Here is a 57,671-nt window from a genome sequence, read left to right on the forward strand (position 1 = left end):
CCTCAACTTTGTTCCTGACCCCCATGTGCTGCAGCATAACAGCAGGTTATAAAAATGGTGAATATTTTAATTGTTATTTTGACAATTAAATAAGTTCTGTTAATTTGGACTTGTTATGAAAAAACAAAAATACTCCACACTGTTACAGGGGATAGTTATGTCATTACTCCTGTCGATATTGTTTCCTGTACGGTTAGCGGCGCAACGCCCATTGAATTTTATCGTGAAAGCCAACGAAGTTAAAACGGCTGTATCTCCCAATATGTGGGGTATCTTCTTTGAAGATATCAACCTTAGCGCAGACGGTGGTATTTATGCGGAACTGGTGAAGAACCGCTCCTTTGAATTCAGTGCACCGCTCATGGGCTGGAGTATTCCGAAGGAACTAGCCGCCAACGGGCAGGTGCTGGTTATCAACCGGCAGACCACCAATGCGGCCAATCCCCGCTTTGCCAGGGTAACGGTGCCCGACACACGTAATTTCGCATTGGTGAACGAAGGATTCCGTGGTATGGGCATTAAAGCAGGAGAGCAATATAATTTCTCTTTGTATGCCAGACAGCAGTCTGCTACGCCAATGGAACTCACGGTTACCTTACTGGATGAATCAGGCAAAGCTATCGGCAGCACTACCATAGCACCTGTCGGCAATAGCTGGCAACAATATAAAGGGAGCTTCACGGCTTCCGCTACGGTATCTAAAGGAAAATTGCAGGTGGCATTCAAAGGGCCGGGCATAGTTGATATAGACATGATTTCATTGTTCCCGCAGCATACCTGGAAAGAGCGCCCCAATGGCTTACGTGCCGATCTCGTACAATTACTGGCAGACCTGCATCCGGGATTTCTCCGCTTCCCCGGAGGCTGCATTGTAGAAGGGCGGGAGCTGACCAACCGCTATCAGTGGAAGAAAACAGTAGGAGATGTGAATGAGCGCGAAGTGATCATGAACCGATGGAATACAGAGTTTGCACACCGTTCAACACCGGATTATTTTCAATCTTTCGGATTGGGCTTCTTCGAATACTTTCAGCTGTCGGAAGATATTGGTGCTTCACCACTACCGATTCTCAACTGTGGCATGGCCTGTCAGTTTAATAGCAGTGAAGTCGTTGCTGTAAATGAGCTGGACCCTTACATACAGGACGCACTGGACCTGATAGCATTTGCCAATGGAGATGTAAATACTACATGGGGGGCCCTGCGTGCCAAAATGGGACATCCTGCACCATTTAACCTGAAAATGATGGGTGTGGGCAATGAACAGTGGGGGCCGCAGTATGTAGAGCGTTACACGATTTTTGCAAAAGCGATTAAAGAAAAGTATCCGGACATAAAATTGATCAATAGCCTGGGACCCGGTCCGGACGGTGATAAATTTACTTTCCTGAATGATACGTTGCGTAAACTGCATGCAGATATCCTGGATGAACATTATTACAGTTCCCCCGAATGGTTCCTGAAAAATGCTTCGCGTTACGATACGTACGACCGCAAGGGACCGAAGATCTTTGCCGGCGAGTATGCTGCTCACAGCAAAGGTGTTGGCAATGGTGATAATAAAAATACCTGGCAGTGCGCCCTCGCTGAGGCTGCATTTATGACCGGCCTGGAACGCAATACAGATGTAGTGGTAATGGCTTCCTACGCGCCATTGCTGGCACATGTGGATGGCTGGCAATGGACACCGGATCTGATCTGGTTTGATAACCTACGCTCGTATGGTACGCCGAACTACTATGTACAAAAACTCTATGCTAACAACAAAGGGAGTGTGGTGGTACCGATTCTGAAAAATAATGACGTGATCAGCGGACAGGACAGCGTATATGCTTCAGCGGTAGTGGACCATGTTACTGGCGAACTGGTGGTAAAACTGGTGAATACATCCGCTAATTCTATTCCTGCGGAGTTGATTGTGCAGGGCAGGAAGCTGGCCACCAGTGGAAGCGTAACTAAATTGCAAAGCAATAGCCTGCAGGGACTGAATTCCCTCGATCAGCCAACGAATATTTCCCCGGTTGTACAAAGTATTGATATTAAAGGCAAGACAATACGAACTAATATAGCACCCTGGTCTTTTTACGTGATCAGGATTAAGATGAATGAGTAGATCATATAACTGTCCCACTATATAAGCCGTTGGCGGGAAATGCTCCTGTCAGCGGTTTTTTTCATAATGATTATGTATGTCAATGGTACGTTGGGAAAACGATTCTTTTGAGGTAGCTGATTAGTTGGGTTGTTTCCGGGCGATCGACCGGAAACAACCCAACGGTCATTTACTCTTTCACCATTCTGCAGCCGTACAACGGTCCGGCGCTGTTATTGTTTTTAGGTACAAAACGTATGTTCACGCGTTCTTTTCCTTTTGTCAGGCTTTCAGGTATTGCATAGGAGATCTGATAAAACCGGCTCTCCTTGAATTTATTGATATCTTCTGTTGCGATCGTGGTGCCGTCTACTATAATGTCGAATGTTCTGCCACGGTTATCCATACCCCAGTACGTGCATTGCAGGGAGTGTTTGCTGTTGGGGGCTACTTTCATCTGGAAGGAGAAATAACCTTCCGGCCATGCGATACGCCATTTGCGGCCATGCTCTTCTTCAGTGGTTGTTTTTTCACCGGTGAATTCATGATCACGTTCTGGTTGCATTTCTCCGGGGCGAAGGATATCTGTGGTGCGGGCATCGAGTTCCTGCTGTTGCTTTTTTTCAGCGGCATAGCGTACCTGTTGCAGCTTCCAGCTCTCCGGTGAAAATACATCCCAGTATACGGTGTAATATTCGTTTTTAGTTTGATAGAAAGGTGACAGCGTAACATCCTGTGGTTGTGCGGTGCCAACAGAGCGGAAGGTGAGCGTATTGTTATCGGTGCGTTTGATCCAGGTATCGGGGGAATGATTGGCAGTGACCAATACCGGCACACCACTAACCGGGTCTGGTTCTTTTTCACCCAGTATACCGGATAGCAACACAGGGCCGTAGAACAATGCCTGTCGATTTGGGTTATCGGGGATGGCTTCTGTATACACATCTGCGGGTAAGGTAAGCGTTACTTTATCATTGTTTTTCCAATTGCGGCGGATCACAAAGTAGCCGCCTGGATCTGTCGTGAGCGGCTGGGCGGTGCCATTTACCCGCAGGGTAATGCCTGCTCTAGCCCAGGCTGGTTTACGGATGCGTAACGCAAAGGAAGCAGTCTGCTTCGTACTAACGGTGAAGGTAGTACGATTATCGGCAGGCAGATTGTTTTCCTGTTTCAGGGTAATTTCTTTTTCCTGCCATTGCAGTACAGATGGGATAAAGAGGTTGACATACAGACTTCCGTCTTCGCCTTTGTAATAAATGCTCTCGCCATATTTCACATGATTTTCCATACCTGATCCAACACAGCAGGTAAAGGTTTCGAACTCATCGCTGTACTCTTTTTTGCCACCCATACGGAGTGGTACGAAGTAGCACATCATACCGGTTTCATGATTTTGAGAGGCGAGAATATGATTATACAATGCCTTTTCGTAATAGTCCATTAGTCTGGCTTGTGGCGACAAAGCAAACAGGTGCCTGGTCAGCTTCAGCATGTTATAGGTATTGCAGGTTTCGGTGGTGTTGTCCGTTAGTGCTTCGTTGAGTTGTCTGGCGGCGCCGAAATATTCATAATTGCTATTACCTCCGTTGGCATAGGAGTGATCTTTTGTCACTACCTCCCAGAAGTAGGTGGCAATGGCAGCATCGTTGCTGTCTTTATTCAGTTCATATCTCCGGATGCTGGCAATAGCTTTGGGGATCTGGGTGTTGGAATGCTTACCGGGAAGTACATCTTTCCCGATAGCCAGTGAATCAAGAATACGTTTATCATAGAAGCGATAGGAGAGATCAAGGTACTTTTTATCGCCACTCAGGGCGTAGGTATTGACAAGTGTTTCCGCCATGCCACCGTATTCGCAGATCAGCATTTGCTGCATCTGTGCTTCCGTGAGATTTTTGATGACATTGCCGGTCCAGTCGGCGATACCTTTGTTGACCTGCAATGCTTGTGCATTATTGCAATAGAGCCATGCGTCCAGTAAGCCGGCCATTATTTTATGTACCGTATACCAGGGTGACCAGGCACCGTTGAGGTCAAAGCCGCGGGAGCGGATATCGCCGGCGGCTACCTCGGTCCAGAGTTTATCATCATTAGGGAAGGCGCCAATATATCCGCTGTGGCGGCTTTGCTGACATAAGGCCAGTTCACTTACCAGGTAGTTCACCCGGTTCAGGTAAGCGGTATCTTTCGTGGCGGCATATTGCATGGCGCAGGCGGATAAGTAATGGCCCATGGTATGTCCGGCGAGGCCACCAGTTTCCCAACCGCCGTATTGTTTCCCTTTAGGTGCCAGACCAGCATTGGAGCGGAAGGCCGACAATAATCTGTCGGGGTCTATTTTTAGCAGGTAATGTGCATCCGCCAGCATGGCTGTTTTGAACGGGCCGTCCAGTAACGTTACGGCCGCTAACGGAAACGGATATGCTTTAATGGCTACTGCCGGCAGCACTTTCATCTTAGGCTCTTTCCAGCCCGGAACATAGGACTGGGCAGTTGTGCTATAATACCCTGCCAGTGCCAGACAGGTAATGATCAGTCTTTTCATATTCATCAATATTTATCCCGCTAAAGCTAGCTACCACGCCGTATACTTACTTTCCGATTATTGACAGATAGTATACGTATTTTAATCATTCGCTTTTTTAATTGTTTAATTGACACTAAAAATAAAATAAAATTATTTGACTTTAGCCGGATTATCACGATATTTAGTGACTCTTTTTCACTTAATACCAAAATACGTTATGGACATGAATTTAAAGGCGATGACTGCCCTATTGATTTCCGGTGGCACCCTACTGGCTTCCTGTAACAACAATGCTCCTAAGACAGAAGAAAGTAAGGATTCCACAGCAGTTGCTACCACTCCGGTTAATGGACCGCGCAGCTTTGGTCAGGCAGACGGTCAGGAAGTATTGCAATATACCCTGAAGAATGCCAACGGGATGGAAGTTAAGATCCTGAACTACGGCGGTACTATTACCGATATTATCACCGCCGACAAGCAAGGCCAGAAAGGAAACGTCGTATTATCCTACGATTCATTATCAGGTTACCAGCAAAAAGGACAGCCTTACTTTGGCGCGCTGATTGGCCGCTACGCCAACAGGATTGCCAATGCAAAATTCAAATTGGATGGCAAGGAATATTCCCTTGCTGCCAATAACGATGTGAATAGTCTTCATGGCGGTCTGAAGGGATTTGACAAAGTAGTTTGGGCAGCCACCCCCGCTGGCGACAGCAGTCTGCAGTTGGTATATACCAGCAAAGACGGAGAAGAAGGTTATCCGGGTACTTTACAGGCAACCGTAGTGTATACCCTCACGCCTGACAACGCCCTGCAGATTACTTACAAAGCTACTTCCGATAAAGCCACCCCGGTGAACCTCACCAACCACGCTTATTTTAATCTTTCTGCTGGTAAAGACAGCACCATCCTGGGCCATGAATTGTCCCTGAAGGCCAGTCGTTATACCCCGGTTACGGATAAACTGATTCCTACCGGTAAACTGGATCCGGTAAAAGGAGGTCCCATGGATTTTACGTCACCTAAGAAAATCGGCGCCGATATCGGTAAAGTAAAAGGTGGGTATGACCATAACTGGGTACTGGACAAAAAAGAAGGCGATCTGGAAACTATTGCTACCCTGTACGATCCTAACAGCGGTCGTTTCATGGAAGTAGCTACTACGCAGCCAGGTATACAGTTTTATACCGGCAACTTCCTGGATGGTACCCTTACCAATACCCGTGATGGTAAAAAATATGTGAAGAACGCAGCACTTTGCCTGGAAACGCAGCATTTCCCTGATTCTCCGAATCAGCCGTCTTTCCCTAACGTGATCCTGAAGCCAGGTGAAACGTTTTCACAAACCACTGTGTATAAATTCTCTACAAAATAAGTAATAGTAAGGCGGTTGTTTCCATCTGGGGCAACCGCTTAATTTATGCAGCTGCGCGTTGATCCGGCATTTCTTTCTTCATCATGCCGATCATTCCCCATACCCCCAGGATAGCGGCTATCAAACACATAAAAAGTACCGGCGACACATATAAGATCCCCACATAACCCAGCAGGGCCAGGTTAAAGCAAACCAATACCCCTATAATGACCTTTCCGAGCCATTTGCCGGCTTTAAATTCAAGCGGACGATTGATAGGCTGCGTACTGTACTTGTGCACCAGCAGCGCCGTTAATTCAGCGGAAAACTGCTCCGTTGTTTGCGCCGTGCCGTTTTCTTTTAAAAATAGACGGAGTTGGTCGTCATTGATTTTATTCATAATAAATTTCTTTTTTCCTGGTCCAGTAATAACTGTAACGCCGCTTCCAGTTGTTTACGTCCTCTCAGCAGCCGCATTTTTATGGCGGATTTATTCATTCCCAGTATATCGCAAATCTCCCCGATACTTTTTTCCGCGATATAATGAAGCGTAATGATGGTCCTGTCTTCCGCTGCCAGTTCATTCAGCAGCAGGGTCACGTATTTTTTCCTTTCTGTGGCGATTAACGCATCCCAGCTCTGATTTTCAGAAAATCCCGGTAAACCGGCTGCGTACTGTGTTTCGAAAGGGACCGGCTGCGGTTTCCTGTACTGGATTTTTGTAATCGAAGTATTATAAACAATTTTATAAAGCCAGGAGGAAAATTTAGCATTGTTATTAAATTTTCCGAGAGCAGCAAAGGCTTTTACAAAGGAATCCTGTACAACTTCTTCCGCATCCTCCCTGTTTGAAACAATCCCCATGGCGATGGTGAAGGCAAAGTCCTTATAGGTATTCACCAGATAAGCTATGCCGGCAGGGTCACCAAGCGCTGCTTTTTTTAATAGTTCATCTTCGGGTTGAATTTGCCTAAATAGTTTCATCAGATAGTTAGACCAGCAAAGAAGGAAAGTGGTCACAAAAAAAATATTGTGACCATTTGGGCAAATGGCTGGTCTAATATGAAAGTAGCCAAAAACTTTTAAATAATACATCATGCAACTAACGTCCGCCGCCTTATTTATTGCTATTGCACTGGTCATATTCGGAATCAGCTATTATTATTTCACGACCAGGCATAAAGAACGAATGGCCATCCTTGAGAAAGGACTGCCGCCAGATTATTTCAAGGGAAATATAACAGTACTGCCTTTCTTATTAATACTGGGTATTATAAGTATTGGTATTGCGATGGGATTGCTGACAGGCGCCTTGCTGGATGCACTACCCATTCCGGGAGTTAGCAATGACCTTAAATTTATCTTTTCTATATTCCTTTGTTTAGGTATTAGTTTATTAGTGGGATATGCGCTGCTTAAATCCCATTCCCGGAAGCCTTAARCATACCTAAGAAAATATACCATCCCATCACAGGAAACCCACACCCGCATGTATTAGCTTTTAATCATGCCGCCGTCCTGTGCCCATTATCCTCACCAGTTAAATACAAATTATCATGAAAAATAAGTTAGCGGGATCGCTATTGCTATTATTCCTCCACCTTCACTTTATAGCGCCGGCACAATCAGCCGAAGCACGAATAGATACCCTGTTGTCGAAGACATTTTCTGGTACTGGTCCCGGAGGCGTAGTACTTGTGGCCAAAGATGATAAGATCATTTACCAGCAGGCGTTCGGTAAAGCAGACCTGGAAGCAGATCTTCCCATGCAACCGGAACAGGTATTCCGCATCGGCTCCATCACCAAACAGTTTACTGCCTGCGCCATTATGAAGCTGATAGAAGAAGGCAGGTTATCACTGCAGGATGATATCCGCCGGTTTATCCCCGACTATCCCACGCATGGACAAACCATTACCATCGAACATTTACTCACGCATACCTCAGGCATTTCCGCCAGCGCCGGGAAATGGACGCCAGAAGCACGAAAAAAAGATATGACACCGCTGGAACTGATAAAGCAATTTAAGGAAGAACCCATGGAATTTGAGCCAGGCGCGAATTTCCGCTATAACAACAATGGGTATGTACTCCTCGGCTATATCATTTCACTGGTTACCCAAACTTCCTATGAGGAATATATCACTACACATATCTTTGAGGTCCTCGGCATGAAACATACCTTTTTCGATAACGGAGATCATTTCATCCCCAGCAGGGCACATGGGTATGAAAAGTATGATGACCATTACAGAAACGCCGCCTTCCTGAGCATGTCTCAACCTTATGCAGCAGGCGCTATACTCTCTACTGCGATGGATTTATATACCTGGAACAAAGCAGTCATGGAGTATAAGGTTATCCGGAAACAAAGCCTGGACAAGGCATTAACGCCCTATCAACTGAAAAGTGGTGCCTCTACCGGATACGGCTATGGCTGGTGGAGTGGCAATATTCAGGGAAGCCCCGACAGGCACCATGATGGACTGATTAACGGATTCTCCACCTTCGCTGTTTATCTTCCAAAAGAAAAAGTATTTGTAACCCTCCTGRCGAATTGCGAAAATAATAACCCGGAACTAACAGCCACAAAAATAGCCGCCATCACAATCGGAAAGGCTTATCCGCAACAGGAAATACCATTATCTGCTGAACAGCAAAAGGAGTTGGAAGGTGTATACGGATCAACGGCAACGGGTGAGAATTACATCGTGTATGAAGATAACCGACTGTTGTTGTATAAAAAAGGCGGCACTAAAAGCCGGTTGGTGCCTTTTGATAAAGACCAGTGCTGGCAGGATAACAGTTTGAATACCTTCACTTTTACCAGGAATAGCAGTGGGCATATTAATGCAGTAGTGATACACGGTAACGGCGATTCCACCATCCTGAAACGCAGTGATAAGATCGTTACCGCCATGAAGGCAATACCCGTGGAACCCGCCAGCCTGGAAAAGTACGCAGGTAAATACCGGTTCAGCTCCGGATTTATTTTAACGATCAGCCAGGAAGATAACCGGATGTATGGTAAGGGAACAGGTGGGAGACAGGTAAAGCAGGAAATATTATTGTATGCACCACATCAGTTTTTTGCGAAGAATATGGATGCGCAATTATCTTTTCATGTAGATGAGCATGGAAAAGTACGGGGGCTGACGAAAATCCAGAATGGGCAGGAGGAGGCGGAGAAAGTAGAATAATAAAAAAACCGCTCCCGATAAGAGAGCGGCTTTTCGTATATCCTAGAAATTCGGATTCTGTATCAATATCCCCTGACTTCTATCTATTTCCTGTTGCGGCATCGGGAAATAGTAATTCTTCGGACGAACAAATGTTCTGGCTGCACCACCGCGGGTGATCGTAGTGCCATCATACGCCTTCTTGGGCAGTTTGTACAACGCTACAATATCTACCAGTTTCGCTTTATCCCAACGCAACAAATCCTGATGCCGCTCATTCTCGCCACATAATTCTACCCGGCGCTCGTGCATCAGTTCTTTCATACCGGCATTTGTTACCACAGGCAAAGTAGTGGAAGCACGTTGACGAACGGCTTTAATTTCTGCATCACCGGCACCGGCGCCATTCACACGGATTTTAGCTTCAGCCACCAGCAGGTAAATATCTGCGGAACGCATCAACGGTGTTTTAAGCGAGTAGTCTAAACCACCGGAAGGTTTCCAGCTACAGAATTTTTTATAGTGATATCCACTCCAGGAAGCATCTGCATTGTAGGTAGCAATACCGGTACCTATATTCACCTGGTCGCCGGGTTGCATAATGCAGATATTCTTACGTGGATCGCCTGCTTCAAATTCATCCACCAGTCCTTTGGTAGGGTAGAAGAAGCTCCAGCCATTCCAGTTACGCGGGGCGTGATAAGTGATGAAGTCGGAGTAGCCGTTACCATCTACTGTTTGAACGGCCAGTAACATTTCTGAATTGTTACCGGTAGCTACGCTGAAATTATCGGCATATTTTGGAGCTAATGCATAGTGTGCATTGGTGGTTACCTTGCTGCCAAATTCAATCGCCTTGTCCAGTTTTTCCCAGTTCATATACAGTTTGCAGAGCAGGCCCCATGCGGTTCCTTTGCTCACCCGGCCTTTATCGCCATCACCATAGGTTTCCGGTAACTGATCGGCGGCTGCCAGCAGGTCCGTTTCAATCTGTGCACGCAGCTGATCTGCACTCACTTTAGGTTTTTTGTAATTGGATTTGAGTACGTCATCTTCTGTAACGATTGGTGCTTCTCCGTAGATCAGCAGCAGACGCCAGTAGGCGAAGGCGCGGAAGAAATGTGCTTCACCCAGACAACGGTTTTTAATCGCTGCATCTATATCTGTTATTTTAGGAACATAAATGAGTACGTTGTTGGAGCGGCTGATTGTTTCATATTTCCATCTCCAGCCTACTCTGACACTGTAGGTAGAAGGATCATAGGAAAAGTCTTCAATAGCAGCGTCGTAATCGTGGTCACCACCACGTACCTGGTCATCTGAGCAGTTATCAAATACAAACTCGTTAAAGCCGGTATAATCTTCTTCCAGTAAGGTATTATAAATGCCGGTAACACCATCTAATGCATCGCTTTGGTTACGCCAGTAGTTGCCGGTGGTATAATTTCCTTTTGGCTTTACATCCAGCACACTCTTACAACCTGCCAGCAGCACGGCGGTAATTAAAAATATATGTTTGATCCGTTGCATAGTAATTAATTTAAAGTTCCCGTGAATTAAAAGTTAAGGGTAGCGCCAAATGTAAAGGTCCGGGCCTGTGGATAGGCAGCTACGTCTACACCGCGTTGTCTGTTACCATCGAGGGTACCGTTGTATCCCAGCTGTGGAGTTAAACCAGAGTAGGAGGTAAGGATGAACAGGTTTTGTGCGGCTACATATACATGGATATCAGAGATGCCGCTGTGACCCCATATTTTAGATGGAATGGTATATCCCAGTGAGGCATTCTTCAGGGAAAAATAATCACCTTTTTCTACAAAACGATCGGAAACACGATTGTTCTGATTGTCACTGCGGAGTGACATACGTGGTACGCTGTTGCTGGTACCTGCACCATGCCAGCGGTTCAACGCGTCGGCATACATGTTATACGGATAGGCAGGATCCATCCCCTGCATTTTATCGGCATTGTACAGTTTTACACCACTTACACCGGCAAAAGAAAGACTCAGGTCAAAGCCTTTATAGCTGCCGCTGGCCTGTATCCCGTATACCATTTTAGGGTTAGGGCTACCCAGGTTTACGCGGTCTTTATCGTTAACGATACCATCTCCATTGATGTCTACAAAGCGTACATCGCCGGGCATGATTTTAGCCTTGTTAGGATCGTTTTTGATGTTGGCGTCATTATTTACTTCGTCAGCTGTCTGATAAATACCATTGGTTTTCCAGCCATAGTAAGAGGCTAATGGCTGACCTACATAGGTGCGGGAAATTTCCACTCCCTGGCGGCCGTAAACAGTTGAACCAATGTAAGAGGAAGGATCGTATAATTTGGTGACTTCATTTTTAATGAAAGAAGCGTTGGCGCTTACATTAAAATGAAAACGATCATTACCGCCCTGGTAGCCTACTTCCACTTCCCAGCCTTTGTTATTCAGCTCACCGATATTACGATCGGGGATAGCGGCAGTACCATGCAGGTCCATTTCCGGAGCTGGTACCAGCATATCGCGGGTATTTTTATTAAACCAGGTAATGGTGGTATTCAGTTTGTTTTCGAAGAAGCCAGCTTCCAGGCTGATGTTCGTCATCTCCGCTTTTTCCCAGGTGATGTTGGGGTTGGCCAGTCTGGAATTCCATACGCCGGTAAAAGAGTTTTCACCAAAGTTATAGCGTCTGTCTTTGTCTATCGGTGCCAGGTACTGGAAATCATTTATGTTCTGATTACCCAGTTGTCCCCAGCCTCCGGTGATTTTCAGGTTGCTGACTGTTTTCACATGATCTTTAAAGAAGGTTTCGTCTGAAATGCGCCATCCTGCGGAGAAGGCAGGGAAGTATCCCCAGCGTTGATCTGGTGCAAACCTGGAAGAACCATCCGCACGGAAGGTAACTGTCAGCAGGTATTTGTCTTTATATCCATAGAAACCTCTCACAAATCCTGATGCGATAGCGTTGGCCGGATAGTAGTTACCCTGGGCATCGTGGATGTCGTTACCATTGCTGAGTACACGCTGATCTGGTGCTTCATCATTAAAGCCCCAGCGGTCGGCGCGGAAGAAGGAGCCGTTATAAGTTTGCTGAGAGTAACCACCGGTAACGGTGATGTGGTGTATTTGTCCGAATATCTTATTATAGGTCATGAATATTTCACTGAGCTGGGTGTTTTCGGTGGCATTGCGGTTGAACAGTTCTGCGTGATCACGTGCCCTGGTCTGGTCCAGTACTTTTGGAGCGAAGCTATACTGGTTGTTGATATTACCGTCAAATCCGTAGTTGGCGCGCAGGGTCAGACCGTCCATAATTTCCAGTTCTCCGTATACGCTGGCCAGCATGCGGTAAGTTTTGGTCCATGCATCGGTAGTTTCAGCGGTATATACCGGGTTGTTGATATCGCCCAGTTCATTGCTGGCTTTGGAGCTGCCGTAGCTGCCATCGGGATTGCGTACCGGGATGGCCGGGTTGAAACGCAGCGCGCTGAAAATAAGACCTGTCTGTGAAGAGTAGGTATCAGGACCGGCGCTCTGTTTATAGGTCAGCTGCATGTTTTCACCTACTTTGAAACGTTTACCCAGCTTGTGTTCTGAGTTGAAACGTACGGAGTAACGTTTAAAATAAGAGTTGACAATCAGCCCGTTTTCATTATAGTAACCTGCACTGAGCATGTAATTGGAACTGGCATTACCACCGCGTAAGCTCACATCAGCATTGGTTACATCGCCGGAACGCAGGAGGGCGCGTTGCCAGTCGGTGCGTTGGGTGGAATAGTAAGGATCTTTCCAGAGTGGATCTACAGCGGCGCCATCGTTGGTATAGCGTTCCTGTTTGAGCATGGCCAGGTCCGGTGCCGTTAGTAAAGGAATATACCGGATGGTGTTGGAAACACCGCGGTAAAGGTTCACAGATGCTTTCAGTTTCTCGCCGTAGCTTCCTTTTTTGGTGGTGATGATCACCACGCCGTTAGCCGCACGGGTACCATAGATCGCGGAAGAAGAGGCGTCTTTCAGTATTTCCATAGACGCAATGTCGTTTGGATTTACATCGCTGAGGCCACTGGCCGGGATCCCGTCAATGATCACCAAAGGGTCTGCGTTGTTAATGGTACCTGTACCACGTATACGTATGGCGGGTGTGCTGCCGGGAGCACCGTCTGAGCGGACAATGTCCACCCCTGTAACACGACCCTGTATAGCCGAGGCGGCATCGGGTACGGGTAAGTTTTTAATATCAGAGCCTTTTACGGAAGCAATGGTACCGGTTACATCGCGGCGTGTTTGTACACCATAACCTACGACCACTACTTCACCCAAACCTTTGGTAGTAGCACTGAGAGATACATTGATGACAGTTTTGTCACCAACCGTTATTGTTTGTGGTTCATAGCCGATAAATGAGAACAAAACCGATTTAGCACCTGCGGGTAAAGAAAGGGTGTAGTTGCCTTTTGTATCAGTACTGGCTCCGCTGCTGGTGCCGGGCACAATTACATTTACACCTGGCAGACCCGTTCCGTCTGCCGCCCCGGTGACTTTTCCGGTAATGATCTTTTGTGCCATCACAGCGCTGGTAGCTGCGCATAGAAAGACCATCAGAAAGCATAATTTTCTAGTGAATGAGTACCTCATAATTTGATGAATAAGACGTGAACTTGAATAAACGTGATTGGAACAGATATATACGGCCTGTCTGTTTTAGTGTTGCTGAATTACTGGTTTTGGTTGTTAAATAATAATTGTTGCTAAATCGTTATTGCACTATTGCCTGTTGTAGGTAAATTTTTTAAATATTCACTGGGTTCCAAAAAACGTAGATGAAAAAACTGGTTGGCATTTCACGATGACTACATTACACCTTGGCTCAGCCAGAAAGATAGTGAATTTTACAAATGTAGCAGTATAGTTTTTTACCCGGGTCTGATAGTAGATTAATTATGTATTAACACTTGTAAACGCGTATGGAGAACACTTATAAGGGGAGATATTAAAAAGGGGACTGATACATCAGCCCCCGGAAATGATTGGTTTGGTCAGTAGATTAGTTGGTGGTAGTAATTTTTTTTCTTTGGGAGACAGGTGGTTTATCGCTCCGTCTTTTCCTGTTAACCAGGTAATACACAGGAATACCTGACAGCGTAATGATCAGTCCCGGCCAGGTAAACCGTGGTTTATAGACAAACAGCAACCCACAGAATGCCAGCCCCATTAAAATATATAATACCGGCAACACCGGGTATCCGAAAGCCTTGTACGGCCTGTCAGCATCCGGCCGCTTTTTACGCAGGATGAAAATACCGGCTATCGTCAGCATATAAAATGCCACCACTACAAACGAAATCATATCCAGCAATTCACCATACCGGCCACTTAAGCACCATAAGCAGGCAAGCACACATTGGATCCATAAGGCAAATGCCGGTACAGAAGCACTGTTTAAAGTTCCCGCACGTTTAAAAAATACGCCGTCATTCGCCATCGTATGATACACCCTGGCTCCCGCCAGAATAAGGCCATTATTACATCCGAAAGTAGAGATCATGATCATCAGCGCGATAACAACTGTGCCTGCATTACCCAAAACAACCTGAGATACGGACACGGCTACACGGTCTTTGGGTGCCTGTGCAATTTCTGATAAAGGTAATACGGCGAGATAGGTAATGTTGGTCAACACGTAAATAATAGTCACGATAGCAGTACCCAGGAAAAGACTCAACCCAATATTACGTCGCGGATTTTTTATTTCCCCTGCCACAAAAGCAACATTATGCCAGGAGTCACTGCTGAATACGGAACCTACCATCGCCGCCGCAATAGCTCCCAGGGCTGCTATGGTAGTATAGGAGGGGGCAGTATTACCGGTGGTTAAAGGGTGGAGGTCCCATGCATGCTGCCAGTTGGCCGTCCATACACCCGGTTTTAATGCCAGCAGGCCGCAAATGATCAGGGCAGCAAGACTCACCAGTTTAGTCAGCGTGAAAGTAGTTTGTATTTTTTTACCGCCCTCAATACCACGTGTATTCATATAGGTTAGTAACACAATTACCATAATAGATAGCAGTTGAGCCGCACTCACTTTCACCAACCCCAAGTCGAGTAGCACATGTTCTTCACTGAATACAGGCAGGAGGTAAGCGGTGAACTTGGCAAAAGCAACGCCCACCGCTGCAATGGTGGCTGTTTGTATGACCGTAAAAAAGCTCCAGCCATATAGGAAAGCCGTCATAGGATTATAGGCCTCTTTCAGGTATACATATTGTCCGCCGGCACGGGGAAACATGCCACTCAGTTCCCCGTAACTTAAAGCGGCAGTAAGCGTCATAAACCCGGTAATCAGCCATACCAGCAATAACCAACCGGCGCTTCCTGTATGCCGGGTAATATCGGCACTGACAATAAAAATTCCGGAGCCTATCATGCTGCCGGCCACTATCATAGTGGCATCCAACAGCTTTATAGACGGCTTGAATGATGGAGCGTCTGACATAGTAGCTATAGTAATTGGTTGATTACCCTAAAACTACAGCTACTTCGGGGTGAATTCTATGCGCTTATTGACCAATACTATGCAGATTTTGTAGCTGCTGTATCTGAGGTGTTATCCAGTTGTTCATATTCCCGCAGATAGCTGCGCGGCGATTTCCCGGTAATACTTTTAAATACCCGGTTGAAATTGGCAATACTATTGAATCCGCAATTGTACGCTACGGTAGCGATGCTGTCGAATGAGCCACCAGCCAGTTTTTTGCAAGCCTCATTGATGCGTACCTCATTCAGAAATGACACAAACGTTAACCGCGTATGTTTTTTGAAATACCGGCAAAAAGCCTGTGGTGTCATATGCGCCTCCCGGGCAATATCTTCCAGCTTAATTTCTGTATCATAGTGTTGCATAATATAATTGTAGATATACCCGATACGGATACCTTCCTGCTCATTCACCGCCGATAACCTCGACCCCGTAATTAACGGCTCCAGGCTCTTAATTGTCAGAAAGAAATTCATCAACTCCACAAATGCCAGAAACTGTACAATCCCCTGCGACTGATGGATCTTCAGCATACGGCTCGAAATATCCAGCACATGCACTTCAGGGATCTTAAATCCGTTGTGGGACTGCTCTACAAACGACTTGATCTTTTTAAATTCCGGTAGCTCAAACAAGGGCGCCAGCTTACCTTCCGGATTGAAAAATACGGTCAGTGCCTGCACATTCTTTTTGTTCTTGCTGCCAAAAGGCAACTCCTCGCTCTTTAATACATGAGGTTGATTACTGCCCAACCAGTAGATTTCATTCGACCAGAAAGCGTGCATATTGTTTTCCACGATCAACGTACCATGTCCGTGCTGAATCCAGGTGAGCTGAATTTCTTCATGACGGTGCAGGTGCGGATAGAAAGCTGGCAGCGAATCTTTTTGCGTGATAATGGTTTTGTCGTGCGCTACAGGTATTGTAAACTGTAATACTTTCATGTAGTTACATTATTCTTTTTTTAACACCTTTGAAGGCTTTATGACCAAATTTAGGTGAAGATATGAGAACAAGTTATTAAAAATCGTTCAAAAACTACGCATTGTGGATAGTACTTTTAAAAAATATTCAAGCAGTGTATTTTTAATAACTTTCAGGCATACATTTATTTACAGCCGATCAGAATTATTTATGAAGTACCAGAAGTTTCTTTTTTTGCTATTGTTACTGGGCATCTCCGCGGGGCTGCTGCTGGCACAACAAAGCAAGCCAATGCCCTATTTACCCACACATGCGGATATATTGCAGCGATATCGCCAGGTGCGGTTGCTGGATAGCATCACCCGGAAAACAGTGTTTAAACATAATGTAGATGCCAACTGGTTGCCGGGAGGAACCTCTTTCTGGTATGTGAATGATAGCAAAGACAGCACTAAGACTTATTACCTTGTGAACGCCGCTACCGGCAAAAAGGAAGTCATTACCGATACTGCAAAATTTGCAAAATTGTCGGGGCCTAAGACCACATCCCGTCCTTTCCAGCATCGGGAGCCCAGTCGCTGGGAGAGTTTTGCCACTGACAGTCTCTCCCCGGATAAGAAATGGGTGGCCACCACCATCAATGGCAATGTTTATGTACGCTCACTGCTGGATGGGTCGGTGATCCCCTTTACAAAGGATGGCGACACAACAAAGGAAAGCTACGGCGCCCTGGCCTGGTCGCCGGACAGTAAATACCTGGTGGGCTATCGCATTCACCCTGTAGAAGATTCTTCTGTATATTATATCCTGACGGGCGTACCGGGAACTACCCGCGGACAGCTGCGTTCGCAGCCCTATAAGCAACCCGGCGACCCCTTTACCACTTATGAAATGTACGTGTTCAACCTGGCTGGCAAAACTACCACCAAAGTAAACACCGACATCATCGATTTCTTTGATGCGCCGGTATTGCACTGGCGCCAACCCGATGCCCGATACTTCCTGTACGAAAAAGTAGACCGCGGACATCAGCGCTTCCGCATCATAGAAGTAGATGCGGCTAACGGTAACACCCGTACGATACTGGAGGAAAAAACTAACACCTTCATCTACGAATCCCGGATATACACGCACTACCTCCCTGAAACGAATGAACTGTTGTGGACCTCTGAAAAAGATGGCTGGCAGCACCTTTATCTCGTGAATACCCTCACCGGAGAAATAAAGAACGAGATCACCAAAGGAGATTGGATTGTAAGAGAGGTGGACAGCGTAGATGTTCCAAAAAGAGAAATCTGGTTCCGCGGTAGTGGCCGGAATGCCGTGGAAGATCCTTACTTTATTCATTATTATCGTATAGACTTCAACGGGAGTAAACTGCTGGACCTGACTCCTGCTATCGGTAATCACCTCGTTTTCTTTTCTCCCGATAAGAAATTTTATATAGATAAATACTCACAGGTAAATGTGCCACCGGTAAATGAACTGCGCCGTACGGCTGATGGAAAACTCATTACCGTATTGGAAAAAGCAGATGTAAGCGCCTGGCAGGCCACCGGTGTTCCCTTCCCGGTACCGTTTGTTGCCAAAGGCCGCGATGGGAAGACAGATATCTGGGGTGTGATGTGCCGGCCGTCCAACTACGACTCCACTAAAACCTATCCGGTAGTGGAAAATATTTATGYCGGTCCGCAGGACGCTTTTGTACCCAAAAGCTTTATGAGTTATTACATAGACATGCAAAGCCTGGCAGATCTGGGTTTTATTGTGGTACAGATAGATGGTATGGGAACGGCTAACCGCTCAAAAGCATTCCATGATGTATGCTGGAAAAACCTCGCAGACGCAGGTTTCCCGGATCGTATTTTATGGATCAAAGCGCTCGCCCGGAAATATTCTTTTGTGGATACATCAAGGGTAGGTCTATATGGTACTTCTGCCGGTGGACAAAATGCGTTGGGTGGACTCCTTTTTCATCCTGAATTTTACAAAACAGCCGTGGCTTCCTGCGGTTGTCACGATAACCGGGTAGATAAGCAGTGGTGGAACGAACAATGGATGGGATACCCTGTGGGCAAGCATTACGAAGAACAATCCAATGTCACGAATGCCGGCAGATTGCAGGGCAGTCTTTTATTGATAGTAGGAGAGGCGGATACCAATGTACCTCCTGAATCCACTTACCGCGTGATAGATGCCCTGATTAAAAAAGGGAAGACGTTTGAATTCCTGCCGGTTCCCGGCATGGGACATAGTGATGGCGGCCCTTACGGCCGTATTAAACGCCGCGATTTTTTTGTGCAACACCTGTTACAAGCCACACCACCAGATAGAAATATTAACGAGTAAAACCTGACCACCTTGAAAAAAATATTTCCGCTGATCGCTGCGCTGCTCTTACAGCAGGCGATCGTATCCGCGCAATCCGCTGACAATGACCTTTACGCACAAACCAGTGAGGTCAATAATATCATGGTACAGTATGAGGCAGATGCCGCTATCCTGAACCGCTTTTATTTTGTGGAGAATTCGCCGGAACGTTTTGCCCGCTTCGCTTTGCTCATTAAGAACTATCTGCAACGCCTGCAGCAGCTGAACTACGCCGCATTGAATGTAGGCACGCAGGTAGATTATACGCTGTTTAAACGCAAATTGGCCGCTGCTGCGGAAGATTTGTCCGAGGCGCAACAGGAATATGCCCAGGTGAAAAAGTGGTTTCCGTTTGCAGATAAAATTTACCAGGTAGAACAAAACCGCCGTCGCGGCGCCAAACCGGATGCACCGGTATTGGCGGCGCAGTTCAACGAAATAGCAAAGGATGTTAACAAAAGCAGACAACAACTGGAACACGATAGCAGCATCTCTATTGTACAGATACGCCGGAGTAGGGCTACTGTAAAAGACTTACGAAATGCGCTTGGCAGCGTGTTTTCTTTTTACAACGGATATGATCCGCTTTTCTCCTGGTGGGTACCTGCTCCCTATAAACAATTGGATAGTCTCCTGAGTGGCTATGGGGCTGCTTTTGCCGCTAAAGAGAAAAGTAGTGGGCATCTCCCGGATGATGGCAGCGGTATTATTGGTCACCCTATTGGCAGAACACAGCTGATCAGGGGATTACAGCAGGAAATGATCCCTTACACGCCGGAAGAACTGCTGGCCATTGCCAATAAAGAATTTGCCTGGTGTGATGCAGAAATGGAAAAGGCTACCCGTGAAATGGGACTGGGTACCGATTGGAAGGCCGCGATGGAAAAAGTGAAGAACAGCTACGTACCGCCGGCCGACCAGCCTGCCGCCATGATGCAACTTTACAATGAATCCATAGACTTTCTCAAACAGCATGACCTCATCACATTGCCGCCACTGGCAGAGGAAACCTGGCGTATGAACATGATGTCGCCGGAAAGGCAACTGGTGAATCCATTTTTTTTAGGCGGCGAAGAATTTATTGTATCCTATCCGGTTAGTAGCATGAGTCATGAAGATAAAATGATGAGCATGCGGGGTAATAACCCACACTTCTCCCGTGCCACTGTACACCATGAATTGCTGGCCGGACATGCACTGCAGGAGTTTATGCTGAACCGTTACAAAGCATACCGTCATTTTGAAACGCCTTTCTGGATCGAAGGATGGGCTTTGTACTGGGAGAGACTGCTCTGGGATCAGGGCTTTGCTAAAACACCGGAAGACCGCATCGGCATGTTGTTCTGGCGTAAGCACCGTTGTGCCAGGATCATCTTTTCTATCAACTACCACACTGGTAAATGGACACCGCAGCAATGTATCGACTTCCTCGTTGACCGTGTAGGGCATGAGCGGGCCAATGCAGAAGGAGAAGTACGGCGTTCTTTTGTGGGCGGTTATAGTCCGCTGTACCAGATCGCTTATATGATCGGAGGACTGCAGTTCGAAGCACTGAAAAAAGAATTGGTAGACAGTGGAAAGATGTCTTACAAACAATACCATGATGCCGTGCTGAAGGAGAATATGATGCCCATTGAAATGTTGAGGGCGATTCTTTTGAATAAACCAGTACCCAAAGATTTTGTCAGTACCTGGCATTTTTACAAGCTATAACGGAAATACGCCGGGTGCTTTCCAGCCCCGGCTTTTTTATGTTGCTACAGTCTCAACTTATCAGGTGCGCCTGCCAACTGCATAGCGTAGTGTTGCTGCGTTGCCCGGGAGGGATAAAATACAGGGAATACTCGTTAATATTTATGCAGTGTTCCTCTTTTTTTCAGAATACTTTTAAATGTCATACAGACAATTAAAAACTTAATTTAAACAGACCTTTTATTGATGGCCTGTTTTCAGAGATGAGATGAGTAAGAACAAATCATTGGAGCAAAACGCATGTTTCGATAAATAATTGTTTAATTGACAATTATAAATTATTATATTAGTTGTTTATAAAGATAAAAAAGGTATGAGATCATTTTTGGGAAAGATGGCGATGGCTGGTGCAGGGATGTTGCTGAGCAACACTGCATTAAAAGCGCAGCTGCAAAAAGACTATCCGATAAGGCCGGTGGCCTTTACCCAGGTAAGGGTAAACGACCAGTTCTGGGCGCCAAAAATAAGGACCAACGCCGGTGTAACGATACCGTATACATTAGAGCAATGTAAAAAAACAGGCAGAATAGATAACTTTTTGCGTGCCGCCGGTAAACTTTCCGGAGATAAACTAACGGAGTATACTTTTGATGATACAGATCTTTATAAGGTGATTGAAGGCGCATCCTACGGACTGCAGGTACAGCCGGATCCAGGTCTGGAGAAATACCTGGATACACTCATCAGTATCATCGGTGCTGCCCAGGAAAAAGATGGTTATCTCTATACCTTTCGTACGGTGAAAGCAGCAAAACCACATGAATGGATTGGCAGCAAACGTTGGGAGAAGGAAGAAGACCTTAGTCATGAACTCTACAATGCAGGTCACCTGTTCGAAGCAGCTGTAGCGCATTACCAGGCCACCGGAAAGAAGACACTGCTCAATATCGCGATTAAGAACGCGGACCTGCTGGTGCGTGTTTTTGGTTGGGGTAAGGAAGAAAAGTTTCCGGGCCATCAGATCGTGGAAACAGGTCTCACCAGGTTATATCGCGTAACCGGTAATAAATCTTATCTGGACCTCGCTAAATTTTTCCTGGATGTACGAGGCCCAGGAACGAAGTATAGCCAGGAGTACAGCCAGTCGCATAAAAAAGTAACGGAGCAGCACGAGGCTGTAGGACATGCGGTACGTGCTACGTATATGTATACCGGTATGGCAGATGTGGCGGCATTAACGGGTGACCGGCAATATCTTAAAGCCATTGATGATATCTGGGAAGATGTGGTAGAGCGGAAACTATATATCACCGGTGGTATTGGTGCAACTGGTGCGGGAGAGGCTTTCGGTGCCGCGTATGAGTTGCCCAATATGTCGGCTTACGCGGAAACCTGCGCGGCTATTGCCAATGTATACTGGAACAGCCGGATGTTTCTGCTCCATGGCGATGCCAAATACATTGATGTGCTGGAACGCACGCTGTACAATGGATTGCTGTCCGGTGTATCATTGAGCGGTGACCGCTTCTTTTATCCTAATCCATTAGCCTCAATGGGACAACACCAACGGAGTGCCTGGTTTGGCTGCGCCTGTTGTATTTCCAATATGACCCGCTTCCTGCCCTCTATGCCGGGATATGTATATGCGCAGAAAGATAACGACCTGTATGTAAACCTGTTTGTAGGTGACTCCGCCAGCATACAACTGAAAGCAGGGAAAGTAAATATTGCGCAACAAACAGATTACCCCTGGAATGGTAAAGATGAAATTACGATCAACACGACCCAACCCACTGCCTTTAACCTGAAAGTACGTATTCCAGGATGGGTGGAAAACCGGCCTGTACCCGGTAATCTCTATTTTGAGGATGACAGTGCTGCCGTGAATATCCCTGTTTTACTGAATGGTAAACCAGTGGTGTACGCGATGGATAAAGGCTATGCTGTGATCAGCCGCACCTGGAAGAAAGGAGATAAAGTAGTGGTGGACTTCCCCATGCAGGTAAAGAAAGTGCTGGCAACAGCACCGGTAAAAGATGATAAAGACCGCTTTGCCCTGGAACGTGGCCCTATAATGTTTTGCCTGGAAGGCCCGGATAATAAAGATGCCACCGTGCAGAATATTGTAGTCAATAAACAGGCCGATGTGAATACGGTCTTCCAGCCAACCCTGCTCAATGGCGTGATGACCCTGCAAATGGCAGGTAGTTCGGCCAGCAGACAACTGCACACCGATTCGCTGATCAGCAGCACGCAAACGGTAACGGCTATACCGTATTACGCATGGGCCAATCGTGGTCCTGCAGAAATGACGGTATGGATTCCTTTTGAATCTTCGGCGGCCCGTCCCAAGCCAGCGCCCACCATTGCGTCCAAAAGCAAAATCGGCGCTTCGGTGAAAAATCAGCGCATGTTTATGGCGTTGAATGATCAGTACGAACCCAAAGATTCCAAAGATAACAGCGCCCTCTATTTACATTGGTGGCCGGCTAAAGGTAGCACGGAATGGGTACGCTACGATTTTGACAGCACCTATACCGTTAGCAGCTCCAAAGTATACTGGTATGACGATGGGCCTTTTGGAGGCTGCCGCATTCCCGCCGCCTGGAAGCTCTATTACAAACAGGGAGCTGACTGGATACCGGTGAAGAATAAGACACCCTATGTAGTGGAGAAAGATAAATATAACCTCATCACCTTTGAACCCGTTACAACAACTGCGTTAAAACTCGAAGTACAATTACCTGCAGAAAATGCAAGTGGTATACACGAGTGGATCGTGGAATAACAAATTATACGCATGAAATACAGCCATTTTGCTGCCATCGCTCTGTTGATGGGGTGTAGTACTGCTATCGCTCAATCAAGGGCCAGCATCCATGTAAATACCGCTGTAAAGGGTGCTGTAGTACCAGCTACCCTGCACGGTATTTTCTTTGAAGAAATCAGTCATGCCGGCGAAGGAGGACTTTATGCGGAAATGGTACAGAACCGGGGCTTCGAAGATCATTGCATTCCTGCAGGTACACAATTGAAAAACGGCTGGCTGCAACCTTTTCCGCTGAAGCCGCATTTTATGCTCAACGGACAGCCATCCGACTGGAAAATGGAATGGCCCCTGCAAAGTCAATGGCCAGCCTGGCATGCGGAAGAAAAAGGAAACGCCACGATGCAATTATCTATTGTCAGCGATAATCCCTTACACAAATCTACTCCGCATGCTATGCAGGTGGAGGTAACGGCGACGGGCCTACGTAATGAATCTGCATTGGTAAATGAAGGTTTCTGGGGTATGAATATCAGCAAAGGATCTCCATATCGTTTATCTTTTTTTGCCAACGGTAGCAAAGGTTACGCCGGTAATGTGCGCGTTTCTCTGCAAACAGCCGGGGGGAAGGTACTCGCGGATACTTCTTTTACAATTGCCGCAAAGGCCAGCTGGGAAAAGTATACTGCGGTACTCACCGCAAAGGATACTGACCCGAACGCGCGACTGGCACTTTCTTTTCAGGGCTCCGGTGCCTTGCTGCTCGACATGGTGTCGCTCTTTCCGGTGCATACTTTCCGCGACCGACCCAATGGTATGCGGGCAGACCTGGCTACCCTTATCGAAAAAATGAAGCCTGCTTTTGTGCGTTGGCCCGGCGGCTGCTATGTAGAAGGTATTACGGTAGAAAGTGCACCGGACTGGAAAACCACGCTGGGACCACTTGAGCAGCGCATACCAACGTATAGCCCCTGGGGTTACTGGAGCAGCAACGGATTCGGATATCATGAATACCTGCAGTTTTGTGAAGATATTCATGCCGCTGCGCTGTACGTATTCAATGTGGGCATATCCTGTGAATACCGCAGTGGCACCTTCATTCCGGACGATAGCATTGCACCGGTGATACAGAACGCACTCGATGCTATTGAATATGCTATTGGCCCGGTCACCTCGCGCTGGGGTAAACAACGTGCTGCCAACGGCCACCCTGCGCCTTTTCCACTGAAGTATGTAGAAGTAGGTAATGAACAGCACGGTCCTGACTACGCCAAGCGATACAACCGTTTTTATGACGCCATACACGCCAGGTATCCTCAGATAGGTATTATTGCCAGCATGGGCATTGGTGATGTAAACCGGCATACACTGGATAGTATGCAGTATACAGACATTGTAGATGAACATGCATATAAGGATGCCGGCTGGAGCCTGCGCAACTTTGATCATTTCGATCAGTATAAACGAGGCCACTGGCAAATGTATGTGGGAGAATATGCCACCAATGCCGGTGTAGGCAACGGCAACCTGCGGGCTGCCCTGAGCGATGCGGTATACGTGATGAGCATGGAGAAAAATGGCGACCTGGTAAACATGAGTAGCTATGCACCATTGCTGGTGAATGAACATGATGTGGACTGGCCCGTGAACCTTATTCATTTTAACGCCGCCGCCAGCTTTGGCCGCATTTCTTACTATGCACTTAATATGCTCAATGATCATAAAGCCACCATCAACTTCCCGGTGACGACCAGGATACAGACCGAAACAACGGAACAACCGAAGTTTGCCGGCGGTATCGGTCTCGCTACCTGGGATACGGAAGCGGAGTATAAGGATATCGTAGTCGTACAAAATAAGGATACGGTATATCGCAGCAACGCATCCACCGGTTTAAAAGAATGGCTGCCGGTGCGGGGTAGCTGGCAACAAGCCGGTGATATCATGGCGCAAACTACGGAAGGTGCTCAGCAATTGGCTGTATTGAAAGATCATCACTTTAATGCCTATACGCTTACTTTGAAAGCGCGTAAAACGGGCGGGGTAAATGCTTTCATTATCCCGTTTGCCGTGAAAGATACCAATACCTGTTTGCGCGCACATATAGGATCATGGCTGAATTCTCATGCGGTGTTTGAAAGTCTTACGAATGGATACGAGGTAGCAGGTATCAGTAACCCGGTAAGACTGAAATCCCCGTTGGCATCGGACCATTGGTATAATATCCGGCTGGAAGTAGGCAACAGTGAAGTAAAATGTTATTTAGAGGATACCTTATTGATGACTTACGAGGAACCACAAAAGTTGTTCACCATTGCAGGGAAAGATGAAAAAAATGGAGATATTATCCTGAAAATAGTCAATGCCGGTGAACAGCCGATGAATGCTGATATTCAACTGGATGGCGCTACAGCTGTTCACCCCATAGCACAGGTCATCACGTTGACAGCCGATACTCCGGAAGCGGAAAATTCTTTTGACCGGCCGGCCGCTTATGTGCCGCATACCACTACCATCGATAATGCCGGCGCGCAATTCAGCTGGACTGTGCCACCACTTTCAGTGAATATTATCCGACTGACCCCGGATAAAACTGTAATACACACATTGCAGGCTTCTGGCAAATTGAAGCGGTAGAAGCCGCGAATCACCACTTCCCATCATCTGGAGACCTGCAAGATAATTATTCACTTTTTCCGTTCTTTGAAAGAAATGGGAAGATGATCGTTGATAATCAGCGATCATCTCCCCATTTCTTTCAAAAACGGAAAAATATATTTATACTTTGTATTACAAAGTGCTTTTTATTTTATAGCTTTACACCGTATTCAAAACCTATATATGGAAGTTGGAATTTCCAAACGCCAGCCGATAATAATTAAGATCGGCCTGGTATCACTATGCTGTTCAGTACTCGTATTTATATTGTCCTCTTGCCGGATAGGGAATCCCAAATGGGAAGCCTATTTTTTGATAAATCACTTTATCGTATTAATCTGGTTCTTTGCCAATTGGTTCGGTGGTGAGCTCAGACGAAACCCTCATAGACGAAAAGTGGTAGCCATATTTGTTGTCCTGTTATTGTTGGATGCTTATACCATTAATAATGAGGTATCCGTATTTAAATCAACGGCCACCTGGTTTGCCATTATACTGGTAATGATATGTGTTAACATCATGGCGTTTTGTTTCTTTGAACAATGGCCGGAATGGGTAAAGTGTCTGCAAAGCGCGGTATTGGGTTTCACCTTATTGGCACCGGTTTACCTGGCCTGCTATCTGCTGAATATGTATATAATCAGTCTGATTGGTCTGATTGCTATTGGCATTTCCATTGTTACGTTTTCCCCGCTATTCCTTTTATGGTTTAACCTGCGAATGGTACAAAAACTGATATGGCCGGTGTTTCGTTATCGCGTCATTTATTTAATTGCGCTGGCACTGTCCCTGACCATTATTACCACTTACGCATTATTATATGCAGTAAACGTAAAAGCGATGGAGGATGTTTTCAGTGTAGATGACAGACCAGCAGAATTGCCAGCCTGGGTGAGTGTAGCACAAAAGTTACCGCATAATTTCATGACGGAAAAGATCCTGAAAACGGGGATTATTTATATGGCCCCTGGAAGTTGGGATAGCTTTAGCCTCTGGTCTATGCCACAAAAGGAATACGATGGCGAAATTAAACATGATCCGCTGTTCATTACATCTGCTTTTATATTTGGGACCACCAACATACCAGAAGAAGACAGGCTGAATATCCTCAGTGTAATATATGACAAGCGACATTTTGCAGAAGATCGTCTTTGGACCGGAAAAGATTTGGCCACTACGAAAGTTAGCACCAGTGCTGATCTCTGGCCACGTTATCACCTGGCATATACGGAGAATACGATCACCGTAGCAAACAAGAGCGAAATGGGCTGGCTACAAAACGGAGAAGCTATTTATACTTTCCATTTACCGGAAGGGGGCGTAGTCACTTCTTTATCGCTATGGATCAACGGAAAGGAAGAAAAAGGAATACTCACTACCAGGCAAAAAGCGCAGGCTGCTTATAAAGATATTGTCGGTGTTCAATACCGTGATCCTTCTGTAGTTCATTGGCAGGAAGGAAATCGGGTAGTCGTACGCGTATTCCCGGTACCCGTGCGTGATACCCGGAAATTTAAAATAGGTATCACGTCTCCATTGCTGGTGAAGGAAGGTAAACTGGTATACCAACCCGCCTGGTTTGAGGGACCGGTGCATGATGACGCAGATTATGAAGTCAATCTGAATATGGATAACTGGCCTAAAGAAATGGCATTCCCATCCGGATTCCATCCGGGTAAAGGCAAAACCATCGTGCGTAAAGGCAGCTATGACGCAGAGTGGGAATTGAAAATTCCGGAAGAACAAATAGATAATGCGGCTTTTAGCTTTAACAACCAGCGATATACGCTGCTGCCTTATGCACCGGCCTACGAATTTTTTGTACCGGAAAATTATTACCTGGACGTCAACAGTAGCTGGCAATACAACGATTACCAGCAAATAACAGCACAGCTGAAAGACAAGGCAGTATGGGTATTTCATCCACAAAAAGGGATGACGGCTGTAACAGAAAATAATAAGAAGGAACTATTCGATGAGCTACAGCAGCTTCGCTTTTCCCTGTTCCCGTTTCATCATATCAGTAATGCAGCCAGTGCTATAGTAATTACTGCTTCCGAAAATATTTCTCCACAACTGGGCGACCTGGAAGATGCGAAGTTCCGGGATAGGTTACGTACTTTCTTTACCAGGCAACCCGTACGACTATACGATATCGGTAGCACCCTTTCACCTTACCTGGCTACCCTGAAAGAATCACGGTCATTGATCTACGAAAAAGGAACAACAGCGCAGTTGTTATCTCAACTAAATAAAAATAGTTTCTTAAAACAGGAGGAAGACAGCTCACAGTTGATGATGGCCCAGGCAGGTATGCGCATAGTGCGAAGTACAGATAGTACCCTTGCACCCGGCCCGGATCACCTGGCACGACTCTTTGCGTATAATCATGTGATGCAACAGCTGGGACAGCGCGTTACGGCAAAAGACCTCAACAATGATACTACCCTCATCGAGGTGGCAAAGCAAGCGTATATCGTATCGCCACTATCCAGTTTGATTGTACTGGAAACGCAGGCAGATTATGATAAATTTGATATCAAAGATGATGGAAATACATTGAAAAATGCTTCCTTACACGGACATGGGGCTGTTCCTGAACCACATGAATGGGCACTGTTTATTATAGCCATGTTGCTATTGACCTATGTAAGATTTGAGAAGTTGCTGTTCCCGAAAAAGAAGAATATATGCTAACGTTATTGTATACACGGTGTACAAGTAGAGGGGCAAAACTGCCGGCAACATGGTTGCTGGCAGTTTACATAGTAACAGGCATCATGGAGCTGCAAGCCTATTTTGCCTGGCGCAGCACCTTGTTCATATTGTCAGTAGTAGCCATGGTCATGGTATTCCGGATAGACCGTACCCGTGCAGGCAGTATGCGTTGTGGCTGGGTGGCGATGTGTTTTTTATTGCTGTCGTGGCAGCTGCCGGTCTTCACTTTACGTTATGCTGCACTGGCCTCCGCCATCTTTTTTGTAGTAGAGTATTTTTATGGGCGCATTCATCTGCTCACCTTTATTACCGCTATACTGGTTACACCAGTAATAGATTATGCTGCTAACGTATTTAGTTTTCCGCTAAGACTGTGGCTTACCGGGATGGCTGGAAAAATACTGGCAGGCGTTAATCCTACTATTACCACCAACGGTAATGTAATTCAACTGGGGCACAATGAATTTACGGTGGATGTTGCCTGTATGGGATTGCAGATGATGCTTACCTCCCTGCTTTGCGGGGTGATGCTGATCGCCTTTTATCAGCGCAGGTATCAGAAAACACTCCCGGGAATTCTTATCGGCCTGGTACTAATGGGCATTACAGGTTTAAATATTATAGCCAACTTGTTTCGCATCATTTTGCTGATACAATTTGCATTACCACCCGGCACGGCTGCACATGATGCTGTAGGCATTTTATCGTTGCTCATCTATGTCATACTTCCCCTGATACCCGGAATTAAATGGTTATTGCAGCGGTATGGAAAAACAGTGATGGAGCACACCATTGCGGCTCCCCGCAGGTATGGGCTGGTACTGCAGCTGTTGCTCCTGGGGGGTATTGTAGCCGGACATTATTTAAAAAGGAATAATGCTGGAAGTGATATGGAGCGCAGCACCCGTATAAAAATACTGCCAGGTTATACGCAAACCATTGAAACCGGCCACGTGATTAAACAAACAGCTGCTGATGCCTTGCTATATATCAAACCTATTCCCGGCTTCTATTTTACCGATCATCAACCTATGATTTGCTGGAAGGGGAGTGGCTTTGAATTTTTTAATGTACAGGAACAGACTATGCAGGGTGTGAAAATGTATACCGCGGAATTAAGAAAGGGAAGCAGTACATTGTACACCGCCTGGTGGTATGAAAATAGTACCCGCCGCAGTAGCAGCCAGCTGGAGTGGAGATGGGATGCACTCTGCAGCGGGGATAATTATTACCTCATTAATATGACGGTAGAAAAGAAAGCATTACTCGAACAAAAAACAGGAGCGTTGCTCCGTGCACACCTTATTCAGTAATCACTTCTGTTTCTTCTTTATGCCTTGGCTGATAATACAGATAGAAATAAGCCAGTATTAAAATGCCCGTCACAAAAGGAATCAGTGCCAGGTGCTTATAGGTAATATCGCCCATAATCACCTGCGTATCAAAATGGAAGAACTCACTGATCATCCAGTAGGAGTTCGCTGAAATCCAAACGGTGATGGCTACGTTGTGGCATAACTCAGACATAAACTGACGGGTGCGCCACGCAATAACGATGGAAATAATCAGCGTCGGAAAGATCATGGCAACGCCCAGGGGCTTCCAGATCATACACCAGCTGATATCTTTCAATAGCCAGAAAACAATATGGAGATTTTCCATCTTACGGTAACTTAAAGGAATAGAGTATACCGGTGATGTGGTTGCTTGCTTACTCATGTGTGTAGTTCAGTTAATTTTATCTGGTTGAAATAGGGGATAAAGATATTCTTTATCTTCGTTTTGCACCAGCTAAACTCCGGCTATGAATGAATTTTACTGGAATTACCAGCACACAAAGTTTCATGGTATCAACTGGATCCCCGAAAATCTTGACCGGGTAATGATTATTGTACACGGGATCGGAGAGCATATTGGTCGTTATGATCATGTGGCCGCATTCTTTATGAAAGAGGGTTTTGCAGTGATCGGTATTGATCATTATGGGCATGGTAAAAGTGACGGTCCCAAAGGAGGCTCCAAAGGTTTTGAATTTATGTTTGATTACCTGCAGGCATTTCTGGGCTATGTAAAAGATACTTATGGTAAGCCAGTAGTGATGTATGGACATAGTATGGGCGGTGGTGTATTAACGGGTTTCTTACTCAAAAGGCAGCCGGATATCCAGGCAGCAGTGATTTCGGCTCCGGCGCTGATCATTGGTATGCGTCCTGGTGGTTTCCTGAAAGGCACCTTGAAGGTATTGAGTGCTATAGCGCCCAATATCCGCATCAAACAGGGACTCGATATTAATAAAATTTCACATGATAAGAGGGCGGTAGAAAAGTTTAAGGCAGATCCTTTGCGTCACGATAAACTCAGTTTGCGTTTGGCCAATGATATGATTCAAAATGGCGCCTGGTGCCTGTTACACGCGGTAGAATTAAAAGTTCGTTCCTTACTGATCCATGGCAATGCCGATGAATTTACTGCTGTGGAAGGCTCCCGGTTGTTTGCGCAGCGGGCTCCCGCTGCCCYGCTTACTTACAGGGAATGGGAGGGGATGTATCATGAAATGCATAATGAACCGGATGCCCGGGATGTTTTATTGTTTGTGGCCGGTTGGTTGAGTAATGTGAGATAATTAGTAAATTGGGTTTACAATTCTATTAATTATGAAAATCCAAGGCTCTTTTAAATGGCTTTTGCCGGCTATTGTCATGTTTTTTGGCACCACCGCATACGCACAACAAATTGATCTCGGCGTTAGAGGAGGCATTAGTATTCCAAATCTTACGGCGGGTGGCAGTGAAGAAAATCCCCTCAATAAGGGTTACAGTTCCCGTCAGGGTCCCGATTTCGGTATTTTCGGGGAATACCACATCAGTAAACTTTTCTCTATCGAAGCAATGATCAGCTACTCTTCACAGGGTGGCAAAAAGAATGGATTGCAGGCATTTCCGGTTCCTCCACAACAGGCGGGCCAGTTGCCTCCCGGCACTACATATCTCTATGCAGATTTCAAAAGTCAGGCAAAACTTAACTACCTGATGGTGCCTATTCTGGCTAAATTTGGCTGGAACCTGGGACCGAAATCACCGCTGCGTTTATATGTGGATGCAGGTCCTTTCTTTGGATTTCTGCTGAGTGGTAAACAGGATATCACCGGTGGCAGTACCACCGTTTTCCTGGATGAAAAAGCTACACAGCCAATTGGTCAACAGTCTTTCGACCAAAACGTAGACATCAAAGACCAGCTGAATACTTTCAACTTCGGTGTAAGTGGAAACGTAGGACTGGCTTACCTCTTTGGTCGTAGCCAGGTATTTGTGGAAGGTGGAGGAAACTATGGCTTCCTCAATATTCAGAAAGGAAGCGCCAATGGTAAAAACAATACCGGTGCTGCTACGGCATCTATCGGATATGCTTACCGCATCTGTAAATAATTCATGGAGGATGTTAGTTGCTGATGAATATTCATCAGCAACTAACATCAAATAACTTAAGGATTAGTAGACCATAACCCCGCAGATTTCACCAGCACTCTTCTGTTCAGCTTCAACTGCGCCACTACAAATTCCGCCAGATCTTCCGGCTGTAATACTTTGTCCGGATTACCATCTGTTAAATTCAGGTCTTTCGCCATATCCGTAGCAATGGTACTAGGTGTTAAAGCACTTACCCTGATATTATGTTTTCTCACTTCCAGCATCAGGGATTCTGTTAATCCCAGCAGCCCGAATTTAGAAGCGCTGTAGGCACTCGTAAGCGGAGCGCCGCGTTGTCCGGCTGTGGATGAAATATTGATGATATCACCTGTTTTTCTGGCTATCATACCCGGTAATATGGCACGGGTTACATAATATACGCCCATCAGGTTGACCTGGATGATTTGCTCCCATTGTGCTGGTTCCAGTTCTAGGAAACCACCAAAAGCCGCAATGCCTGCATTGTTGATCAGTATATCAATGTCCCCCAGTTCTTTTGTGAGATGTGTAACGGCAGTGTTGACCGCGTTCATGTCGCTCACATCGGCAGTAGCATATGCCACTTTCACACCCATGCCGGTTAATTCTTTGGCCACTTCCTCCAGTGAACCTGCACTACGTCCCATCAGGGCTATATCAACACCTTCCTGTGCCAGCGCTACTGCCAGCGCACGGCCTATGCCTTTGCCACCACCGGTGATCAGGGCTTTCTTTCCTTTTAATGATTCCATATAATGCGTTCGTTTTTTAAGAAAAAAAAATACCTGGCAAAGGTACAAAGCTTTGTTCCAATTACAGGTTATCTTCGCAGATATCCACTATATAACTGTATCAGACCATGATAGAAATCTCCAATGAAAAACTCACCGTTGTGATTGACCCACAAGGCGCAGAATTACAAAGTATTGTCCGTAAAGATACCGGGCTGGAATATTTATGGAGCGGTGACCCGGCTTTCTGGGGCAAAAAAAGTCCCGTACTCTTTCCCATTGTAGGAGGTCTGAAAGACAATACCTACCGCTATAATGGTCAAACCTATACCCTCGGCCGCCATGGCTTTGCCAGAGAGCAGCTGTTTACGGTGACGGAGCAGGGAATGGAACATGTCAGCCTCCGTCTCTCTGATAATAAAAATACCAGGAACGTATACCCCYTCCATTTTAATTTTACCATTCAGTACCTCCTGCAGGACGATCAGTTGCAGGTAACCTACCAGGTGGAAAACAAAGATGAAAAAGTATTACTCTTTTCCGTAGGTGCGCACCCTGCCTTTAAATTGCCACTGGTAGCGGATACTACCTACGAAGATTATTACCTGTATTTTAATAAGGAAGAAGAAACCGGCAGCTGGCCACTATCTCCCGGCGGACAAATAGAAACAGCTCCTGTACCACTGCTACAGCATACGCATGAACTACCCCTGAAAAAATCATTGTTCTACCAGGATGCCCTGGTGTTCAAAGATCTTGCCTCCACCGCTATCAGCATTAAAAGCAAGTCTACGCCACATGGATTAACACTGGCTTTTGAAGGCTTTTCTTACATGGGAATATGGGCGGCAAAAGATGCCGACTTCGTTTGTATTGAACCCTGGTGTGGTATTGCTGATAGTGTAACTGCTACCGGAGAACTGGAAGAGAAAGAAGGGATCAACCGGTTAGCTCCCGGTAAAGTGTTTGAAAGAACATGGACAGCGACGCTGTTTTAGCAGTTAGCCATTAGCTTTTAGCTTTTAGGAAAATGCAGCGAAAAACACCATTTGTTGGTCTTCGCTGCATTTTCCTAAAAGCTAAAAGCTAATGGCTAAAAGCTTAAAAGTTATATCCGGCTTTCAGGCCAAAGAAGCTACGTGTACCATCTTTGAACCATGCTTCATACTTGCCTTCTACATCCAGACCGAGTACGCGGATACCCAGACCCKGTGCTACCAGTCCGCCTACGCCGTTATAGCCATTTCCGGTGTACTGAACGGTACCACCTTCTACCTTCACATACAGAATAGAGATCAGCTTGTACCGTAACCCCAAACGGATAGGCACTACATTGTAAGCTTTGTAATCGGTGGTAAAGTTGTTAGTGGTAACGCTTTTACCGCCAAAATGGAAGTAGCTCACAGAACCTACAGCCGTTAAACCTGCTACCAGTTTAACATCAGCACCTAAACCAATACCATAACCGGTATTATGGGTCTTACTGAAATCGCCTACAGGAAAGCCCGCTTCAACAAAAGGGCCAATACTGAATCGTTTTAATTGTGCCTGCGATGATTGTGTACTCATACAAATCACCAAAAGCATGGTTGCAAATGCCAGGAAGATTTTTTTCATAAGAACTAATTTTCAAAGGAATGGTTGACTAGCAAATTAGCCATAAAAGTAAGGAACTAATTTTAAATGGTTGACTGATAAAATTTTGTGGGAATTTAAAATTGACTCATTTTATTTAATGTGTATATGATTGAATGGGCGGGTAACAAGGGTTTAATAAGCGCAATATCACCTACTGTGCCTGTTTCCAGCCATGCTTGATGGACTTAAAACAGAAAAGCCTGCTATAAAGCAGGCTTCTTCTGTTTCAAGTCATAAACCAATTATGAATGATGTAAGATGGCATCCTGTGGTAATAACAGATCTTTCTTATGATGTGATCCATGTCCATTTGTAGGGACCACGTCTATTTTCGGTGGAATCAGCTTATATACTACGGGGGTCACTATACGTGATAACAATGTAGAGCTGATCAGGCCACCAATCAACACAATGGCCAGTGGTGCAATTAACGGATTGGTAGATATGGCCACCGGTATTAATCCGCCGATAGCGGTGAGCGATGTGAGTACGATGGGCAGGAAACGTACTTCTCCTGCCTCCCGTATGGCCTCTTCCAGTGGTTTGCCCTGCATGCGCAACTGGTTGGTGAAATCTACCAGCAAAATAGTATTCTTTACTTCTATCCCTGCCAGCGCTATCAAGCCTATGATGGCCACAAAAGAGAGGGAGTTGCCTGTTAGCCACAAACCTATAGCAGCACCTACTATTCCTAACGGAATCACCGACAAAACAATCAGCATGCTCTTGAAAGTTTTGAACTGCAGAATTAATACCGCAACAAACAGGAAGATAGTAACAATGATCACACTCATAAATCCACCAAAGGAATTTTTCCTGCTCTCTACTTCTCCACCCATCTCGTAAGTATATCCTGCAGGGAGTTTCAGCGCATCCATCTGTTTTACCACATCTCCGATCACCTGGTCAGTCAGAAAACCTTTCTTTATAAAAGCACCTACGGCAACTACCCGGTTTTTCTCCTGGTGATTAATAGTTAAGGGAGATGTTTCCAGCTGTAGCTGTGCTACCTGTGAGAGTGGAATCGCGGTCCCCTGGCTGTTATTGACATAAAGATCCTTGAAAACGTCCATCGTTGGTTTTCCAGTTTTCTGTTTGGTCAGCAGGATATCATAATCATTGTCGTTCTGATCATTGTACTGCCCCAGGTTAATACCGGATATGGCTAAACGTACTACACGGTCAATGTTGGCCGTTGGAATGCCCAGCTGCTGGGCTTTTTCACGGTCTATCTTTACACGGATATCTGACTTCAGCGTACTTACCGGGTTGTTGATATAAATAGTACCGGGTGTTTTTTCCAGCATCTTTTCTACATTGGCAGCCATCGCACGTAAGCTATCCAGGTTATCTCCAAACAAGCGCACTTCTACCGGAGCTACCATCGGTGGTCCCTGTTCAAAGTTCTTTACCTCTACTTTAGCGCCTGGATAAGGTGTCCATTTTTTACGAAGGGACTCAATCAGTTTGGTCTTTTCAGCCGGACTGGTATGTTCCCCCAGTTGCRCAAAGATCTGGGCATAATCACTTCTTTCGTTTTCCTGCGTTTCGTTGTAATAGATACGGGGATTGCCTTTCCCGATGTTGCTGGCAAAAGATTTGATGGTCGTCTCCTGTTTCAGTTCTTTTTCTATTTGCTTTACTACCTCGTTGGTATACACCAGATTCGACTGCGGTGGCGTAAATATATTGATCAGGAACTGTGGTTTTTCGGAAGCAGGAAACAGGCTAAAGCCAATCACTTTAAACAATCCTATTGCTGCACCAAAAATAACCAGGGATACTACCATCGTGATCACCGGACGGTGTAACGCCTTATCCAATAATTTTGCATAACTGCCATGGATCAGCTTTTTGAGCAAACGCATAAACAGGTTGCCTTCAGGGTTACCGGTATGCTCTTTCAGTAAACGGCTGGAAAGGAATGGGATGATGGTAAGCGACACCGCCATAGAGGCCAGCACACTGAATATCACCGCCAGCGGGAGACTCCGGATAAAGTCGCCACTGCCTTCCGGCATGAATACCAGGGGCATAAAAGAAATCACCAGGGCAGCAGTACAACCTACCACGGCCAGTCCTATTTGTGAGGTGGCTTTGAGGGTGGCTTCCATACGACTATGCCCCTCAAGCATCCATCGCTCTATATTTTCTACCACCACAATACTATCATCTACGAGCAGCCCCAATGCTACCACCAGTCCTACTATACTCAACTGGTTCAGGTTAAATCCAAACAGTTGCAACAACACAATACCAATGGATAACGACAGCGGAATAGAAATCATTACAATCAATGCCGGACGTTGTCCTAAAGGCAGGAGGGTGAAAGCCACGAGTAGTATGGCGATGATGAAGTCTTTGCCCAATCCGCTCAAGCGGTTATTTACTGCATCGGCCTGATCAAAATATTGCACCAGGTCAATATTGGGAGGCAATGTTTTTTTGAATTTTTCTATAACCGGTTTATACTGCAGTTGTGTTTTGGTAATGTTTTCTCCGGACTTCTGTGCAGCGGAAACGACTACACAACGGTGACTGTTGAGCCTGACGAAATATTTTTCATCTTCAAAACCATAGTATACGCGTGCAATGTCTTTCAGGAAAACATTTTTTCCATTACCGGCAGATACAATCGTGTTGCTGATTTCATCGATGTTCTGATAATTGCCGCTGGTTTTGATATTAAAGCTTTTCGCACCGGCATCAATGCTCCCACCAGGTATATTGGCCATTTCGCTTTGTATTGCCGCCATCACGTTGTTAACGGGCAGGTGCAGCTGTGCCATTTTATCCAGTTGTAATTCCACACGTACCTGTTGTTCAGGCAGGCCATGCAGTTTTACATTTTTCAGCGAGGGTACTTTTTCCAGTTCATCCTGTAATTTGTCTGCGTAATAGCGGAGTTTATCACGGGATGCATTTTCAGAAATCAGCGCTATCTGCATCACGTTTACATCGGATGGCTCCTGCTTTCTTACTTCAATGCTGTAAATGTCTGCCGGTAAATCTTTCCGCTTGTTGTTCACTTCTCTTACCAGCTCCTGGTATTTCTGGTCTACGTTGGAGCTGTATTTATATTCTACCCGCATCACGGCTACTCCATCACTGATAGAAGTACGTACCCGTTTAATATCATCCAGTCCGTAGATTTCTTTTTCCATGGGATCTACCACCAGGTCTTCCATGTCTTTAGGGCTGGTGCCAGGATACACTACAATAACGGTGTATTGTGGTGCTCTCATTTCCGGATCTTCAGAGCGGGGCATGTTGAGGATGGTGGTGATACCCAACACAATGATCATAATAAATATCACCAGGGTGAACTGGTAATTTTTGACGGCATAATTAGCTATTTTCATGATCGCAGGTGTTATTGGATGATGCGGATAGGTGATTGATCTTTCAGATAGGCGCTACCTGAAATGATGAGGGCTTTTGCCTGTTCCATGCCATTGCTGATGAGCACATTTTCTTTTTCCATTCCGGTGATAGTTACGGGAATTTTCTGTGCGGTTTTATTGTCGTTGGTGATGAATACAAAACCGCTGCTGCCATTGCCATCCAGCAGGGCGGCATATGGGATGCTCCAGGCAGTGTTGCCGGTAACAGCACCTGCGTTAATATGACAACGGCCAAACATGCCGGCCGCGATAGCGGCGGGCTTGCTGCCGGTGAGTTGTACATCGATGAGGAATGTGCCGCTTTGTGCGTCGATACCTTCAGATTTACGTGTAATCATCCCAGTTAGACTATCGCCGGGTACGCCGGATATTTCAATCGTAGCTTTGTCGCCGGTTTTTACCTGTGCCCATTCTCTATCACTTACGCCTACACGAAGTAACCAATGTGCGCTGCTGGCGCCGTTGGTTTGCAATACGGGGGTACCTGCATTCACCATTTGTCCGCTGCTCACCAGTTTATGCAATACATAACCATCCTGTGTAGCGTGAATAGCTGAATAGCTGCGGTTAAACTGAGTGGTGCTGAGTTGTTGGCGTGCCTGATCCATGGTGGTTTTGCTGTTTTCCAACTGTTCCTGCGTAGCTACGCTGTCGTTATGCAGGCGAACAATCCGTTGATAGTCCCGTTGTGCTTTTTCAAATGCCAGCTGGTCTTTCTGTACCTGCGCATCTATTTCTGTGAGGTTCAGTGTTGCCAGCAGCTGACCTTTGTGTACGGGGTCGCCTTCTTTTACCAGTATGCTGCTGATGATACCATTTGTTTTGAAAGAAAGATATACTTCATCATCCGTTGTAAACTGGCCGGATGCATTGATAGATACTGCGGTGCCTTGTTTTTCCAGTGGCATTATTTTCACCGGGATGGTATCTGAAGGTGTGGTGGTAGCCGCCGGCTTGCTGCCGCAGGAATACAAGATCAGGGAAAGAGGCAGCAGGAGCAATGTATTTTTCATATAAGTATGTTTATTGGTTGTTGTTATTATCAATATTGTAAGATGCCTGTGCACGTTCTACTGCAGCATAGGCCGTTTGTACAGATGCCTGTGCCACGGTAGTTTGCAGCTGTGCCTGTGTCAGTTGATTTTGTGCGTCCAGTAATTCTATATACAGGAGTTGTCCTTCTTTGTAGACCTTCATCTGATCGCGGTAATATCTTTCGGCAAAGGACAACTGGCTTTGTGCGGTTTTAAAACTCCTTAATGCGGTCTGATAGTTGTTAACCGCCTGGTACAGCTGTAAGCGCAGTTGATCGGTGGTCTGCGATGCGGCGTTGGTGATGGTTTCCACATCATTGGCGGCCTGTTTGATCTTGTATTTATATTTATGAGAAGCAAACAGGTTCCATTCCAGATTTACACCAAAGAGATAATAACGGGTGCTTTTATCGAAGGTTGCGCCTGTACCCTGTGAACCCAGGTCAATGAAAGTGCTGAGCTTAGGGATAAGATAAGCACGTTGTAGTTGTTCGTTTAACCGGTACGCTGTAGTGGCACTTTTATACTGGGCAAGTTCCTCCCGCTCATTGATATCTTTGCCAGGGAGTTGTGCCGGTGTGATCAGCAGGGTGCTGTCCAGTGTCACATTTTCGTCCAGTCCCCGGTTTAGCAGGAAGTTGAAATATGCTTTGGAATTCTGGCGGGTGTTAATGGCTTTGTTGATATCCGCATCGGTTTTCTCTTTCTCTGTTTGTGCACGATACAGGGCGGTGTTATTGCGCATGCCGTTGCGCACCATGCTTTCGTTGATGCGTATGTTTTCGTTGATCAGCGAAAGGGCGTTGTTATAAATAGCCACTGCCTGCGCTGCCTGGTAGTATTGATAGTAAGCGGTTTTGATGTCACGTACCAGTTCCCGTTTGTATACATTTACGGCAGCCTGTTGCTGGGTAATCTGTTCTCTTTTGATCTTCTGGTTGTAATAAATTTCCGCGTTGATCAGAGGGAGACTGGTCCGCACTTTTGCATCATAAAAGTTATCAGGGTTGAGCTGAACTGATACATTTTCCAGCGATTTGAAGTTGTGGCTGTTGGTCAGTTGATTCAGACTGTTATACACCGGGTTCATGATATCCCCGATAGGGAAGTCGATGGTACGTCCACCGCTCGATTTAGTATAGCTGCCAAGGAGGGATACATTCGGGCCAAACAGGCTTTTAGCTTCCTGTAATGCAAGCAACGATTTGGTGAGCTGGAAGTTTTGCTCTTTGAGCCCTTTATTATTGCTGAAGGCGGATTGTATGTATTGATCCAGCACGGTGTTTTGTGCGAAGGAGCTGAAACCTGTCGTGAGCAGGCCAATTAACAATGCTCCTTTTGTGAGTGATGTGTACATAATGAACGGTGTTTATTTATACCGAAAAAAATAAAGCCACATGGCTTTTGTTATCGTTGTTGATATACTGAACAGTGTTTAATGCCGGACTTTAAAAAAAGCCGTGAAGGCTTTTGAATTATTTCGGCGACACATTTCTCTTTCACACCTGGTCCGCTAAGCGTTAGCTGCTATGGCTTTCCCGATTTCAGCAAGTAATTGTTACAGCAAAAAATCAGCTCCGCTTATAATGCAGACGTTTAACTCCGCGAGATATTTTACGATCAGGTAAATTTATTTTACGCTTTAATCATGCGCAGGTATTCCCGGATAGCTTCGTCCACCACAGCAGGCATCTCTTCGTCAGATACACGGGATACTTTTGAGCACCTGCCCCGCAGGTGCAGGCTGATCAATCCATGTGCAAAGCCCCATACGGAAAGCGTGGCAATGGTCGCATCTTTAAACTTCACTACTTTCTTATTAATACACTCCTGCATGAGATTATGCAGTGCATCATAAGCCGGATCCCCGTTTTTCCATTTTTCTTCTTCCACCAGCGCATTCATGGGCGCCTTGATGATAAACATCAGGTCATATAACTCAGGATGCTCCCTGGAAAATTCTACATACGCTTTGGCCAGCTGCTCCAGTCTTTTAAATGGAGCATTGTCCGTTATCTTATTCAGAAACTCACTTGCAAGGGTTGCAAAAGCATCAGACTGCACATCATACAGTAACTGGTCTTTATCTTTATAATAAAGATAAATAGTGGCAGGACTGTACTCTATCTTATCTGCGATGTTGCGGATAGATACTTTTTCATATCCTTCTTCCACAATCATTTTAACAGCTACGTCTACAATACGTCTGCGCATCTCCGCTTTTTCCCGCTCTTTTCTTTCTATTATGCCCACGTTGAATTGTTTACAGTGCAAATATACTGAACAGTGTTCATTTTCCAAATTTATTTTTAAAGAGAAAGAGAAGTGGTTGATTTTCAAGCCTTCTTCTCCCTGTATCCTTTACTCTACACTCACCTCATCACAACATAATGCTGGTTTCTTTCCTTCCACCAACCGCCACTCCGGTAACACTGCCGGACACTTCGCCGTTACCCGTATATACTGTGCTGAAGTTGCCGGCAAGGTAAATGAATAGTGATTAATACGCACAACATAATCCTCTTCCGGCACCGGTATATCCTTTACACCAGCGGATTTAAAAGACACTCCATCTGTAGACGTTTCAATCAGCAGCTGCGTAGGATTGAAGATATAATGCCTGGCGTCCTGCAGAAAATTCAGCTGTATCTGATGGAGGGTTTTACTACTACCCATGTCAATGGTGGCGATCATATCCTTACCATAAGTAAAGAGCCAGTTATAACTAAAGTCGTTACCACCAAATAATCCATCTGTGAGGGTGGCTTCTTTTTTAGGCGTGTACTCCGGTGTATAGGCGTTTACGAGTGTTGCCGGTGCGTGCAGGGCGAGACTATTGATCCATTTACGGGAGAACAGCTCCTCCCATTCCTTTGCATAGGCATCGGGAGATAAGCCGCCTTCAGAAAGCTCTTGCACGCCGGCCGCTTTACATTGCTCCGTGAAATGCTTTACCCGCGCCGGCCACTTAGGATTTACGCTGCCATCGGGCTGCAGGTAACCATATTTTTCGTTGCCATAGAAACGGGATTGCTGTAATACAACATACTCCAGGAACAACCGCGTTTGATAGACCCGTTGTAAATAAGTATTGTTGTTACCTGCGGCAGCTTCGGCTTTGTCCAGCAGGGTAGAATATTGGTCTATCAGGGCCGGTGATAAGTAATCCCGGGAATTAAAAATCGGGTTGCCATAAATATCCAGGGTGCTGTGGGTGCTTTTAACGGCATTGCTGAGCGCTTCGAGGTACTGGCCTGCAAAAGGAGCAGCAGGGCCGTAATAGCCCTTTAAAAACGCACTGTTCACCTGTTTAATGTCTGCATTGGGTTGCCATAACAGGGCCGCCTGCACGTAGCTGTTATATTCCGCCATGTCGCCATAGGTTTCACCACTGCCCTGTGAGAAAACCCCTTTTACATGATGTGTGGCGAAATATTGAAGATTGGGTTGCTGGTTATTATAGTCAGGAAATGGTGCCAGGTAGTTGGTGAACTGTGTAGTATAATCCCAGATAAACAGGTTACCGGTAGTAGCTCCCCAGCTCTCAAGATTTTTCCGGAATCCCGCAGCAGAAGGTGTTTGCGATAATGGATCCTGTCGGAAAGCATCGATGGTGCTCAGCATAATGAATACATTGCCTGCTGGTTTTGTTTTCAGGGGCGCTTTGGCGGTATAGCCATAGGCCAGTGTGGTAAAGCGCTGCTCCGGAAACTGACTGGCTACCCGGTTTACAAAGCGGATCAGCGAGCCGGAAGGGCCACCTTCTTCTGCATCCGCTTTCTTACACTGATCGCAGGTACAGGCGCCACCACCATCCTGTGGGGCTATAGACCAATACATGGCATCAGGGTTGTCAGCGATGGCTTTTTTAAACCAGGCTACCGTTAATGCATACACGTTTTCATTACTCAAACAAAGCTGTAATGCCTGTCTTTTTCCATTTACCAGTGAATAATATTCAGGATGCTCTTTAAAATAAGTGATGGGAGGTAATATTTTAAAAAAAGAATGTCCCCATACGCCCCATAAATCTTCGAAGCGCTGCAGCCCATGCCATGCCAGGTATTCCGGATCGGAGGAAGCAGGGTAGTAGCTTTCCCTGTATATAAAGGCCGGTTCCTGCAGATCTGTCAGCGCGCCGTTCATGCGTATATCCTTTGACGTGAGAACAGTGGCGGGGCCTTTCGTATCCTTACGGCAACCCATATACGTTTCCAACGTGTGATATACGCCGTATACTACTCCTTGTCCACTGCCCCCGCGGATATAAAGTTGTTTGTCTTTGCTCCCTGTGAAAAAGCCATCATTTTTTATTTTTTCCGGTCCTAAAGTATGAATGGTATTACCAATGAACACTGCCGGCTGATCTTTATACTGAGTTTCTGCGATCACGGCTAACTTCGCTCCGGAGATACGTTGTACGTAATCCTGTAAAATACCGGCAGCCCTGGTTTCTGCTTTGGTAGCTGACGCCGGAACCACAATCACATAGGTACTTTGCCCTTGTTTTACCAGGAGGAAGTCTTCCGCCTTACCAGGCTGACACGCACTGTATAACAACGTCGTGATCATTAACAAAAAGCTGTTCATAATTCTGCACATTGTAAGTCGGTTAAAATTTCCGCTGAAGCGTTACATAAATGTCGTACTGGTTCTGGAACCCGGTATCACTGATCTTCTGATTAATCCAGGTACCATATAATCCCAGTGTAGTCCGGTAGTGAAATACTTTCTGGTAGCCTGCGCCCACACTGTGTGTCAGCAAACCGGTAAGATTAGGGAAATTTACCAGCCTGCTCCGGTCATCGGGAGAGGTACCCAGTCCCGCTACCACTTGTAAGTAATCCTGCCGCCTGTTCATATAATAACGGGTGGTCAGGTTAAATGCGGTGTAGCTTTTAGGCGACTCACTGATCACAAATCCCCGAAGGTTCACCCAGAAATCACCAAATGGCTTTGCTACAGAAATCACACCGGAAATGCTGCTGGTACTATCCAGGTTCAGGTAACGTCCACCCAGCTCCACTTCAATTTCTTTTTTAAATGTTTTGAAAATAGAATACGCAGCACGCAACTGTGGAAATACAGTTTTGTTGGAATAGGCCACCATACCGTAGGAGTATAGTTTAGTGTTGTGGGTATAATACATTTCTGCCAATCCCTGTAAGCCGTTCCCGGTTTGCCTGCCGGCATAGTTCAGCTGCACGGCATAAGAACCCCGCTTAATAAAACGCCGGTATTCTATGGTGGCGATGTTGTATTTATTATCTGAATAATCGTAGCTGGAATTGAGGTAGTATAAGCCGAACTGGTTCTTCAATGTTTTACTTTGCAGGTAGTCGCGGTAGTCAGTGTTCACTGCAGTGGGTTGTAGTTTTGCCACAGAATCGGCTACCAGTGCGGCGGCAGCAAAGTCCTTTTTATTCTCCAGGGTGATTGCCCGCTTCATTAAAAACGCTTCGTTACCTGGATAGTATTTTATTCCCTGCGCAGTATACGCCAGCGCACTGTCGTAGCGCTGTTGCCCGTTCAGAATATTGATACTGTACAGCAATGCCATGGAATCTTTATGATTCAATGCCAGCACCTGGTTAAACATGGCCAGCGCGCTATCTGGCTGTTGATTACGCTGGTACTCTGTACCGGCAGACATCAGACTGTTGATATATGCTGTTTTATATTTGAGCGTATACGGATATTTAGACATCAGGTCTGCGGTGATAGCGGCAGCGGCGTTATAATCATGATTATCCTGTAATACAGATGCCTTCTTTAAGAGAAAATCACGGTTACCGGGATAATATCCCAATGCTTTATCTGCATAGTATAATGCGCTGTCGGGCTTGCCGGTGGCACTTTCCAGGTTGATCATATACTCCAGGGCATCCTGGTTGGAAGGAACTATGGCCAATACCTGTTCAAATTGTTGCTTGGCCAGATCGTACTCTTCTGCCTTCATTAAAATCCTGCCGGTGGTGAGGCGCATCTCTGCCAGGTTATTACTGAAACGATCATCTGCCGGAAAACGGGTAGCCAGTTGTCCGGCTATTACGGCTGCTTCTTCGTACCTGCCGGCATCTGCCAGTACGCTGGATTTTTTCAGTAAAAAGTTGGCGTTGTCCGGGTAATAGGTGAGTGCCTGGTCCAGCACCTTTAATGCCGCGGGTGTATTTTTTTGAGAGATGTAGGTATTGGCTAAGAGATTCAGTACGGTGGTATCGGTAGGACTCACTTTCAGGGCACTTTCAAAAGATGCCAAAGCCAGATCGTATTGTTGTTGCGCCAGGTAGTCGCGACCACTGGCCGTTTGTAGCAGTACCAGTCTTTCTTTTAACTCCGGATTAGGTGCGCGCTGATATAGCAATTCTGCCAAAGCAGCGGCAGTACTATATTTATGATCGCCTTCCAGTACATCCAGTTTTAATGCCAGGAGGCGGGTGTCGGCAGGATTATTTTTTAAGCCCCTGTTAATCCAGGCGAGCGCTTCTTTGTAGGCGCCCCTGGCCATGCTGTAACCAATCAGTTTATCCAGTGCTTCGCGGTTGCCGGGGTTTTTTTCCAGCACACCTTCGTATAACGTATAGGGGTCCGTGTTAGCGTAGTAGGTAGCTGCTTCCATCCGCAGTGATGTTTCCAGCGTGCGGGCTTTGGCATCGCCGGGATAGCGCCGTAGTATTTCCTGCAGCGTGCCGAGTGCTTCTGCATAGGCATGCATTTCCTGTAAAATACCCAGCTTGCGCATCAGCAAATCATAAGAGCCCGGATAGGCGGTGAGCCCTTCATTCACCTGGTCCAGTGCCGACTGGTAGCTGCCGCCTTTGATAGCAACAGCAAGACTGGCTTCCCTGGCCTGCTGGTTGCGGGGATCTACCAGTAATACTTTATCATAGCTCTGCCTGGCCATGCCGGTATTACCCAACTGTTGATAGTATCGGCCACTCAGGAGATAATGTTCTATATAGGAATTCCGGACAGTTGTGTCTTCCGGGTATTTACTCATCAGGGTTTCCGCCAATTCATTGCCACGATAGGTTTTATGCTGTACATCCAGTATCCCCAACTTCTTCAGCATAAAATCCAGGCTACCCGGAAAAGCGCTGAGCGCTTCATCTGCATAACATTCTGCTTCGGTATACCTGCCGGTAGTCAATTCTACATTGATGGCATAGTAATACGCATCCCGGTAACGGGGATTTTTAGTCAATACTTCTTTAAAATATTTGCGGGAAAGGTCATATTGTTTGGTGAGCATATATAACCTGGCCAGCAACAATTGCTGATCAATGAAGTCTGGTTGCTGCTGTAATGCCTGCTTCGACAGGGCAATGGCCTTGTCGTAGTGCTGTTGTTTTGTTTCTGCTACTGCCTGATCATACAGTCCTTCTGCATTATTCTTCTGCTTAAAAACCTGCGCCTGCGTTTGTAACRCCAAACACACTACTATACCTGTTAACAGATGTTTTAATACAGCCATTGCTTTTCTTATTTATAAGTTTACTTTCTTTTACCAAACCCTTGTCTTTGCATATTTCCCCAGGCAGTTTTTTTACCAATAAGAAAATACCAGTATCCCCTGAGCGCAAAAAATACGATCAGCGGATGGTAGATCAATGGTTCAAAAAAGGCCATGAATGCCAGTCCGATTACTTCCCACCAGGTTTTGTAATAGCCATAGGTAATCTGATCCCAGCAGATAGCCAGGGTGGTGATCATCACTGAATACAGGTACACAAACAGCAATAAGATGATCGCATATTGCCAGTTTACCTGATGGGTTATGATCAGGTAGATATAGTAAAGGATCCCGGTAAATTCAATGATCGGCGCGAGGAATTCGAAAAACAGGTTGTAAGGTAATACCACCAGCCCCAGTTTTTTATATCGCGGATTAAAAAATATTTTCCGGTGAATAGTAATGATCTCTGCGAGGCCACGTCCCCAGCGGGTCCGCTGCCGGCTAAATACTTTCATATTGGGCGGCCCCTCTGTCCAGCATTGTGTAGTGGGAATATAGCGGATCGCATATTTCACTTTGTTGTCTAACATATAGGCACACATGCGGGTCACGATATCCATGTCTTCCGCAAAAGAGGAATGGTCATAACCACCAGCTTTGATTGCAATTTCTTTGTCGAATAGTCCCAGTCCACCGGATACGTTGGGTACACTGTTCAAACCACTCCAGCCCATTTTTCCCAGTACATAGGCCCTGATATATTCCATCTCCTGGAAACGGGGCAGCAACTTTTCGGGGGGGCGTACTCGTACAATAACCCCATCATCTATCTCTGTGGAATTGRCGATACGCAGGGTGGCGCCGGTAGCAATTACCTGCCTGCTATCTTCCACTACATGTACATAGCCGCATTGCGGGCAAGGTTCGCCCACTTCTTTGGTTTGCTTATGCTCTTCATCCATGAATGGTTTTATCATGCGCAGGAGCGTATCCTTTTCTATAATACAATCCACATCGGTACACAGGAAATAATCAAACGCAGCGGCATTGATACCGGCGTTGGATGCATCGGCCTTACTTTTACCATTCACTTTATCAATGACGAGGAGCTTATCGTAGGCGGTGTTGGTAGATTTGAAAAGACGCCTTACGGGTTTGGTAACAATCCTTTCATTATAGGCAAAGTCTACCGGCACCAGTTCAAATTCATGGATCAGTTTTTCCAGCGTGTCGTCCGTGCTGCCRTCATTTACAATGATCACTTCAAAACGTGTATAGTTCAGCGTTAGCAGGGAACGAACGTTCATGATAATGGTAACACCTTCATTAAAGGCGGGGGCGATCACTGAAATACCCGGTGTGAGTGGGGAATCCAGCAGGTGGTCATAATTGGTAAAACTGTTTTTTTTGCGAAAGCGTATAATGCCACGATAGGACATGTAAGCCAGCAGGGCGTACATGAATAATAGCGTAACACCATATATAAACACGCCTCCTTCAAAAATGGCTCTAAGCATACGATTCTCTTTTCTTTATTTCTTCTTTCCAAAACCTTGCCGTTGCATATTGCCCCAGGTACTTCTTCTGCCGGTCAGGAAATTATAATAACCACGCAATGAATTAATCACAATGAGCGGGTGATACAGCAAAAATTCCATAAAGGGAGTGAAACAGAGATAAGCCACTTCTCTCCATGTTTTATAATAACGGAAGGAAAGCTGATCCCATAATATAGAAATGGTAGTGATCATGATGGAATAGGTATACACGAAAAGCAGTAACAGCAAGGCATATGGCCAGTTAATTCTGTCAGATGCTGCCAGGATGATGTATACAATAATGCCGCTGAATTCAATCAGTGGTGCCAGTAATTCAAAAAAGAAATTAAATGGAAATACGATTAACCCCATTTTGCCGTAGCGCGGGTTCAGGAACATGCTGAAGTGGGCAGCCATTAACTGCGCAAGTCCCCGCGACCAGCGTACGCGCTGCCGGCTCAATATTTTAACGGAGGACGGTGCTTCCGTCCAGCAAAGGGTTTTAGGAATGTAACGCACGGCATAGGAAATCCGGTTGTCGTGCGCATACCGGCACATCCTGGTAAGGAGTTCCATATCTTCCCCAAAAGAAAGATGATCGTACCCGCCACAACGGGTGGCTACTTCCCTGTCAAATAATCCCAGTCCGCCGGATACGTTTGGTACACAGTTGATGTAGCTCCAGCCCATTTTCCCAAGTACAAAGGAGCGGATATATTCTACTTCCTGGAAACGCGGTAATAACTGTTTAGGTGGCCGCATCCTGGTCATCACACCTTCGTCAAACTCAGAGGAATTGGCAATACGCAACGTAGCGCCAACGGCGATTACCCGCTTCTTTTCTTCCTGCATTACCGGCCGGATGAGCTCCAACAGGGTATCTTTATGAAGAATACAGTCCACGTCCGTACAAACAAAATAGTCGAAAGTCGCTACGTTGATACCGGCATTCACTGCATCTGCTTTACTTTTTCCGTTTATTTTATCTATTACCAGCAGGGAAGAATAAGCGGGGTCGGTAGACTTATATATATTACGTACCGGCCTGGTGAGAATCTTTACATTATAGGCAAAGTCTACCGGGACTATTTTAAATTCATTGATCAGTTGCTCCATGGTATCATCCGTGCTGCCATCATTGATGATGATGATCTCGTAACGGGGATAATTGAGCGTCAGCAGGGAACGTACATTGGATACAATGGTAAGGCCTTCATTAAAAGCAGGTGCCAGGATGGTGATACCCGGCGCCATGGGGGAGCTGGATAGTATATTCAGCTGATGCTCGTTGTTCCGTTTAACATACCTGCGGATGGCCAGCATCGATAAGATAGCCAGCAGGGCATAGGTGAACAATAACACCAATCCATATACGAAAAGTGTGTTTTCATAGAGCCTGCCTGCTGTTTCTAAAAGTCCATTCATCAGTATTTGATTAACGGGTTCATACAATGTTTCAGGATAAGCAGATTTTCGGGGTCTGCAGTATCCAGTAGTTCCTGTAATACCTGGCCGGCGATCCATTCATTTTTTACAATGGATTTGGCGGCACTTTTACGCAAATCAAAATCGGTGGAATGCAGGAATTCCTGTTTCAGGAAGTCGATGTGCTGCCCGCTGCCAATGCGTCCCAACGCTTTCAGTATTTCTATCTGGCAATGCAGGGGTTGACTGCTGTAAATAGCTACCAGCTTATCTTCCACATCAGGCACTTTCAATTTGCCGAGGCAGTTAATCGCATCTGCGCGGAGGTAGTGGTCTTTGGTATCCAGCAGCTTTTTTACGGCCGGTACTGCCGGCAACTGGTTGTAGTGAATGATGAGCTTTAAACAGAAGGATACCACGCTCTTGTTGGAAGAGTAGGTGATCCATCGCGCAAAATTGGGGATGGCAATATCTTCGGTAGTGGTGATGATGCGGAACAGTTCTACCTGGTCCCACATCAGCAGGGGATCTGTTACTACGTCAAAAAATTTGAACGGCTCATTTTTACTGAGCTTGATATAGGCATGTCTGGCTGCTGCCCTCAACTCACGGTTATGGCTATTCGTTAATGGTAATATGGATACGTCGGCAATAGGAATATCCATGTTGATGAATTCTGTCAGTGCCCGTACTTTCCGCTCCCACTTAGACGATTTCATTTGCTTGATATTATCCTTATCCAACTCCAGTTGCAGGTATAGCGTCCGCAAAAGATGTCCGGCATTGCCTCTCACATTCCGGCGGAAATGGATGATCCGGTCGGTGGTGGCTTGCCTGGCCCATTTTTTTTGCAGCGGTAATTTCCAGAATCCTTCCAGGTTCAGTTCTACCCGGTCCGGATGGGTGTTGGCAAGTGGATCAGGGTTTGCCAGTACCTCCTCAATGATCAGGTTATCCAGTTTAGGTAGGAGTGATGCCAGTCTTTTTGCACGCTGATAGCCCCGGTAACGGTTTCTTAAAATGGAGAAATAGGCCATTAGCGTAATCACAGCAGCAATTATAATAAATATCATCGCCAGCTGTATGGCCAGTGGCGCTCCCTGGAACAGGTTCCAGGCTGGTTCCAGGAAAACAGGTACTTGTATGTCCAATATCCAGCTATTTAGTCTTCATTAATAATCTTTTCACCCTTATCAATAATTCTGCAGGAATGATGGGCTTCTTCAGGAAATCATCGGCGCCCAGTTTAAAACCCTCCATGATCATATCTTCATTACCTGCATTGGAAACGATGATAACAGGAATGGGCTTTTCCCTGTCAGGACTTTTTACTTTACTGAGAATTTCAAACCCGTTGGCATATGGCATCATAATGTCCGTAATGATCAGGTCATAGCCGTAATTGGTGGCCTCCAGTTTTTCAAACGCTTCTTTGCCGTTGGACACATGGTCCAGCTCATATTCAGTGGAGGCAAGAATTCTGGCAACTATCTTCGGCATGATCTCGTCATCTTCTACTAACAATATTTTACTCATAGTGGGCTGAATTTAATCCGGTAAACAATGCAGGTGCCGCATTGTTTAAGATGTACGGATGTATGATGAAATTTGGTTTTTATGGTATGCATTAAATCAGGAATATGATTTTTTTTAGTTGTTGCAATCACTCAACAATTTATTTGCGTAGATATATACTTTAAAAGCTGATGATAAGGTTTTTCACAGATGGTATAATTTTTTTAAATTAATGTCAAAACAGATACGTTGCGTTTTGCAAAGGTATTGAATATGAAGGCATTTCGGTACATTTATACCTAATATAACAATTTTACAAAACACAACAATTACCTTTTTTTTCGCATTCAACGATGAAGATCTCACTGGTTAACAGACTGTACCTTGGCTTTTCCCTTGTGGTATTACTTGTAATACTGGGAGGATTTCTAACCTGGCGCACGTTCGATACACAAACGGAAGAAGCAGGATGGGTGCAACATACATACCGCGTACTTAATAATTCGGAAAGGGTGCAACGACTGTTGTTTGATATGGAAGCCGCCAGGCGCGGGTTTCGCAGCACATTCGAACATCGGTACCTGCAGCCATACGAACTCGCATTACCCAAAGTAGCGCCGGCAGTAAACGATCTGCGCACCATGGTGGAGGATAATCCGGTACAGGTAAAGAATGTAGACTCTCTCGAAGATGAGGTGAACCACCTGTTAAGCTTCTGGAATGAGCTGGATCACATCGCGGATGCGCAACGCTTTAAAGATAACGCCAGCATCACCGAGAAAGAAACGCTGCTGATGGACAAAGTACGGACGAGAATAGGTGCCGTAAATGCAGAAGAGCGCCGGCTGCTGGCACTCCGGGAAGAAGTCAAGAAAGATTCTTTCGGTAAAGCCGTCAAAGCGCTGCTACTTAATAATGCTTTTATCCTGCTCGTAGGCTTTATCCTGATGAGGATTACATATACGGAGTTCAGAAGAAGACTAAAAGCTCAGGATGCACTTAACAGTAAGCTGGATGAAGTGGTAGAACTGAACGCAGCCGCCAATGAAAGAAACTGGCTGCTCACCGGTGTAAATAATATAAATGACAGCTTGCAGGGAGGCCATAACCGGGATGAACTGGTACGTAAATGCATCGAGACCCTAACTGGTTTTGCCAATTTTGCTGCTGGTGCCTTTTATTGTTATGATGACGTACATAATGATCTTCGTTTAACTTCGGCAGTTAGTATGCCGGCAGCTATACCTGGTATTGTTGCTTTGAACGATGGCTTCCTGGGAACTGCTGCCAATAGCAGGAGTATCCACGTGATCCACGACCTGCCGGCTACGTACTGGCAACTGGGCTCCGCCAGCGGCCGGGCTATTCCTGGCTCTATCATAATGGTGCCGCTATGGATAGAAGATGAATTGCTGGGGGTGATAGAACTGGCCAGCTTTAAGGAAGTGGCCCCACTGCAGCTCCACCTGCTGGAACTGCTGGAAAAAGATATATCCGTGGCCGTTAATGCGGCCAACGCCCGGAGCAAAGTATTGTTATTATTGCAACAGGTACAGGAACAAAAGGAAATCCTAATCAGTCAGCAGGAAGAACTACGGCAGTCGAACGAAGAACTCAGCCGGCAGTCGGAAGTACTGCAGGCTTCCGAAGAGGAACTACGGGTACAGGAAGAGGAAATGCGACAGGTGAATGCGGAAGTAATTGAGAAGAATAAAGCGCTGGAAGCCGCCAGGGGCGCTCTTGCCGTAAAGGCGGCTGAACTGGAAGCCAGCAGCCGCTATAAATCAGAGTTCCTGGCAAATATGTCGCATGAGCTGCGCACACCACTCAACAGCGTATTGATCCTCGCCAAAATGTTGCAGGAAAATAAAGGTAAAAATCTCACGGAAAAACAAATGGAATATGCGGGCATCATTTATAAATCGGGCTCAGACCTGCTGCACCTGATCAATGATGTACTTGACTTATCTAAAATAGAAGCAGGTAAAGTAGAGATGAACTTCGAAGAGGTAACCGTTACCAGCATCATGGACGACCTCTCTGATCTTTTCGATGTAATCTCCGCTGAAAAGAAAATTCAATTTATCAAAAATATTGCGCCGGATGTTCCTGCTACCATCGTTACAGATAAACTCCGATTGCAACAGGTGATCCGCAACCTGTTGTCCAACTCCTTTAAATTTACCCCAGCAGGCGGCATTATCAGTATTGCCTGGTATAAGAGCGATGCCAATGCCGTAGGTATCAGTGTTACCGATACCGGCCCGGGTATACCTGCCGATAAACAGGAACTGGTATTTAATGCCTTTCATCAGGGCGATGGCGCTACCAACCGCAAATACGGAGGGACTGGTCTGGGCCTCAGCATCAGCAGGGAATTAATGCTACTACTACATGGCCAGATCCGCCTGGATAGCAGTACTTCGGCCGGCACCACTTTCTCTGTTGTGATTCCTGCGGATGGTAAAATACTATCTGCTACAGAACAGGCGGTAACCACACCGGAAATCGGCACCGCCATAGCTTTACCTGCTGATAACGTAGACGACGACCGTCACAACATCAGCAAGCAGGATAAACTGATATTGATCATTGAAGATGATATCTACTTCGCTGATATACTCCGGGATTTTGCCCGCAATAAAGGCTTTAAAACTATTGTGGCACATAACGGACAGGATGGATTGGCCTATGCGCGCAAATACCTGCCGGCAGCCATTATACTGGATATGAACCTGCCTGTTATTGATGGCCGCAGCATCCTCAAAATCCTGAAAAGCAGCGAGGAGCTAAGTAAAATACTGGTTCATGTGGTAACGGGCGCCGATATACAGGGAATCGCAGAAGATAATATTCATGGCTACACGAGAAAGCCGTTGGAGCTGAAAGATATGGAAGAAGTATTCTCCAGCATCAGCTCACAGATACAGGCCCGGCTAAAGAAAGTGCTAGTCGTATCCGCAGGACCGTTGAGTGCCGACACCGCACTCAAAACAAAAAGTGACGAAAGAAACCTGGAAACACAATATGATATCGCTACCGGTATCACCCCGGCATCGTCATTACTGGCAGAGAAAAAATATGATGCCGTTATCGTAGAAATTGGCTACGATTTAAATGCGGGCATCGCACAGTTACAGGCGCTCACCCAGATACAGGAACCGGGCAATACCCCGCTCATCGTATATCTCGACCAGGATATTACCAGCAATGAAGAACAACAACTGAAGAAATATGCGTCAGCTATCGTACGCAACTCTTCGTATTCTACTGACCGCCTGATGGACGAACTGGAGTTGTTTCTCTACAAACTACAGAAGAAAACAAGTGTGGGGAATATTCCACTGGAAGGAATGGAAAATACATTGTCCGGCAAAAAGGTGTTGCTGGCAGATGATGATATGCGCAATGTTTTTTCTATCAGTGCCCTGATGGAAGAGCAGGGGATAGAGGTATTGACTGCCGCCGATGGCAGGGAAGCGCTGGATATATTACAACAGCATCCACACCTGGATCTTGTACTGATGGATATTATGATGCCGGAAATGGATGGCTATGAAGCGATGAGACGTATACGTGCAGACGCCCGGTTTCAACAATTGCCTGTCATCGCATTAACGGCTAAAGCTATGGCCGGCGATCGCCAGAAATGCATGGAGGCAGGCGCTTCAGACTATATAGCCAAACCAGTGGATAACATTAAACTGCTATCTTTGTTAAGGGTATGGTTATCATAACAGGCCTATGATAGAAGACATCAGTAACAGCGATTATACGGATCTGGTGAAGATAATTCAACAGCGATATGGTTATGATTTTACGGATTATGCCCCCGCTTCGTTGAAACGCCGCTTCATGCGGTTTACAGGTTATGCACATATCGACAGCGTCTTTGAATTAAAGCACCGGTTGCTGAATGAAAACGGCTTTTTTCAGGAAATGGTCCAGTATATTACTGTGAATGTGACAGAAATGTTCCGGGACCCCTCTTTCTATAAAACACTCCGGGAGCAGGTATTACCAAGACTGGCATCTTATCCTATCATAAAAATATGGCATGCAGGCTGCGCATCGGGTGAAGAAGTATATTCTATGGCTATCCTGCTGGAAGAAGCCGGATTGCTGGACAGATGTCGTATATACGCGACCGATATGAATGCCGCTAATCTCCGGAAGGCAGAAAACGGTGTCATCAACCTGAAAGACATGAAAGACTACACCTATAATTATATGCAGTCTGGTGGAATAAATGATTTCTCTAATTATTATACGGCGGGTTATGATAATGCGATTATACAGCCGGCCTTACGGCGTAACATTATTTTTTTTCAGCATAATCTGGTGACAGATCAGGTATTCAATGAATTTCAACTCATCTGTTGCCGGAATGTTTTTATATATTTTAACAGAACACTGCAGGAACGCGTAGTTAAATTATTTTATGAAAGCTTAACTTCGTTAGGTTACCTTGCATTAGGTATAAAAGAGTCATTGTTGTATAATGAAGAGCGGTATAAATTTGAACCGGTGAGCATTTCAAATAAGATTTTCAGACGCAAAGTATAGTCATTGACGCTTTCTCACAAATACAGTATCCTCATGATCGGTGGTTCTGCCGGGAGTATGCCTGTATTGGTGGAGTTGCTGAATCAGTTGCCATCTCCCTTTTTTATACCTGTGGTGATCATTCTGCATCGGTTAAAAAATGTAGAGAGCGAACTGGACAGATTGTTATCTGTACAACAAACCATTGTAGAACCAGAAGACAAAGAAGCATTATTACCAGGAAATATTTACCTGGCTCCGCAAAACTATCATTTACTGATAGAAGATGATAGTACCTTTTCCCTCGATTATTCTGAACCGGTAAATTATAGTCGCCCTGCTATTGACCTGAGCTTTAGCAGTGCCGCTAGTGTGTTTGGCCCTGCCGTGCTGGGACTTTTACTCAGCGGCGCCAATAAAGACGGCGCAGCCGGATTATGCCGTATTGTTGCTGCCGGTGGCACAGGGATTGTACAGGACCCGCTTACAGCTGAGTTTAGTATGATGCCCCAGGCGGCTATGGACCTTTGCTCCGGCGTACAACCGATGCCGGTAAATGACATCATTCATTATTTAAGACAAATAAGCACAGCAAATAAAAGTTGACAAATGAAGCAGCACAAACCGAAGACGTTTACCATCCTGCTAGTAGATGATAAAGCGGAAAACCTGGTATCCCTGGAACACATGCTGGAAGGAGATAACCGCGAAATCCTGAAGGCCACATCCGGTAATGAAGCATTAAAAACAGTCCTGCGTCACAATGATATCGGATTAATTATGCTCGATGTACAAATGCCCGATATGGATGGTTATGAAGTGGCGCGGTTATTACAGGCAAATCCCAAAACAAAAGATATCTCCATCATTTTTGTTACGGCTATCAACAAAGAGGAACAGTATGTGATGCGGGGCTTTGAAGAAGGTGCAGTAGACTACCTTTCAAAGCCACTGGATATAAATATCACCCGGGCCAAAGTCAGCGTGTTTGAAAAACTATACCTGTATCAGCAGGAGCTGAAGGAAGCCATGGTGGAAAAAGAAAAGGTCAACAAGCAACTGGAGCGTTTTATGTATGTAGTAGCTCACGACCTCAAATCTCCTTTGTCCGGTGCAATCGGCCTGCTGGCACTCATCAATGAAGATGAGCGTATCCAGAGCGCCCCTGACCTGAAAGAATACATGACGATTGTATTAGGGGCAACTAACCACCTGACAGAAATGATTACTTCTATGCTGGATTATACCCGGCAAAGTGAAATGGAACAAACCATTGAAGACGTAGATGTACACGAACTGATCGCACAATTGTCGCACTTGTTATTTCCACCGGCACATATCGGCATCGAAACCGTTGATAAGCTGCCGGTGCTGGAAACCAACAAACTAAAACTGCAACAGGTTTTTCAAAACCTTATTTCCAATGCCATCAAGTACAATGATAAGAAAGAAGGAGTCATTACGATTGGAGGCACCGACAAAGGTGAGTTTTATGAATTTTATGTAAAAGATAATGGTCCTGGTGTGGCCAAACGTGATACGGACCGCATATTCAAGTTGTTTGAAAGACTGGATAATGATGGTAAGGGCGATGGCACCGGGATCGGTTTGAATATCTTCAAGCTGCTGGTAGAAGAGCAGGGGGGCAAGGTATGGGTCGAATCTCAGCCTGGAGAGGGTAGTACTTTTTATTTCCTGTGGAGGCAGCGGTATTAGTATTATTCAAATATCCACAGCCGGCCACTGATCTGTTGCGTGGTAACGGGTAAACAGGATACCTTTAATATTTTATGTTCCAGCTTCCATATCCAGTTGGTAATAGAATTTTCGGGAGAAGAAAACAGCATTACTGCTTCTTTATAGATGTCGTCTATATTCAATGCCTTATTCCGGAGTTGCATCATCGCATCAGAAAGAATAGCTGGTAATTGTTCTCCCGGTCCTGAAAGTCCCAGCAGGGTTGCCCCTTCCTGGTTTACCCATCCGGAAAATCCATCATTGTTAATGAACACCAATGCATACGGGATGGTATGCAGTATTGCTGCAAAACGGATGGCTACGCGCTGAAAGTATAGTTGCTGCTGAGAATGCAGCAGTATTTCCTTCAGGCGTAAACGGATAGTTTCTATGCAT

Annotated in this window: 38 protein-coding genes (1 of these 38 running past the window's edge); 17 read left to right on the forward strand and 21 right to left on the reverse strand. The window is 45.8% G+C overall.

The features are described from left to right. The first annotated feature begins 115 nt into the window (after window positions 1-115). Window positions 116-2,113, forward strand: coding sequence for an alpha-L-arabinofuranosidase C-terminal domain-containing protein (locus AC1DP6_RS28980; protein ID WP_477058001.1), 1,998 nt, complete (start codon window positions 116-118; stop codon window positions 2,111-2,113). 169 nt (window positions 2,114-2,282) lie between these two features. Here the strand turns inward: AC1DP6_RS28980 and AC1DP6_RS28985 are convergent, their stop codons facing one another. Next, entirely contained in the window at window positions 2,283-4,637 is a 2,355-nt protein-coding gene (locus AC1DP6_RS28985) for a beta-L-arabinofuranosidase domain-containing protein (protein ID WP_477058002.1), read from the reverse strand. Between the two features lie 199 nt (window positions 4,638-4,836). Here AC1DP6_RS28985 and AC1DP6_RS28990 point away from each other — a divergent pair, with 199 nt between their 5' ends. Further along, complete coding sequence (locus AC1DP6_RS28990) at window positions 4,837-5,994, forward strand: aldose epimerase family protein (RefSeq protein ID WP_477058003.1); 1,158 nt, start codon at window positions 4,837-4,839, stop codon at window positions 5,992-5,994. A gap of 43 nt (window positions 5,995-6,037) precedes the next feature. Here the strand turns inward: AC1DP6_RS28990 and AC1DP6_RS28995 are convergent, their stop codons facing one another. Continuing rightward, a complete protein-coding gene (locus AC1DP6_RS28995; RefSeq protein WP_477058004.1) occupies window positions 6,038-6,373 on the reverse strand; it encodes a hypothetical protein in 336 nt (111 codons plus the stop codon). Then, window positions 6,370-6,957 (reverse strand): RNA polymerase sigma factor, encoded by a 588-nt coding sequence (locus tag AC1DP6_RS29000; RefSeq protein ID WP_477058005.1) that lies wholly within the window; start codon window positions 6,955-6,957, stop codon window positions 6,370-6,372. The genes AC1DP6_RS28995 and AC1DP6_RS29000 overlap by 4 nt, the downstream gene beginning before the upstream one ends. 112 nt (window positions 6,958-7,069) lie before the next feature. On the opposite strand from AC1DP6_RS29000, the gene AC1DP6_RS29005 reads away from it, so the two are divergent. Beyond that, the gene (locus tag AC1DP6_RS29005; protein ID WP_477022719.1) at window positions 7,070-7,414 is read left to right on the forward strand and encodes a DUF6249 domain-containing protein; all 345 of its coding nucleotides are present in this window, start codon (window positions 7,070-7,072) and stop codon (window positions 7,412-7,414) included. 115 nt (window positions 7,415-7,529) lie between these two features. Next, window positions 7,530-9,173, forward strand: coding sequence for a serine hydrolase (locus AC1DP6_RS29010; RefSeq protein WP_477058006.1), 1,644 nt, complete (start codon window positions 7,530-7,532; stop codon window positions 9,171-9,173). Between the two features lie 42 nt (window positions 9,174-9,215). On the opposite strand, the gene AC1DP6_RS29015 is transcribed toward AC1DP6_RS29010, so the two are convergent. The 4 genes from AC1DP6_RS29015 to AC1DP6_RS29030 all read right to left on the reverse strand — a co-directional run bounded on the left by AC1DP6_RS29015 (window position 9,216) and on the right by AC1DP6_RS29030 (window position 16,621). Continuing rightward, a complete protein-coding gene (locus AC1DP6_RS29015; protein ID WP_477058007.1) occupies window positions 9,216-10,682 on the reverse strand; it encodes a RagB/SusD family nutrient uptake outer membrane protein in 1,467 nt (488 codons plus the stop codon). 26 nt (window positions 10,683-10,708) lie between these two features. Beyond that, window positions 10,709-13,741 carry a SusC/RagA family TonB-linked outer membrane protein gene (locus AC1DP6_RS29020; protein WP_477058008.1) on the reverse strand — a complete coding sequence of 1,011 codons (3,033 nt, stop codon included), beginning with the start codon at window positions 13,739-13,741 and terminating at the stop codon, window positions 10,709-10,711. 445 nt (window positions 13,742-14,186) lie between these two features. Further along, window positions 14,187-15,635 carry an APC family permease gene (locus AC1DP6_RS29025; RefSeq protein WP_477058009.1) on the reverse strand — a complete coding sequence of 483 codons (1,449 nt, stop codon included), beginning with the start codon at window positions 15,633-15,635 and terminating at the stop codon, window positions 14,187-14,189. A 77-nt stretch (window positions 15,636-15,712) separates the two neighbouring features. Next, the gene (locus tag AC1DP6_RS29030) at window positions 15,713-16,621 is read right to left on the reverse strand and encodes an AraC family transcriptional regulator (RefSeq protein ID WP_477058010.1); all 909 of its coding nucleotides are present in this window, start codon (window positions 16,619-16,621) and stop codon (window positions 15,713-15,715) included. 190 nt (window positions 16,622-16,811) lie between these two features. On the opposite strand from AC1DP6_RS29030, the gene AC1DP6_RS29035 reads away from it, so the two are divergent. From AC1DP6_RS29035 to xrtN, 6 genes are all read left to right on the forward strand, one after another. Beyond that, window positions 16,812-18,950: a S9 family peptidase gene (locus AC1DP6_RS29035; RefSeq protein ID WP_477058011.1), complete on the forward strand. Its 2,139-nt coding sequence runs from the start codon at window positions 16,812-16,814 to the stop codon at window positions 18,948-18,950. 12 nt (window positions 18,951-18,962) lie between these two features. Continuing rightward, the gene (locus AC1DP6_RS29040) at window positions 18,963-20,684 is read left to right on the forward strand and encodes a DUF885 family protein (RefSeq protein WP_477058012.1); all 1,722 of its coding nucleotides are present in this window, start codon (window positions 18,963-18,965) and stop codon (window positions 20,682-20,684) included. A gap of 352 nt (window positions 20,685-21,036) precedes the next feature. Continuing rightward, window positions 21,037-23,451: a glycoside hydrolase family 127 protein gene (locus AC1DP6_RS29045; protein ID WP_477058013.1), complete on the forward strand. Its 2,415-nt coding sequence runs from the start codon at window positions 21,037-21,039 to the stop codon at window positions 23,449-23,451. A 12-nt stretch (window positions 23,452-23,463) separates the two neighbouring features. Continuing rightward, window positions 23,464-26,067: an alpha-L-arabinofuranosidase C-terminal domain-containing protein gene (locus AC1DP6_RS29050; RefSeq protein ID WP_477058014.1), complete on the forward strand. Its 2,604-nt coding sequence runs from the start codon at window positions 23,464-23,466 to the stop codon at window positions 26,065-26,067. Between the two features lie 204 nt (window positions 26,068-26,271). After that, entirely contained in the window at window positions 26,272-28,785 is a 2,514-nt protein-coding gene (locus AC1DP6_RS29055) for an XrtN system VIT domain-containing protein (protein ID WP_477058015.1), read from the forward strand. Beyond that, entirely contained in the window at window positions 28,779-30,119 is a 1,341-nt protein-coding gene (gene xrtN / locus AC1DP6_RS29060) for an exosortase N (protein WP_477058016.1), read from the forward strand. The genes AC1DP6_RS29055 and xrtN overlap by 7 nt, the downstream gene beginning before the upstream one ends. Here xrtN and AC1DP6_RS29065 read toward each other — a convergent pair. Next, window positions 30,109-30,525 carry a hypothetical protein gene (locus AC1DP6_RS29065; RefSeq protein WP_477058017.1) on the reverse strand — a complete coding sequence of 139 codons (417 nt, stop codon included), beginning with the start codon at window positions 30,523-30,525 and terminating at the stop codon, window positions 30,109-30,111. The genes xrtN and AC1DP6_RS29065 overlap by 11 nt on opposite strands. Window positions 30,526-30,610: 85 nt before the next feature. Here AC1DP6_RS29065 and AC1DP6_RS29070 point away from each other — a divergent pair, with 85 nt between their 5' ends. Both AC1DP6_RS29070 and AC1DP6_RS29075 read left to right on the forward strand, forming a co-directional pair. Continuing rightward, entirely contained in the window at window positions 30,611-31,429 is an 819-nt protein-coding gene (locus AC1DP6_RS29070) for a lysophospholipase (protein ID WP_477058018.1), read from the forward strand. Window positions 31,430-31,460: 31 nt separating this feature from the next. Further along, window positions 31,461-32,231 (forward strand): porin family protein, encoded by a 771-nt coding sequence (locus tag AC1DP6_RS29075; RefSeq protein WP_477058019.1) that lies wholly within the window; start codon window positions 31,461-31,463, stop codon window positions 32,229-32,231. A 56-nt stretch (window positions 32,232-32,287) separates the two neighbouring features. On the opposite strand, the gene AC1DP6_RS29080 is transcribed toward AC1DP6_RS29075, so the two are convergent. Beyond that, complete coding sequence (locus tag AC1DP6_RS29080) at window positions 32,288-33,004, reverse strand: 3-ketoacyl-ACP reductase (RefSeq protein WP_477058020.1); 717 nt, start codon at window positions 33,002-33,004, stop codon at window positions 32,288-32,290. A 107-nt stretch (window positions 33,005-33,111) separates the two neighbouring features. On the opposite strand from AC1DP6_RS29080, the gene AC1DP6_RS29085 reads away from it, so the two are divergent. Further along, window positions 33,112-33,981 carry an aldose 1-epimerase family protein gene (locus AC1DP6_RS29085; protein ID WP_477058021.1) on the forward strand — a complete coding sequence of 290 codons (870 nt, stop codon included), beginning with the start codon at window positions 33,112-33,114 and terminating at the stop codon, window positions 33,979-33,981. 103 nt (window positions 33,982-34,084) lie between these two features. Here AC1DP6_RS29085 and AC1DP6_RS29090 read toward each other — a convergent pair whose 3' ends face one another. From AC1DP6_RS29090 to AC1DP6_RS29140, 11 genes are all read right to left on the reverse strand, one after another. Then, complete coding sequence (locus AC1DP6_RS29090) at window positions 34,085-34,600, reverse strand: outer membrane beta-barrel protein (RefSeq protein ID WP_477058022.1); 516 nt, start codon at window positions 34,598-34,600, stop codon at window positions 34,085-34,087. 263 nt (window positions 34,601-34,863) lie between these two features. Next, window positions 34,864-37,983, reverse strand: coding sequence for an efflux RND transporter permease subunit (locus AC1DP6_RS29095; RefSeq protein ID WP_477058023.1), 3,120 nt, complete (start codon window positions 37,981-37,983; stop codon window positions 34,864-34,866). Between the two features lie 11 nt (window positions 37,984-37,994). Beyond that, window positions 37,995-39,038, reverse strand: a complete 1,044-nt coding sequence (locus tag AC1DP6_RS29100; RefSeq protein WP_477058024.1) for an efflux RND transporter periplasmic adaptor subunit — start codon at window positions 39,036-39,038, stop codon at window positions 37,995-37,997. Between the two features lie 10 nt (window positions 39,039-39,048). After that, on the reverse strand, window positions 39,049-40,416 hold the full coding sequence (locus AC1DP6_RS29105) for a TolC family protein (protein ID WP_477058025.1): 1,368 nt from the start codon (window positions 40,414-40,416) through the stop codon (window positions 39,049-39,051). 278 nt (window positions 40,417-40,694) lie between these two features. Beyond that, on the reverse strand, window positions 40,695-41,312 hold the full coding sequence (locus tag AC1DP6_RS29110; protein ID WP_477058026.1) for a TetR/AcrR family transcriptional regulator: 618 nt from the start codon (window positions 41,310-41,312) through the stop codon (window positions 40,695-40,697). A 108-nt stretch (window positions 41,313-41,420) separates the two neighbouring features. Beyond that, complete coding sequence (locus AC1DP6_RS29115; RefSeq protein WP_477058027.1) at window positions 41,421-43,649, reverse strand: DUF4838 domain-containing protein; 2,229 nt, start codon at window positions 43,647-43,649, stop codon at window positions 41,421-41,423. 22 nt (window positions 43,650-43,671) lie between these two features. Next, window positions 43,672-46,533 (reverse strand): tetratricopeptide repeat protein, encoded by a 2,862-nt coding sequence (locus AC1DP6_RS29120; RefSeq protein WP_477058028.1) that lies wholly within the window; start codon window positions 46,531-46,533, stop codon window positions 43,672-43,674. A gap of 20 nt (window positions 46,534-46,553) precedes the next feature. Beyond that, entirely contained in the window at window positions 46,554-48,032 is a 1,479-nt protein-coding gene (locus AC1DP6_RS29125; protein ID WP_477058029.1) for a glycosyltransferase family 2 protein, read from the reverse strand. A gap of 15 nt (window positions 48,033-48,047) precedes the next feature. After that, entirely contained in the window at window positions 48,048-49,478 is a 1,431-nt protein-coding gene (locus tag AC1DP6_RS29130; RefSeq protein ID WP_477058030.1) for a glycosyltransferase family 2 protein, read from the reverse strand. Beyond that, window positions 49,478-50,629, reverse strand: a complete 1,152-nt coding sequence (locus AC1DP6_RS29135) for a HEAT repeat domain-containing protein (protein ID WP_477058031.1) — start codon at window positions 50,627-50,629, stop codon at window positions 49,478-49,480. Before AC1DP6_RS29135 ends, AC1DP6_RS29130 begins: the two co-directional genes overlap by 1 nt. A gap of 7 nt (window positions 50,630-50,636) precedes the next feature. Beyond that, window positions 50,637-51,014, reverse strand: coding sequence for a response regulator (locus AC1DP6_RS29140; protein ID WP_441574119.1), 378 nt, complete (start codon window positions 51,012-51,014; stop codon window positions 50,637-50,639). A gap of 332 nt (window positions 51,015-51,346) precedes the next feature. Between AC1DP6_RS29140 and AC1DP6_RS29145 the strand changes: the two genes are divergently transcribed. The 4 genes from AC1DP6_RS29145 to AC1DP6_RS29160 are packed head-to-tail and all read left to right on the forward strand — an operon-like array spanning window position 51,347 to window position 57,254. Continuing rightward, window positions 51,347-54,730 (forward strand): response regulator, encoded by a 3,384-nt coding sequence (locus tag AC1DP6_RS29145; protein WP_477058032.1) that lies wholly within the window; start codon window positions 51,347-51,349, stop codon window positions 54,728-54,730. A gap of 7 nt (window positions 54,731-54,737) precedes the next feature. Then, window positions 54,738-55,559 carry a CheR family methyltransferase gene (locus AC1DP6_RS29150; RefSeq protein ID WP_477058033.1) on the forward strand — a complete coding sequence of 274 codons (822 nt, stop codon included), beginning with the start codon at window positions 54,738-54,740 and terminating at the stop codon, window positions 55,557-55,559. Window positions 55,560-55,592: 33 nt separating this feature from the next. Beyond that, the gene (locus AC1DP6_RS29155) at window positions 55,593-56,144 is read left to right on the forward strand and encodes a chemotaxis protein CheB (protein ID WP_477058034.1); all 552 of its coding nucleotides are present in this window, start codon (window positions 55,593-55,595) and stop codon (window positions 56,142-56,144) included. A 3-nt stretch (window positions 56,145-56,147) separates the two neighbouring features. Then, complete coding sequence (locus AC1DP6_RS29160; protein ID WP_477058035.1) at window positions 56,148-57,254, forward strand: sensor histidine kinase; 1,107 nt, start codon at window positions 56,148-56,150, stop codon at window positions 57,252-57,254. 2 nt (window positions 57,255-57,256) lie between these two features. Here AC1DP6_RS29160 and AC1DP6_RS29165 read toward each other — a convergent pair whose 3' ends face one another. Next, window positions 57,257-57,671, reverse strand: the end of a protein-coding gene (locus AC1DP6_RS29165) for a hypothetical protein (protein WP_477058036.1). Its footprint extends 419 nt past the window's final position; 415 of the gene's 834 nt are visible here — the last part of the coding sequence; its start codon lies beyond the right edge, outside the window; it ends in the stop codon at window positions 57,257-57,259.

It is taken from the genome of Chitinophaga sp. 01L420 (assembly GCF_056399985.1).

What these genes read in the sequence shown, in the direction of transcription:
- AC1DP6_RS28980 (WP_477058001.1), top strand. Translation starts at nt 116, where the DNA reads ATGAAAAAACAAAAATACTCCACACTGTTACAGGGGATAGTTATGTCA.
- AC1DP6_RS28985 (WP_477058002.1), bottom strand. Translation starts at nt 4,637, where the DNA reads ATGAAAAGACTGATCATTACCTGTCTGGCACTGGCAGGGTATTATAGC.
- AC1DP6_RS28990 (WP_477058003.1), top strand. Translation starts at nt 4,837, where the DNA reads ATGGACATGAATTTAAAGGCGATGACTGCCCTATTGATTTCCGGTGGC.
- AC1DP6_RS28995 (WP_477058004.1), bottom strand. Translation starts at nt 6,373, where the DNA reads ATGAATAAAATCAATGACGACCAACTCCGTCTATTTTTAAAAGAAAAC.
- AC1DP6_RS29000 (WP_477058005.1), bottom strand. Translation starts at nt 6,957, where the DNA reads ATGAAACTATTTAGGCAAATTCAACCCGAAGATGAACTATTAAAAAAA.
- AC1DP6_RS29005 (WP_477022719.1), top strand. Translation starts at nt 7,070, where the DNA reads ATGCAACTAACGTCCGCCGCCTTATTTATTGCTATTGCACTGGTCATA.
- AC1DP6_RS29015 (WP_477058007.1), bottom strand. Translation starts at nt 10,682, where the DNA reads ATGCAACGGATCAAACATATATTTTTAATTACCGCCGTGCTGCTGGCA.
- AC1DP6_RS29020 (WP_477058008.1), bottom strand. Translation starts at nt 13,741, where the DNA reads ATGGTCTTTCTATGCGCAGCTACCAGCGCTGTGATGGCACAAAAGATC.
- AC1DP6_RS29025 (WP_477058009.1), bottom strand. Translation starts at nt 15,635, where the DNA reads ATGTCAGACGCTCCATCATTCAAGCCGTCTATAAAGCTGTTGGATGCC.
- AC1DP6_RS29030 (WP_477058010.1), bottom strand. Translation starts at nt 16,621, where the DNA reads ATGAAAGTATTACAGTTTACAATACCTGTAGCGCACGACAAAACCATT.
- AC1DP6_RS29045 (WP_477058013.1), top strand. Translation starts at nt 21,037, where the DNA reads ATGAGATCATTTTTGGGAAAGATGGCGATGGCTGGTGCAGGGATGTTG.
- AC1DP6_RS29050 (WP_477058014.1), top strand. Translation starts at nt 23,464, where the DNA reads ATGAAATACAGCCATTTTGCTGCCATCGCTCTGTTGATGGGGTGTAGT.
- AC1DP6_RS29055 (WP_477058015.1), top strand. Translation starts at nt 26,272, where the DNA reads ATGGAAGTTGGAATTTCCAAACGCCAGCCGATAATAATTAAGATCGGC.
- xrtN (WP_477058016.1), top strand. Translation starts at nt 28,779, where the DNA reads ATGCTAACGTTATTGTATACACGGTGTACAAGTAGAGGGGCAAAACTG.
- AC1DP6_RS29065 (WP_477058017.1), bottom strand. Translation starts at nt 30,525, where the DNA reads ATGAGTAAGCAAGCAACCACATCACCGGTATACTCTATTCCTTTAAGT.
- AC1DP6_RS29075 (WP_477058019.1), top strand. Translation starts at nt 31,461, where the DNA reads ATGAAAATCCAAGGCTCTTTTAAATGGCTTTTGCCGGCTATTGTCATG.
- AC1DP6_RS29080 (WP_477058020.1), bottom strand. Translation starts at nt 33,004, where the DNA reads ATGGAATCATTAAAAGGAAAGAAAGCCCTGATCACCGGTGGTGGCAAA.
- AC1DP6_RS29100 (WP_477058024.1), bottom strand. Translation starts at nt 39,038, where the DNA reads ATGAAAAATACATTGCTCCTGCTGCCTCTTTCCCTGATCTTGTATTCC.
- AC1DP6_RS29105 (WP_477058025.1), bottom strand. Translation starts at nt 40,416, where the DNA reads ATGTACACATCACTCACAAAAGGAGCATTGTTAATTGGCCTGCTCACG.
- AC1DP6_RS29115 (WP_477058027.1), bottom strand. Translation starts at nt 43,649, where the DNA reads ATGAACAGCTTTTTGTTAATGATCACGACGTTGTTATACAGTGCGTGT.
- AC1DP6_RS29130 (WP_477058030.1), bottom strand. Translation starts at nt 49,478, where the DNA reads ATGAATGGACTTTTAGAAACAGCAGGCAGGCTCTATGAAAACACACTT.
- AC1DP6_RS29140 (WP_441574119.1), bottom strand. Translation starts at nt 51,014, where the DNA reads ATGAGTAAAATATTGTTAGTAGAAGATGACGAGATCATGCCGAAGATA.
- AC1DP6_RS29145 (WP_477058032.1), top strand. Translation starts at nt 51,347, where the DNA reads ATGAAGATCTCACTGGTTAACAGACTGTACCTTGGCTTTTCCCTTGTG.
- AC1DP6_RS29150 (WP_477058033.1), top strand. Translation starts at nt 54,738, where the DNA reads ATGATAGAAGACATCAGTAACAGCGATTATACGGATCTGGTGAAGATA.
- AC1DP6_RS29155 (WP_477058034.1), top strand. Translation starts at nt 55,593, where the DNA reads ATGATCGGTGGTTCTGCCGGGAGTATGCCTGTATTGGTGGAGTTGCTG.
- AC1DP6_RS29160 (WP_477058035.1), top strand. Translation starts at nt 56,148, where the DNA reads ATGAAGCAGCACAAACCGAAGACGTTTACCATCCTGCTAGTAGATGAT.